This window comes from Peribacillus sp. YIM B13472, from assembly GCF_042788005.1.
GTDB lineage: Bacteria > Bacillota > Bacilli > Bacillales > DSM-1321 > Peribacillus > Peribacillus simplex_E.
The window spans coordinates 1-57,671 of sequence record NZ_JBHZPG010000032.1; the positions used below are offsets into that span (position 1 = coordinate 1).

Annotated in this window: 48 protein-coding genes, 2 pseudogenes and 1 riboswitch; of the genes and pseudogenes, 39 read left to right on the top strand and 11 right to left on the bottom strand. The window is 39.2% G+C overall.

Annotated elements, in window-relative coordinates:
• Positions 1-179: 179 nt before the first annotated feature.
• The 4 genes from ACFX4I_RS20160 to ACFX4I_RS20175 form a co-directional block, all read right to left on the bottom strand.
• Positions 180-863 carry an LrgB family protein gene (locus tag ACFX4I_RS20160; RefSeq protein ID WP_283931805.1) on the bottom strand — a complete coding sequence of 228 codons (684 nt, stop codon included), beginning with the start codon at positions 861-863 and terminating at the stop codon, positions 180-182.
• Positions 838-1,230, bottom strand: a complete 393-nt coding sequence (locus ACFX4I_RS20165) for a CidA/LrgA family protein (RefSeq protein WP_230301631.1) — start codon at positions 1,228-1,230, stop codon at positions 838-840. The genes ACFX4I_RS20160 and ACFX4I_RS20165 overlap by 26 nt, the downstream gene beginning before the upstream one ends.
• A gap of 205 nt (positions 1,231-1,435) precedes the next feature.
• Positions 1,436-1,990 (bottom strand): GNAT family N-acetyltransferase, encoded by a 555-nt coding sequence (locus ACFX4I_RS20170; RefSeq protein ID WP_230301630.1) that lies wholly within the window; start codon positions 1,988-1,990, stop codon positions 1,436-1,438.
• A 333-nt stretch (positions 1,991-2,323) separates the two neighbouring features.
• Positions 2,324-3,103: an undecaprenyl-diphosphate phosphatase gene (locus tag ACFX4I_RS20175; protein ID WP_377422705.1), complete on the bottom strand. Its 780-nt coding sequence runs from the start codon at positions 3,101-3,103 to the stop codon at positions 2,324-2,326.
• Positions 3,104-3,328: 225 nt separating this feature from the next.
• On the opposite strand from ACFX4I_RS20175, the gene ACFX4I_RS20180 reads away from it, so the two are divergent.
• The 5 genes from ACFX4I_RS20180 (at position 3,329) to dapF (ending at position 7,963) form a co-directional block, all read left to right on the top strand.
• Positions 3,329-3,649 carry a DUF4870 domain-containing protein gene (locus tag ACFX4I_RS20180; protein WP_034311189.1) on the top strand — a complete coding sequence of 107 codons (321 nt, stop codon included), beginning with the start codon at positions 3,329-3,331 and terminating at the stop codon, positions 3,647-3,649.
• Between the two features lie 229 nt (positions 3,650-3,878).
• Positions 3,879-4,673 (top strand): hypothetical protein, encoded by a 795-nt coding sequence (locus ACFX4I_RS20185; RefSeq protein ID WP_377422627.1) that lies wholly within the window; start codon positions 3,879-3,881, stop codon positions 4,671-4,673.
• Between the two features lie 89 nt (positions 4,674-4,762).
• Positions 4,763-5,335: a beta-class carbonic anhydrase gene (locus ACFX4I_RS20190; protein WP_230301628.1), complete on the top strand. Its 573-nt coding sequence runs from the start codon at positions 4,763-4,765 to the stop codon at positions 5,333-5,335.
• Positions 5,336-5,491: 156 nt separating this feature from the next.
• Positions 5,492-6,793, top strand: a complete 1,302-nt coding sequence (locus ACFX4I_RS20195) for an NCS2 family permease (protein ID WP_377422629.1) — start codon at positions 5,492-5,494, stop codon at positions 6,791-6,793.
• A 183-nt stretch (positions 6,794-6,976) separates the two neighbouring features.
• The gene (dapF, locus tag ACFX4I_RS20200; RefSeq protein ID WP_230301626.1) at positions 6,977-7,963 is read left to right on the top strand and encodes a diaminopimelate epimerase; all 987 of its coding nucleotides are present in this window, start codon (positions 6,977-6,979) and stop codon (positions 7,961-7,963) included.
• Between the two features lie 533 nt (positions 7,964-8,496).
• On the opposite strand, the gene ligD is transcribed toward dapF, so the two are convergent.
• A complete protein-coding gene (gene ligD / locus ACFX4I_RS20205) occupies positions 8,497-10,368 on the bottom strand; it encodes a DNA ligase D (RefSeq protein ID WP_377422631.1) in 1,872 nt (623 codons plus the stop codon).
• 151 nt (positions 10,369-10,519) lie between these two features.
• Here ligD and ku point away from each other — a divergent pair, with 151 nt between their 5' ends.
• The 14 genes from ku to ACFX4I_RS20275 all read left to right on the top strand — a co-directional run bounded on the left by ku (position 10,520) and on the right by ACFX4I_RS20275 (position 30,390).
• The gene (gene ku, locus ACFX4I_RS20210) at positions 10,520-11,362 is read left to right on the top strand and encodes a non-homologous end joining protein Ku (protein ID WP_377422633.1); all 843 of its coding nucleotides are present in this window, start codon (positions 10,520-10,522) and stop codon (positions 11,360-11,362) included.
• 504 nt (positions 11,363-11,866) lie between these two features.
• On the top strand, positions 11,867-12,517 hold the full coding sequence (locus ACFX4I_RS20215; RefSeq protein WP_377422635.1) for an MOSC domain-containing protein: 651 nt from the start codon (positions 11,867-11,869) through the stop codon (positions 12,515-12,517).
• A 111-nt stretch (positions 12,518-12,628) separates the two neighbouring features.
• Positions 12,629-12,727: riboswitch (SAM riboswitch) on the top strand.
• Positions 12,728-12,830: 103 nt separating this feature from the next.
• The gene (locus ACFX4I_RS20220; protein ID WP_283933087.1) at positions 12,831-14,678 is read left to right on the top strand and encodes a bifunctional homocysteine S-methyltransferase/methylenetetrahydrofolate reductase; all 1,848 of its coding nucleotides are present in this window, start codon (positions 12,831-12,833) and stop codon (positions 14,676-14,678) included.
• Entirely contained in the window at positions 14,671-18,120 is a 3,450-nt protein-coding gene (gene metH / locus ACFX4I_RS20225; protein WP_377422637.1) for a methionine synthase, read from the top strand. The genes ACFX4I_RS20220 and metH overlap by 8 nt, the downstream gene beginning before the upstream one ends.
• A gap of 102 nt (positions 18,121-18,222) precedes the next feature.
• Complete coding sequence (locus ACFX4I_RS20230; protein WP_377422639.1) at positions 18,223-18,990, top strand: polysaccharide deacetylase family protein; 768 nt, start codon at positions 18,223-18,225, stop codon at positions 18,988-18,990.
• A 78-nt stretch (positions 18,991-19,068) separates the two neighbouring features.
• A complete protein-coding gene (locus ACFX4I_RS20235; protein ID WP_377422708.1) occupies positions 19,069-19,836 on the top strand; it encodes a dioxygenase family protein in 768 nt (255 codons plus the stop codon).
• Between the two features lie 376 nt (positions 19,837-20,212).
• The gene (locus tag ACFX4I_RS20240; RefSeq protein WP_377422641.1) at positions 20,213-23,065 is read left to right on the top strand and encodes a 2-oxoglutarate dehydrogenase E1 component; all 2,853 of its coding nucleotides are present in this window, start codon (positions 20,213-20,215) and stop codon (positions 23,063-23,065) included.
• A gap of 1 nt (position 23,066) precedes the next feature.
• Positions 23,067-24,344 (top strand): 2-oxoglutarate dehydrogenase complex dihydrolipoyllysine-residue succinyltransferase, encoded by a 1,278-nt coding sequence (odhB, locus tag ACFX4I_RS20245; protein ID WP_377422643.1) that lies wholly within the window; start codon positions 23,067-23,069, stop codon positions 24,342-24,344.
• 228 nt (positions 24,345-24,572) lie between these two features.
• Positions 24,573-25,325, top strand: coding sequence for a DeoR/GlpR family DNA-binding transcription regulator (locus ACFX4I_RS20250; RefSeq protein WP_230301619.1), 753 nt, complete (start codon positions 24,573-24,575; stop codon positions 25,323-25,325).
• Positions 25,325-26,245, top strand: a complete 921-nt coding sequence (pfkB, locus tag ACFX4I_RS20255; RefSeq protein ID WP_377422645.1) for a 1-phosphofructokinase — start codon at positions 25,325-25,327, stop codon at positions 26,243-26,245. Before ACFX4I_RS20250 ends, pfkB begins: the two co-directional genes overlap by 1 nt.
• Positions 26,246-26,249: 4 nt before the next feature.
• The gene (locus ACFX4I_RS20260) at positions 26,250-28,142 is read left to right on the top strand and encodes a PTS fructose transporter subunit IIABC (protein WP_377422647.1); all 1,893 of its coding nucleotides are present in this window, start codon (positions 26,250-26,252) and stop codon (positions 28,140-28,142) included.
• A gap of 523 nt (positions 28,143-28,665) precedes the next feature.
• Positions 28,666-29,070: a secondary thiamine-phosphate synthase enzyme YjbQ gene (locus tag ACFX4I_RS20265; RefSeq protein WP_230301616.1), complete on the top strand. Its 405-nt coding sequence runs from the start codon at positions 28,666-28,668 to the stop codon at positions 29,068-29,070.
• Positions 29,071-29,109: 39 nt separating this feature from the next.
• Positions 29,110-29,685 (top strand): GNAT family N-acetyltransferase, encoded by a 576-nt coding sequence (locus ACFX4I_RS20270; protein WP_377422650.1) that lies wholly within the window; start codon positions 29,110-29,112, stop codon positions 29,683-29,685.
• A gap of 105 nt (positions 29,686-29,790) precedes the next feature.
• On the top strand, positions 29,791-30,390 hold the full coding sequence (locus ACFX4I_RS20275) for a cell wall hydrolase (RefSeq protein WP_377422652.1): 600 nt from the start codon (positions 29,791-29,793) through the stop codon (positions 30,388-30,390).
• 62 nt (positions 30,391-30,452) lie between these two features.
• Here ACFX4I_RS20275 and ACFX4I_RS20280 read toward each other — a convergent pair whose 3' ends face one another.
• Positions 30,453-31,040, bottom strand: coding sequence for a DUF2087 domain-containing protein (locus ACFX4I_RS20280; protein ID WP_230301613.1), 588 nt, complete (start codon positions 31,038-31,040; stop codon positions 30,453-30,455).
• 157 nt (positions 31,041-31,197) lie between these two features.
• Between ACFX4I_RS20280 and trhA the strand changes: the two genes are divergently transcribed.
• Both trhA and ACFX4I_RS20290 read left to right on the top strand, forming a co-directional pair.
• A complete protein-coding gene (gene trhA, locus ACFX4I_RS20285; RefSeq protein ID WP_377422654.1) occupies positions 31,198-31,842 on the top strand; it encodes a PAQR family membrane homeostasis protein TrhA in 645 nt (214 codons plus the stop codon).
• A gap of 96 nt (positions 31,843-31,938) precedes the next feature.
• Complete coding sequence (locus ACFX4I_RS20290; RefSeq protein ID WP_377422657.1) at positions 31,939-32,424, top strand: YusW family protein; 486 nt, start codon at positions 31,939-31,941, stop codon at positions 32,422-32,424.
• 283 nt (positions 32,425-32,707) lie between these two features.
• On the opposite strand, the gene ACFX4I_RS20295 is transcribed toward ACFX4I_RS20290, so the two are convergent.
• Positions 32,708-33,280 (bottom strand): biotin transporter BioY, encoded by a 573-nt coding sequence (locus ACFX4I_RS20295; RefSeq protein WP_230301610.1) that lies wholly within the window; start codon positions 33,278-33,280, stop codon positions 32,708-32,710.
• A gap of 323 nt (positions 33,281-33,603) precedes the next feature.
• Between ACFX4I_RS20295 and ACFX4I_RS20300 the strand changes: the two genes are divergently transcribed.
• The 6 genes and pseudogenes from ACFX4I_RS20300 to ACFX4I_RS20325 all read left to right on the top strand — a co-directional run bounded on the left by ACFX4I_RS20300 (position 33,604) and on the right by ACFX4I_RS20325 (position 39,272).
• On the top strand, positions 33,604-34,122 hold the full coding sequence (locus ACFX4I_RS20300; protein ID WP_230301609.1) for an NfeD family membrane protein: 519 nt from the start codon (positions 33,604-33,606) through the stop codon (positions 34,120-34,122).
• Between the two features lie 21 nt (positions 34,123-34,143).
• Positions 34,144-35,676 carry a flotillin lipid rafts scaffold protein FloT gene (locus ACFX4I_RS20305; RefSeq protein WP_377422659.1) on the top strand — a complete coding sequence of 511 codons (1,533 nt, stop codon included), beginning with the start codon at positions 34,144-34,146 and terminating at the stop codon, positions 35,674-35,676.
• Between the two features lie 1,568 nt (positions 35,677-37,244).
• Positions 37,245-37,619 (top strand): MerR family transcriptional regulator, encoded by a 375-nt coding sequence (locus ACFX4I_RS20310; RefSeq protein ID WP_377422662.1) that lies wholly within the window; start codon positions 37,245-37,247, stop codon positions 37,617-37,619.
• 225 nt (positions 37,620-37,844) lie between these two features.
• On the top strand, positions 37,845-38,978 hold the full coding sequence (locus ACFX4I_RS20315; RefSeq protein ID WP_377422664.1) for an NADH-dependent flavin oxidoreductase: 1,134 nt from the start codon (positions 37,845-37,847) through the stop codon (positions 38,976-38,978).
• Positions 38,979-39,040: 62 nt separating this feature from the next.
• Positions 39,041-39,172: pseudogene (locus tag ACFX4I_RS20320) on the top strand (SDR family NAD(P)-dependent oxidoreductase); the annotation flags it as partial.
• On the top strand, positions 39,129-39,272 hold the full coding sequence (locus ACFX4I_RS20325; RefSeq protein ID WP_377422712.1) for a hypothetical protein: 144 nt from the start codon (positions 39,129-39,131) through the stop codon (positions 39,270-39,272). The pseudogene ACFX4I_RS20320 and the gene ACFX4I_RS20325, both read left to right, overlap by 44 nt.
• A 465-nt stretch (positions 39,273-39,737) precedes the next feature.
• Here the strand turns inward: ACFX4I_RS20325 and ACFX4I_RS20330 are convergent, their stop codons facing one another.
• Complete coding sequence (locus ACFX4I_RS20330; RefSeq protein ID WP_377422667.1) at positions 39,738-40,646, bottom strand: LysR family transcriptional regulator; 909 nt, start codon at positions 40,644-40,646, stop codon at positions 39,738-39,740.
• A 616-nt stretch (positions 40,647-41,262) separates the two neighbouring features.
• Here ACFX4I_RS20330 and ACFX4I_RS20335 point away from each other — a divergent pair.
• The 7 genes and pseudogenes from ACFX4I_RS20335 (at position 41,263) to ACFX4I_RS20365 (ending at position 46,450) form a co-directional block, all read left to right on the top strand.
• Complete coding sequence (locus tag ACFX4I_RS20335) at positions 41,263-42,390, top strand: alpha/beta hydrolase (protein ID WP_377422670.1); 1,128 nt, start codon at positions 41,263-41,265, stop codon at positions 42,388-42,390.
• Between the two features lie 299 nt (positions 42,391-42,689).
• The gene (locus ACFX4I_RS20340; RefSeq protein ID WP_377422672.1) at positions 42,690-43,004 is read left to right on the top strand and encodes a hypothetical protein; all 315 of its coding nucleotides are present in this window, start codon (positions 42,690-42,692) and stop codon (positions 43,002-43,004) included.
• Positions 42,964-43,605 carry an SDR family oxidoreductase gene (locus ACFX4I_RS20345; RefSeq protein WP_377422674.1) on the top strand — a complete coding sequence of 214 codons (642 nt, stop codon included), beginning with the start codon at positions 42,964-42,966 and terminating at the stop codon, positions 43,603-43,605. The genes ACFX4I_RS20340 and ACFX4I_RS20345 overlap by 41 nt, the downstream gene beginning before the upstream one ends.
• A gap of 159 nt (positions 43,606-43,764) precedes the next feature.
• On the top strand, positions 43,765-44,334 hold the full coding sequence (locus tag ACFX4I_RS20350) for a cyclophilin-like fold protein (RefSeq protein ID WP_377422676.1): 570 nt from the start codon (positions 43,765-43,767) through the stop codon (positions 44,332-44,334).
• A gap of 85 nt (positions 44,335-44,419) precedes the next feature.
• On the top strand, positions 44,420-45,589 hold the full coding sequence (locus ACFX4I_RS20355; protein ID WP_377422678.1) for an MFS transporter: 1,170 nt from the start codon (positions 44,420-44,422) through the stop codon (positions 45,587-45,589).
• 171 nt (positions 45,590-45,760) lie between these two features.
• Positions 45,761-46,106 (top strand): annotated as a pseudogene (locus ACFX4I_RS20360) (transposase); the annotation flags it as partial.
• 80 nt (positions 46,107-46,186) lie between these two features.
• On the top strand, positions 46,187-46,450 hold the full coding sequence (locus ACFX4I_RS20365; protein WP_377422681.1) for a hypothetical protein: 264 nt from the start codon (positions 46,187-46,189) through the stop codon (positions 46,448-46,450).
• Between the two features lie 392 nt (positions 46,451-46,842).
• On the opposite strand, the gene ACFX4I_RS20370 is transcribed toward ACFX4I_RS20365, so the two are convergent.
• On the bottom strand, positions 46,843-47,934 hold the full coding sequence (locus tag ACFX4I_RS20370; protein ID WP_230301593.1) for a GntR family transcriptional regulator: 1,092 nt from the start codon (positions 47,932-47,934) through the stop codon (positions 46,843-46,845).
• 350 nt (positions 47,935-48,284) lie between these two features.
• Between ACFX4I_RS20370 and ACFX4I_RS20375 the strand changes: the two genes are divergently transcribed.
• The 5 genes from ACFX4I_RS20375 (at position 48,285) to ACFX4I_RS20395 (ending at position 55,130) form a co-directional block, all read left to right on the top strand.
• Positions 48,285-49,892: a xylulokinase gene (locus ACFX4I_RS20375; RefSeq protein WP_377422683.1), complete on the top strand. Its 1,608-nt coding sequence runs from the start codon at positions 48,285-48,287 to the stop codon at positions 49,890-49,892.
• A 25-nt stretch (positions 49,893-49,917) separates the two neighbouring features.
• Positions 49,918-50,613: an L-ribulose-5-phosphate 4-epimerase gene (locus ACFX4I_RS20380; protein ID WP_230301591.1), complete on the top strand. Its 696-nt coding sequence runs from the start codon at positions 49,918-49,920 to the stop codon at positions 50,611-50,613.
• Positions 50,614-50,664: 51 nt separating this feature from the next.
• Complete coding sequence (araA, locus tag ACFX4I_RS20385; protein ID WP_377422687.1) at positions 50,665-52,089, top strand: L-arabinose isomerase; 1,425 nt, start codon at positions 50,665-50,667, stop codon at positions 52,087-52,089.
• Between the two features lie 316 nt (positions 52,090-52,405).
• A complete protein-coding gene (locus ACFX4I_RS20390; RefSeq protein WP_230175785.1) occupies positions 52,406-53,800 on the top strand; it encodes a sugar porter family MFS transporter in 1,395 nt (464 codons plus the stop codon).
• 286 nt (positions 53,801-54,086) lie between these two features.
• On the top strand, positions 54,087-55,130 hold the full coding sequence (locus ACFX4I_RS20395; RefSeq protein ID WP_377422690.1) for an aldose epimerase family protein: 1,044 nt from the start codon (positions 54,087-54,089) through the stop codon (positions 55,128-55,130).
• Positions 55,131-55,590: 460 nt separating this feature from the next.
• On the opposite strand, the gene ACFX4I_RS20400 is transcribed toward ACFX4I_RS20395, so the two are convergent.
• Together ACFX4I_RS20400 and ACFX4I_RS20405 are read right to left on the bottom strand one after the other, a co-directional pair.
• Complete coding sequence (locus ACFX4I_RS20400; protein WP_377422692.1) at positions 55,591-56,229, bottom strand: HD domain-containing protein; 639 nt, start codon at positions 56,227-56,229, stop codon at positions 55,591-55,593.
• A 116-nt stretch (positions 56,230-56,345) separates the two neighbouring features.
• Positions 56,346-57,269, bottom strand: a complete 924-nt coding sequence (locus tag ACFX4I_RS20405) for a LysR family transcriptional regulator (protein WP_377422709.1) — start codon at positions 57,267-57,269, stop codon at positions 56,346-56,348.
• Positions 57,270-57,671: the final 402 nt, after the last annotated feature.

Sequence of the window (57,671 nt, forward strand, 5' to 3'; positions counted from 1 at the left end):
AACACTCTGTACATTCTAAATACTAATAAATTAATTCAAACAAAGACATTGACTAATCGTAAGAAAGGCATGAGCCCGGTAGATTACCGGGTTCATGCCCTCAAGGCTGCCTAAGTAAATAAAGTGTCTAACTTTTTGGGTTCACTTCAAACGTCGTTGACGCTGCGGTTCTTTTTATATTATAAGAAATTACTTATAAAAGGAAAGAAACAGGAAATAAGGATACCTGCGATAGCCATTGCCGCACCAGCGACAGCCCCGGTAAACTCACTTTCCTGGGCAGCTTGAGCCGTTCCGAGACCATGCGCGATCGTACCATAAGCGATACCACGTGCAAAGGGCATCGTAATGTTCAGTTTATCCATCATTTTTGGAGCAATCATCGTACCAAGTACCCCAGTCAAAATGACGAAGGCTGCTGATATATTGGAATTTCCGCCATAAAGTTCCGTGATTTCAACAGCGATGGGCACTGTAATGGATTTAACTGCCAATCCTTGGAGTATGAATTGCGGAAGTGAAAATGCTTTAGCGATGGCGAAGGCAATGATCAATGTGACCAAAAGACCAAAAATCATGCCGCTAATTGCCGGCATTGCATATTTTACGATTATTTTTCTATTTTTAAAAAGTGGTACGGCCAAAGCAACGGTAGCCGGTCCCAGGAAATAGGTGATGATGTCTTTTCCTGGTGAATAATCTTCGAAGTCCAAACCGCTGATCAGCAGTACGAGAATAATTGTAACCGTACTGAAAAATACGGGCGTCGTAAAAGGTGATGGATGTTTAGCATATATTTTCCTTCCGATGAAATAGGCTAGGATGGTTATCAAGATGCTATAAGTTGTGATGAGCGCTGTCATGCTGCTTAACCTCTCCTCTATGGGATAGCTTCTGAACGGTCCAAGCTGAAACGATGAATCCAAAAATCAGGCTGACTCCCAATGTTAGTGCCAATGGCAAACCGAATTTAATGAAAAGCCATCCCATGGTCATTAAACTGATTGAAATGGGAATGAAGAAAAAGGCTAAGTGCTTCACCAAAAATCCTGAAGTAAGTTCAATCCATTCGACTTTTATAACCTTCGTCTGTAATAAACCGAATAATAGAATCATACCGATGACGTTGCCTGGTATGGGTAAATGAAGTAAATTGGCTAAATAATAGCCGAGCTTGCAAATGATGAGCAGGAAGATGAGCTGCACGATAAAAGCAAATGTTTTTTTCATGATTAAGTCCTTTCAATGACGCTTTGAATATATTGTTGAATTGGTCAATTGTATTCATTATAAAAAAATATCCCTAAAAATAATAGGGATTTGCAGCAAACGATGTTAAACATCCTGTGAAAATGGAAAAAAGAGCTTTCCAGGTTTGGAAGCTCCGGCCATTATATGAAAAGATAAACAAAGTCATGTTGAAATGTTCTTCGCTCTATGCTTCAAGTAACTGCTGTTCGTCATCATCATGCTGTCTAAGGATATGAAAGGTGTATAAATCTTTAGGGATTTCATACAAATCGTAGATATCTCCTTCATGATTGATCTGATCATAAAGGGATTTTCTTGTTTCGTTGGCATTGACGGCATAGGGAAGCTTTTCTGCGGCTTTTATAGAGCGGATATTTTTTTTGCGAATACGCATGAAGACCGTTTCCAAACCGAGCTCGAAAAAAAGCTCTTTAAAGAAAGCGTCTTTTGCAACGACATTATACCCTTTTCCATGATAAGGCTTGCCAAGCCATGTGCCTAAGAAACCTGCACCATTTTCAATATCGTATAAAGAAATACAACCGATGGGATTTTCCCATTCATCCAAGATTGTTCGTGAAATGAGTTGCCCAGCATCTTCGGCTTCGATCGTTTGCTTAGTAATGAAAACATATTCTTCATATGAATCTACTTTATGGCGCACGAAAGGGAAGACATCTGGATGCGTCATTTGTTCATAAAGAGAAAAACAATCTGTGAAATCTCTCTTTTTTAACATTTCCGTCCCTCCGTTTGAGGGCAGTTCTTATGCGTAGTCGCTGCCCACCCTCGAAATTTTTTAAGTCGTTCATCAAAAAATTTCGGGGTGGGAATCGAACCCACTAGAACCGGAAACCGGTGGCGCACCATTTGCCTTCCCTATTTTTATTGTCAGAAAATATGCAAGTCAAAAGAACCTTACGAAGGTATAATACTAAAAAAAAAACGGTTTGGGAATAGGTTTTTTGCCTTTTTTTTTCGTCAAATTTCAACTTTTTCAACAAGGGTGAATTTGAAAGGCAAACGTATGCATTTTTCCATGAAAAACTGATTTTTCCGCCTGCTTTTTTCTTTAAAATTCACCTGTGAATTGCATGAATAAAATGATTACGCCGAGGGTCCATACATATATGGAGAATATTTTCAGTGAACGCTTTTTTAAGAAATCGATCATCCATACTACGGCTATATAACCAAAGATTGCTGCTGCCAGGGTTCCGACGAATAGAGCAGTGAGTGGAAGCCGTTCAACTTCTCCTGTAAAAATCGGTTTCATCTGAAATACAATTCCCCCGGTAATGGCAGGAATTGATAGTAAAAAGGAAAAATAGGCTGCAGTGGCCCTATTCAGCCTGCAGAATAGGCCAGCGGCTATCGTTAGGCCGGAACGCGAAAGGGCAGGCATGATGGCAGCGGCTTGGAAGGTACCGATGATCAAGGCATCTTTAATCGAAATTTCATTAAGGGATTTGCCGCCTTTTCTTACTCCGTCCGCTACCCATAAAATCAGTCCGGTCGCTAAAAATTCCCAGCCTATTGTCACGCCTGTTTTTGAAAGGCCATCGAACCAATCCCCGAGTAAAATGCCGGCAATCACTGCAGGGATTGTCCCGGCAATGAGAAGCAGAGTCATTTTGGAGAAAGGGTTTTTCAAAAGAGCAATAATGTCATTCTTATAGACGACCAATAACGCCAGCAAGGTTCCGATATGGAGCATGGTATCCAGAAAAATGCCGGCCTCGTCAAGATGGAAAATATGCCGTCCTAAATATAAATGTCCAGTGCTTGAAATAGGTAAAAACTCAGTCAAGCCTTGAATGATCCCAAGGATGAAGGCTTGAAATTCGTTCAGCAAAAAAACATCACTCCATTCTAGAAGATATGGGACATCCATTATTTAAACTGTATGCACAAGACGGATGAACATATTCTGATTTTTTGTCATATGTATTGCCAATTGGGTTTTATGAAGAAAAGGCAGTCCAATTTTACCTTTTTCGAATATAATAAGAGGAAAAATGAAACTATTTTACACTTGATTCGTAATTATTCATATGAGAAAGGAGGAGAAGACACTATGCCTACTAAAGATGAAAGAGTGTTTGCTGCCCTTATTTATGTGATCAGCTTTTTTACAGCATTTATCGGTCCTTTGGTGATTTGGTTATTGAAGAAGGACTCGTCACAATTTGTGGATTATCACGGAAGGGAATACCTGAATTTTTTCATTTCCTACACCGTATATTCAATAGTTGCAGGTATACTCACTATAGTATTGGTTGGATTCTTGCTATTGCCGGTTATCGGGATAGCTTTAGTCGTATTCACCATCATAGCTGCCGTTAGGGCTTATGAAGGAACGGATTATAGGTTCCCGTTGATTTTCAGGATATTATAGTAATGATGTAAAAGGATTCCGTTCAATTCGGAGTCCTTTTTTATTTGAACCAAGTTGGGAAGTACCCTACATTAAAAAGGGAATAGATCACATTAAAGCGAATAAAGTATTATGATAACTACTTCAATGCACTTTTAGGAAGTGGATGCCGGGCGGCTGGTGGTAATGCTAATAAATTTTCGTTCAAGGCGGCAATCTTTCTTGTAAGGAGTGAGGAGCAGAGCAGGATATGAATATACGTGAATATTATCAGAAAACGAGCAATTCAAATTTTCATGCATCTTGGATATCACTTCTTTTGGCCATTGTATTTTTCATTTGCCATATTTTTTCGATGATACCGGGCAATATACTATTGATAACGTCTCCTTTTATTTTCTTTAGCATTGCCCAATTTGTCAGTCATCGTATATATGAAAATAGAATGAAGGAATTGCCTGATGAACACATCGGGACAAATGCTGGGTTATTTAAAAATGAACATGTTTTATTGACTTTTATGCCAGCACCGACATTGCGCCTGCTTCTCTTTGCGCCGGATGGGTCGCTAATGGGCGAGGTACGGGATTTGAATATGAAGTGGTTCATGTGGATGATCCCCAATTTCTTGTCGATGCTCCTGGCCAAGCGTTATGAACTGGTGGACAATGAGGGGCGTTTGCTGGCTAAGTACCATATCCAAAGGGGACTTTTCAATAAAATGACGATCATGGATGATCAGGGCGGCATTATTGGATCGTATCAAGAAAATCGGTCATTCGTGAAGATTAATGGAATGATATATAAGGAAGATGGTACGGAATGGATGCCCATTGAAACGCCGGGAAGTGTGAATTCATTCGAGATTGCCACAATAGAAGGGGGGAAGATCGTTTCATACCAAGAGGGCTGGATGCCTTTGGAGTGGGGGAAACGATTCAAGACAAATACACCCATACTTTCTTTTTCATCAAATGTTGATGAAATTCCTAAAATCATCGTCTTTGGGTTCTGTGCAGCCACTCTAAATCATCGTTCAAATTGACTATGGTTACCCTTTAGCAAATCTTTTAGATATTTGATATAATCATAATGGAATACATAGATTAAATACAAAATAAAAAGGTGGTAAATATGAGTTTACTTAATGAGATTCTTGATTTTAATGAACAGTTTGTAGAAAAAGGTGAATATGTCAAGTATAGAACTGATAAGTTCCCTGAGAAACGTATGGTCATCATAAGCTGTATGGACACTCGGCTCGTTGAACTATTGCCAAAATCCTTGAATGTCAAAAATGGCGATGTCAAAATCCTGAAGACTGCCGGGGCAATCGTCTCCCATCCATTCGGAAGTGTCATGCGGAGTATCCTTGTTGCCGTTTATGAGCTAAAGGCAGATGAAGTATTGGTCATTCCTCACCATGATTGCGGGATGGCATCAGTAGATGCTGATTCTCTAGTAGGGAAGATGCTCGAACGTGATATTCCACAGAGCACCATCGATACCCTTGGAGCTTCAGGAATAGATATTCGCAGTTGGCTTCGCGGTTTTGATGATGTTTATGAAAGTTGTAAGAAAAGTGTGGAAGTGATTAAAGGACACCCTTTGATCCCTAAAAATATTCCTGTACATGGTCTTATCATTTCACCTGATACAGGGAAGCTGGAATTGGTAGTCGATGGGTATGCGGAAGGACAAAAATAATATATTCAACGAGGCTGTCGGGATTATTTCCGACAGTTTTTTTCAAATTTTGATCAATACTATTTATTTTTATCCTTTTTTTTGTTAAAATCGCCAAGTGTAGTTTGTCACTAATACAAACGGGTGGGCGAGGGATAAATTTAATAAGGATACAACATGAAGAAATTAAACTTGGAAACGTTTTTTCATTTTTCCGACTATGGAACGAATGGAAAACGTGAAATCCTTGCTGGAGTGGTCGGCTATTTTACAATAGTCTATATTCTCATCGTGAATTCCCTGATTTTATCGGAAGCGGGCATTCCGATTAATGGTGCAGTGATTGCGACGATTATTTTATCTGCTTTAAGCTGTGTCATGATAGGACTTTGGGCGAATGTCCCAATCCTCCTCGTTCCAGGAATGGGCGTAAATGCCCTATTTGCTTATACCATGGTTCAAGGAATGGGTCTATCTTGGCAATCGGCACTTGGTGCTGTGTTTGTCTCAGGGGTTATTTTTGTAGTCATCGCTTTTACAAAATACTCTAAGTTAATCAGTGATTCGATCCCAAGGTCGATAAAAGAAGCCATATCTGTCGGTCTTGGCTTATTCTTGATGCTAATCGGTCTCGAGAAGGGCGGGATAATCACGAGAGGTTCATCATCTATCGTCGCACTGGGAGATTTAAGCGATCCAGCGGTGTGTGCAACGGTGTTGACCTTTTTACTGGCAATCACTCTGTTCATCAAGAATGTCCCCGGTAATTTCATGATTACCATCCTGGCAGGCAGCCTTATTGCGTATTGGTTCGGGACGGTTCAACTGTCAAAAATCCATTTTTCAGGCATTGACACAGCTTCCTACGGCGATCTCTTCTTTTCATTATCGTTCTTGGAAGCGAACCGGATTGAATTCTGGATAAGTGTATTTGCGATGACGATGGTTCTTGTTTTTGAAAATATTGGTCTTGTACACGGGCATGTAGATAGCATAAACCGCCAGGATGCCTATAAAAAGTCGTTGCAGGCGACAAGTGTGTCCGTTCTGTTTTCAGGCATATTCGGTTCGAGTCCTACCGTTGCTACAGTAGAAACGGCAGCTGGGATCGCATCAGGAGGCAGAACTGGTTTTACTTCAGTGGTGACGGGCGTGCTATTCATTCTTTCACTGCTATTTATACCGGTGATTAAAGTAATCCCTGATAGCGCCATTGCCCCCATCTTAATTATCATTGGCATTTTGATGCTCGGAAATATTAAAGAGCTGGATTTCAGCGATTTAACCGAGAGCATACCTGCAATCATGATCATCACGATCATTCCTTTCACTTACAGTATTGCCGATGGAATGGCATTCGGTTTCATCCTGTACCCGTTCTTAAAGCTTGTAACCGGAAAAGCGAGAGAAGTGTCAGCCCCGATGTATGTGAGTGCCGGAATGTTTATCGTCTATTTCATCATTGGTATGATCGGTTAATAATTCAAAAGAGCGGTTGGAATGAGTTAATTCTTATTCCAACCGCTCTTCTTATTGGTTTTTTCAACGGAAAAAATGGATTTATTGTGATTTACGCGATGACACATCCATCTTGAAAATGCTATGATATAGAATATTAAAAAAATGATAAATGACAAGCAGCATATTAGAGGATGTGACAGGATGATTATTGAAGGTTTAAAAAGCCATGGTTCAGGAAATGATTTCTTAATCATTGATGAATTGACTACGACCCTGACGTTTACTGAAGAAGAGCGGAAAAATTTCGCGAAGGCCCTATGCGATAGGGAGAGGCTTGGAGCGGATGGTATTTTGTTCGTAATGAAAAGTGAACATGCTGACTGCCGGATGCGTGTCTTTAATGCGGATGGATCGGAAGCCTCGATGTGCGGCAATGGACTTCGCTGTGTTGCACGTTACGCGAACGACGTTTTAGGGCTCGATAAAATGATCGTGGAAACCATGAAGGCAAATCTACTCGTGGAAAAAACGGAAGATATTTATGAGGGAATTCCGACTTTCAAGGTGGAAATTTCCCCGGTAAGTTTTAATGTGAAGGATCTACCTCTTGTATTGGCTAAAGAACAATTGCAAAACGAATTATTGCCGGAACTTCATGATACCTTATTATTTTCGGCATTGGCAGTTCCTAATCCACATTTGATCACGCTCGTCGATAGTGAGGTTTTACAAAGTGATTTGCAGGATGAACTTTCAACAAAGGTCAATCAACCGAATGAGCTTTTCCCTGATGGTGTCAATGTCAGCTTTGTGAAAGAGCTGGAACCAGGGAGCATTTATGTGCGGACATTCGAACGGGGGGTAGGCTTCACGAATGCATGTGGAACGGCGATGTCGGCTTCAAGCCTAGTAACATGCTCTGTTGGTTTAAACGCTTTGGAAAGTGAAATATCTGTCTACAATAACGGCGGAAAAGTTAAATGCGTGGTCCACCATGATGTAGAAAGCCAAAAGTATTCAATTGATTTAATTGGGAACGCAACCTATGAATTCAAGATATCGATTGAAATAGATTTAGTTCAGCCTGAAAAATTTGAAGTACTTGAAAAAGAGGATTTTGAATTGGAAACAAGCTTATATGCCAAGCTTCAGGATGAAGTTCAAAGTTATTTGAAAACAAAATTATAAAGAAATTTTCAGACTGCAGGCAAACTCGAAGAAAAGTGAGTTTGCCTGCAGTTTTCTTATTTGAAAAAATTGCAGTTGATTTCAGATCCGCTCACTTTCCGCCGACTGTCTGCCAAGCCTCCTCGGCTCAAGAGCCTGTGGGGTCTCGACTAGCCAGTTATTCGGCAGGAGTGTCGCAAATTTCTTCCATCCATTAAGGATTACATAAAAAAAACTGAAGGATAAACTAGTCTTAAATAGGATTCGGAATAAGACGAGCCAGCAGTTTTTTCTTATAATACACAAAGTTGATTGGAACGGAAGGCGCGAGACTCCTGCGGGAAAAGCGAGTCCAAGGGAGACCCCACAGGCGCAAGAGCGCCGAGGAGGCTCCCGGACCGCCCGCGGAAAGCGAGTGCCTGGAGTGGAAATCAACGATCAGAATTACTATCCTTCAAAAAAATGTTCGAGTTAATTTCAGAAGTCCGCTCCCTAACCGCTCGACTGTCTGCCAAGCTGCATCAAAGCAAAACCCGCCCGCGGAAAGCGCGTTTCTAGAGCAACTTTCCATCTTGCCAATTAGTTATTGGTCTTTTTTGTTTTAGGAACGACAATACTTCCAAAAAGGCTGGCCCATTATCGACGAGTCTGTAATCCATAAATGCACACCCTTCTCTTTTTATTCTGTTTGGTATGGTTTCAATCGTAAAGTCCTTTAACTGGAGACTTTCGTCCACTTCCTCCCAAAACAAAGGTGTAGCCACACCAGCGAAAGAATTTCCCCGCGGGGAATAAGGAATGATGATGGTTTTTCCTTCACTATGCTGAACAAAGTCCAAGTATAGTCGATTATGCCGATTAATTTTCATTCTTTCCGTTGTAAAATCATTTGGGTTGGAACTTGTTAAGTAGTCACCGAGAAAGTCGGTGAAAATGCGTGTCTCCTGATAAGTAAATCTGTCTTCAGGCAGTGGGATGTGAATTTGCAGTCCTTTGTTACCTGACGTTTTTACAAAAGCTTTTATCCTTAATGATTCCATCACCTTTTTTATTTCCTGTGCGGCCTTTATCGCTAAGGAGAAAAATTCGATGGAAGGAGGATCCAAGTCCAGGACGATTTCGTCGGGGCGTGTTTTACCCGCTTTCTGAAATGGCGCATGGAATTCCAATGCAAGTTGATTGCCAAACCAAAGAAGCGTTTCAATATCGTTACATAGCATATACTCGATATCCTCATCAATGAACGTTTTAATAAAGGACGGCGCATATTCAGGTTTGTTTTTCTGGAAAAATCTTTCTTTATCCAAAGTGCCGTGAGGATAGCGGATCGTCGTAAGCAGTTTATCCTTCAAGAAGGGTAAAAAGAAAGCTGAAACCTCCCGTAAATAATGAAGGTATTCAACTTTTACCACCTGTTCATCTCCTGTTATCCAAAGCGGTTTATCCCTGGAAGTTATTTGTACCGTATCTGGAAAAGTATATTGACCTAGCACGAATTTCTCCCAGGTACATTCTTCGGGAGCCGTTTGTAAAAGCCATTGCGAAAACTGAGGCTCACGCAATTCATTTTCCTCATACACGTGTAAGAATTGAACTTCGATGCAAATGGATGGATGGATATAAAAATATTGTGCGTCTTCGTCTGATGCATTTTGCTTGATCAGTTCATGCAATATCCTTTTATCTTGAGCACTCAGTCCATTTTTCACACTTCCGATTTTGGTTACGACACCTTCTTTGAAAACGGCGAGGGAAACGTAACCATTTTCTTTGTGCAATGCTGTAATGAAACAAGAAACGGTCTTCCAATTTTTCACCTTAATCCAAGAGGTAGTACGTTTTCCTTCTTGCCAAGAACCACGAATTTCCTTGGCGACAACCCCTTCGCCATCTAATAGGGTGACCTTATTCAAGGCATTATCCAAAACGTCAAAACTCTCAATTAATTGTATCAAAGCCTTTTCTTTGGGATCAGGAGGCATAGGAAAGCCAAGATTTGCCCCCATATTCAACATCAATTTCCTTCGTTCTTCCATAGGTATTGCTGCTACGTTTTTTCCGCTGATGCTAAGCAGGTCAAATGCTATAAACCGGCATGGGGAAAAACGGGCTTTTTCTGAAATTAAGGATTGTTTCCCAAGGCGTCCTCGCCACTGTATTTGAAAAAAGTCAGCTTTCGCCTGATTGGTAAGCCAGACCAATTCTCCATCTAACTGAATCGGGAGATATTCTTCCAGGTCCAGATCTTTGATGTAAGCAATGATTTCCGGGAATTGTGGTGATAATTCCTTTTCGTTCCGACTAGAAATGCTTATGGTATCGGAGTCTATCGTTAAAATAGCCCTAAAGCCGTCATATTTGACTTCATAACGCCAATCCTTGGAGTTGGGGGCTTCCGGGTAATAGGTTGGCAGCATCGGTTTCATTTTTGTATTTACCTCCGCAAATAATTGATTAACATTATTTTGCCAAAAAAACGAAGTGTTAAAGTTGGCAATTGTTTTTTCGGTTTTTTTTGAACGAAGGGGAATAATAAAATTGTTCTTCTCTTTAAAAATAAGTTATGAGGTGACGAATATGCATACGATGTGGAAGGGGAGCATATCATTCGGTTTGGTGAACATTCCGATCAAACTTCATGCTGCAACGGAGGATAAGGATATTTCTTTGAGGACGCTGCATAAGGAATGTCATTCACCGATTAAATACGAAAAGGTTTGTCCGGTATGTCAGAAAGAAGTGGGGAAGGATGATATAGTCCGCGCTTTTGAGTATACAAAGGGAAAGTTTGTTGTATTGGCGGACAATGAACTAGAACAACTGAAAAAACAAAACGAAGAAAAAGCAGTGGAAATCGTGGATTTCGTTAAAATTGAAGAAATAGATCCAATTTATTTTAACCGGAGTTATTACATGTCCCCTAATGACGGAGGGATAAAAGCTTATTCCCTTTTGAGGCAGGCCCTCAAGGAATCGAATAAGGTAGGGTTAGCGAAAATCATCATTCGCTCTAAAGAACAAATGGCGGTAATCCGGGTCGTTGATAATACCTTGGTGATGGAAACGATTCATTATCCGGATGAGGTCCGCTCCACAGCGGATGTTCCGAATATCCCTGCCAATGATACCATTGTAAAAAAAGAAATCGATACTGCCGTATTGTTGATAGATCAATTAACGACTACTTTCGATCCGACAAAATACACCGATGACTATCGTACCGCGTTACTTGAATTGATTGAATCAAAGAAAACTGGACAGACGACGATTACAGCCAAAACAAAAGAACCAGTTTCCAACAATGTAACCGATTTAATGGAGGCATTACAGGCATCCATTGACCGTACGAAACATGATGAACCGGAAATGAAAAAGACAACCCGAAAGAAAGTGGCACCGAAAAAAAAGAAACAAGCTTAAACAGGAAGCTGAGCGGAAGACGCATGATGTCGCTCGGCTTTCTGCTTGTTTTAACAAGGGATTTGCCTTCTAATAAGGTAATGAAAGTGATTAACGGAGGGAGATTTACATAGGTAAGGATAGTGCAAATATGTAAATGATCACAATGTGAGGGACAAAATGTAATTAAAAGAAAATGGTGGGTGGAAATGCAGGCAAAAAAAATTCGCTCCCTAAAGAGCGACAATGAGGAATTCAATCGTGAAAATCAACATATAGGCGAACGGTTGTAGTTTTCGACTATATATTGTGTTCATATTCTACCATATTTAATTCTAAAATAGCAACAAAATTACTGAAACTATCCTATGAATTTTTCTGGAAATCAATGATATTTCGCACACTTAACGGCTCATGTGGCTTTTGCATTTTCATATTCTTAAAAAAACTACAGAATAAAATGGATTTTTAGTATAATTTATACATACATAATGATATAAATTAAATATGAATGGAAGATGCAAAATGCAAAATGGAAAAATCAAAGAACTTCATGCCGGGAAGCCGAAGCATGAAATTTTTTCGAATATTGATATCTTTTCAGCAATGGATAAACAAGCACAGGATAATGTAACAGTGACTAAATCAGGTATAATTGGTGATGGAGTAGGTAATGTAAAGTTCCATGGAGGTCCTGATCGCGCTTTGTGCTTTTACCCCTTTGAGCATTATTCATTATGGAATGAAAAATTCTCTAAAAAGCTGGAAATCCCTGCATTCGGTGAAAATTTAACTATAGCGGGAATGAGGGAAGAAACAACGTATATCGGCGATATTTATCAAATAGGCGAAGTGATTGTTCAAATTAACCAGGGGAGGATACCTTGTTCGACCATTTCCCACTTCAATCAAGAACCTAAGTTTTTGGAACTCGTGCTGAAAACGAGTTTCACTGGCTATTTTGCAAGAGTACTTCAACAAGGAACGATAAATAAACATAACGAGATTGTGCTGATAGATCGTTTGCAAGAAAAAATTTCAGTTCATTATGCAGCAGAGGTAATTCTTCATAAACGAGATGGGCTGGAAGGCGCAAAGGCTTTACTTACACTAGACTCGTTAGCGGAAGACTGGAAACAAAGGATCTTGAAGAGGGTTCAAGCTGCAAAAGATTGAATGATTTTTGCAAAAGTGAAAAAAATGTCGATCAGGTATTGAAATTGACAGATTATTAATGTAAATTAAATATAATCAAATTTTGAAATCTTATGAAAATTATATAAATGGATCTTATCGAGAGAGGTGGAGGGACTGGCCCGAAGAAACCTCAGCAACCAGCTTAGGCAAAGGTGCTAAATCCAGCAAGCAGAGCTTGATAGATGAGGAGAATGTTTCAAAAAACCTTCTTCTTTGAGAAGGTTTTTTTCCTTTTCTCTCATACTCATAGAATACGACAAAAACAGGATTGTTTTTGAGAGAGGGTGTAATGATGAATTTTCGTAAAGACGTGAAAGAAAGAATACTGGTTGGGGAAGGGGCAATGGGGACCTTATTGTATTCAAATGGCATCGATCAATGTTATGAGGAATTAAACTGCACGAACCCAGATCAAATAGAGTCCATCCATCGTGCCTATCTGGAAGCTGGTGCAGATATCCTCCAATCGAATACATACGGAGCCAATTTCAACAAATTGAAACGGTATGGACTTGAAGATGAAGTAAGCAGAATCAATCGCCAGGGAGTCATGCTTGCTAAAAAAGCTGCAAAAGGAAAGGCATACGTCTTCGGTACCATAGGGGCACAGCGGAGTATCCGGAAATCGGATTTAAGCTTGGAAGAGATAAAACGGGGTTTTCGTGAACAGCTATACAGTCTTTTGATGGAAAACCCAGATGGGATTCTCTTGGAAACATTTTATGACCTGGAAGAACTGGAAACCGTCCTGCATATCGTTAAAAATGAAACTGGACTGCCGATCATCGCAAATGTTTCGATGCATGAACTGGGAAATCTTCAAAATGGAATCCATTTAAATGAAGCCTTTCAAAAACTCGAGCAATTGGGTGCCGATGTTGTAGGGGTGAATTGCCGTCTCGGTCCACATCATATGATTCGGGCCTTGGAAGAAGTGAGTTTGCCAAAGCAAGCATCAATTGCTATATACCCAAATGCCAGCCTCCCGGATTATGTGGATGGAAGGCTCGTCTATAAAGCTGTGCCGGAATATTTCGGTTCAAGTGCCCTAGAACTTCGTGAGCAAGGTGCCGCGATCATAGGAGGGTGCTGTGGAACGACACCGCTGCATATTCAAGCTGTAAAGAATGCGATTGGAAGTTTGGCTCCTGTGAAAGAGAAATTTACGAAATCGCGTGAAATAGAAATAATTGAAGTGAATGATAGAGAATTGGAACGTCCCCTGTTCGAGAAGGCCAAAACAGAAAGGACGATTCTAGTTGAACTTGATCCACCGAAAAAGTTAGGAATAGAGAGCTTCATGACTGGTGCCGAGGTTTTGAAAAAAGCAGGGGTCGATTCCATTACATTAGCGGATAATTCGCTTGCCTCACCAAGGATATCGAATGATGCATTGGCTAATTTGCTGAAGAACCAATTGGATATAGAGCCGATGGTGCATATAACATGCCGTGATCGAAATTTGATTGGCCTGCAGTCACATTTAATGGGTCTGCAGACGGTGGGGCTGAACGAAATATTGATCATCACCGGAGACCCTTCAAAAATTGGGGACTTCCCGGGTGCCACTTCGGTTTATGATTTATCTTCCTTTGACCTAATAAGTATGGTCAAACAATTTAATGAAGGTCTTTCCTATTCCGGTCAAAGTTTGGGCCAACGGGCAAATTTCAAAATTGCGGCAGCGTTTAATCCCAATGTGAAATATTTGGATAAAGCCGTACTGAGAATGGAAAAGAAGATTGCCTGCGGTGCCCAATCCTTCTTGACACAGCCAATCTATTCCGTGGAGCAGATCGAGGAAGTATATGAGGCTACAAAACATTTAGAAACCCCGATTTTCATCGGCATCATGCCCTTGACAAGCACCCGGAACGCCGAATTCATCCATAATGAGATCCCAGGCATCAAATTGCCTGATAATGTTAGAAGGGCCATGGCGTTAGCGGGGGATGACCCTGTAAAGTCAAGGATTGAAGGAGTGAATATCGCGCGAGAGCTAGTGGACGCGGCAAGGGAAAAATTCAAGGGCATATATTTAATCACTCCGTTCCTTCGCTATGAAATGACGGCGGAACTTACGAAATATATTAGAAAAGTCGATAGTAAACATACATCAGAGGTGGCAGTTCATGAATAAAAAAGCGATTCAAGATCAGTTAAATTCTAAGATTCTCCTACTTGACGGGGCGATGGGAACCATGCTTCAAGCGGAGAATTTGACGGCAGGGGATTTTGGCGGTGAACAATTCGAGGGCTGCAATGAATATTTATCATTGACGCAACCGGAAATCATCCAATCCATTCATGAAAAATATTTAGCAGCGGGTGCAGACATCATTGAAACAAATACCTTCGGAGCGACCAGCATCGTTCTTGAGGAATACCAAATAAGCACTATCGCTTACAAGCTAAATAAGATTTCAGCTGAGCTTGCCGTAAAAGCCTGTGAAAAGTACTCCAATGATGAATGGCCAAGGTATGTAGCTGGCTCGATGGGCCCAACTACAAAAACGCTTTCCGTAACGGGCGGAACGACTTTTGATATATTAACCGATTCTTATGAAGAACAGGCACTGGGTCTCTTGGATGGCGGGGTAGACTTGCTATTGGTGGAAACCTGTCAGGATATGCTTAATGTCAAGGCTGCCTTTTCTGGAATCAAAGCAGCATTCGCTAAAACAGGAAAGGATGTGCCTGTCATCATATCAGGCACAATCGAACCGATGGGCACTACACTTGCTGGCCAGTCCATAGAAGCTTTTTATTTATCGGTTGAACATATGAAGCCCGTTGCGGTCGGCCTTAATTGTGCAACAGGGCCGGAATTCATGATAGACCATATCAGGACACTTGCAGATATATCAAATAGCGCCATCAGCTGTTATCCGAATGCCGGGCTCCCTGATGAAGAAGGCCACTATCATGAGTCACCTACTTCCCTGGCAGAGAAAATGAAGCAATTTGCCGAAAAGGGATGGGTCAATATCATTGGCGGATGTTGTGGTACGACACCAGAACATATTAAAGAACTTTCCAGGGTACTCGAAGGCATGAAGCCCCGTACAATTACGGAAGCAGCCCATGGTCATGCCGTATCGGGCATAGAACCGCTAATTTATGATGATTCAATGCGCCCTTTATTCGTAGGTGAAAGAACGAATGTTATCGGTTCCCGAAAATTCAAGGAGCTGATACGTGGAAAGCATTACGAGCCAGCTGCCGAAATTGCACGTTCCCAGGTGAAAAAAGGCGCCCATGTCATTGATATCTGTCTTGCTGATCCTGATGGGGATGAGCTTGGCGATATGAAGGAATTTGTGGAAGAGGTCGTCAAAAAAGTGAAAGTACCATTGGTCATCGATACTACGGATGAAGTCGTACTTGAACAAGCATTAAAACATTCACAAGGAAAATCGATCATTAATTCCATAAACCTTGAAGATGGTGAAGAGCGCTTTGAAAAAATAGTACCCTTAGTCCATCAATATGGTGCTGCCGTTGTCGTAGGAACCATTGATGAAATTGGTATGGCCGTCGATGCTGAACGGAAATTGGAAGTGGCTACACGGTCTGTGAATTTGCTCGTTAATAAGTACGGTCTAAACAAAAGTGACATCATTTTTGATCCGCTTGTATTTCCTGTAGGCACAGGGGATGAACAATATATTGGATCTGCATTGGAAACGGTGAATGGAATAAAGGCGATTAAAGAAAAGTTTCCGGAATGCCTAACGATACTTGGCATTTCTAACGTTTCTTTCGGTCTGCCAGAGAGGGGAAGGGAAATATTAAATGCAGTTTTCCTTTACCATTGTACAAAAGCCGGTCTTGATTATGCTATCGTGAATACAGAAAAACTGGAACGTTTCGCTCTGATACCGGAAGAGGAAGTTAAATTGGCTGAGGCACTCCTGTTTGAGACATCAACTGAAACTTTAGCGATTTTTACTGAATTTTATCGTGGGAAAAAAGCGGAGAAGAAGGATAATGGTGTGATCCTGCCATTGGATGAACGTTTAGGTAACTATATTATCGAGGGAACGAAAGAAGGATTGGTTGATGATTTAAATGAAGCGATTGAGCGCGGTGATACCCCATTGGAAATAATCAATGGGCCATTGATGGATGGCATGAGTGAGGTTGGGAGGTTGTTTAATGACAACCAACTTATTGTCGCAGAGGTGCTTCAGAGTGCTGAAGCGATGAAGGCGGCTGTATCTCACCTTGAACCACTAATGGAAAACTCTGAAGATAGTGCTAAGAAAGGGAAAATCCTTTTGGCGACTGTCAAGGGAGATGTGCATGATATCGGGAAAAACCTAGTGGATATCATCCTATCCAATAATGGCTATGAAGTCATTGATTTGGGAATAAAGGTGGCACCGCAACAAATCATAGAAGAGGTTCGAAAACATGAGCCAACCATCATTGGCCTATCTGGGTTACTTGTCAAATCTGCACAGCAAATGGTTTTAACAGCACAGGATTTAAGGCAAGCGGGAATAGATACCCCAATTTTAGTGGGAGGGGCAGCATTATCCCGTAAATTCACCGATTTTAAAATATCACCTGAATATGAAGGACCGGTTTTATATTCTAAAGATGCGATGGATGGTTTGGCTGTAACGAATATTTTACATGACTCTGACAAAAAAGTGGTGTACTTGGAAGAGTTAGTCGAGAAACGAGAAAGAGCGAAAGCGAATGCCGCCATTGCTGCCACGATGGAAAAACCTGTTCGGAAGCAGTCCACAGCTGCCCCTTTAAGCGATGCTCCTGTTCAAAAACCGCGTGACATCAAGCGTCACGTCCTGAAAAACTATCCATTGGATGTCATCCAGCCGTATATTAATAGGCAAATGCTGATTGGACATCATTTGGGGTTAAAAGGTAAAGTTTCCGAATTGCTTAAGCAAGGGAATGAAAAAGCAGTGCAGCTCAATGATCTCGTTGATGAATTGATTGAATTCCTAAAGACGGAACCGGATTATGGCTTGCATGCAGTTTATCAATTTTTCCCTGCTCAAAGCGAAGGAGATAAGCTATTGGTATACAACCCGGACAATCATAACGAGGTTTTGGAAACTTTCGACTTCCCCCGGCAAGATACGAATCCGCATCTTTGTTTAGCGGACTTCGCGAAACCAATCTCCTCCGGGCAAATGGATTATGTCGGTTTCTTCCTGGTCACTGCCGGAAAAGGGATCAGAAAATGGGCTGAAAAACTAAAGCTTGAAGGTGATTTCTTGAAAAATCACGCCCTTCAATCACTTGCTCTCGAAACAGCTGAAGGGTTCGCGGAAAGAATTCATCAATTAATGCGGGATGATTTAGGTATAAGCGATCCGATTGAAATGTCCATGAAAGAGCGGTTTGCCGCTAAGTACACCGGGCAAAGGTTTTCATTTGGTTATCCTGCTTGTCCTAATCTGGAAGACCAGGAGAAGCTATTCCGCCTGTTACAACCTCAGGATATTGGCGTGGAATTGACTGAAGGATTCATGATGGAACCAGAGGCTTCCGTGTCAGCTATTGTTTTTGCACATCCTGAAGCCCGTTATTTTAATGTCGATCGATAACTCATTTAATAAGGCAGCGGTATTTTTTACCGCTGCCTTATTGCGCATGAAACCCCTTAATTGGTACATCTTAATGGTCAAAAGGAAGGGGATGCAGCACCTATGAATAATATCCTGAAATTATTTCTTTCCGTGGCGGGTTCTTTCATTATCATTTTGTTGGTTGTGGATGTCCAGAACATTCAAGTACATGCAATGGTTCCTGAAGAGATGGCACCGCTCCTAAAAAGTAAGGAAAATCAGAAAATCGCTTATTTGACTTTCGATGACGGACCATCTTTGAATACCATGAAGATATTGGATATTTTGGACCGCTATCATGTTAAGGCCACATTTTTCGTTAAAGGGAATGAGGAACCATACGCAAAGGAATGTTATCAGGAAATGGTTTCCCGCGGTCATGCGATTGCCCTTCATTCTTATACACATGATTATTCCATCGTTTATCGATCGACTGAGAGTTTCTTTCAAGATTTGAATAGGCTTGAAACCATGCTGCAAAAGGAGTATGGGATAAAAAGCCGTATTGTGCGCCTTCCTGGCGGCTCGAATAATCGCCTGCGGCATCAGGCTGCAACGAAACCCATCATCAATGGAATCCTTCAACAACTAAAGGAAAAAGGGTATATTTACTTTGATTGGTCCATTGACTCGACAGATGGCTTCAGTCCGTCAATAAGTGAACAACAAATCATTACTGCCGTACAAAAAGGGACGAAAAATCAAAAGCATGTTAATATCTTATTGCATGATATCAATAGTATGAAGAATACAGTGAAAGCATTGCCTGATATAATTGAATTCCTAAAAAAAGAAGGGTATACCTTTGATACTATTGATGAGACAACCCCGAAATTGCAATTTAATTGATGAACACAATGTTTATCTATAGTAAATTAAGGTATAGGGTATTGAGATTACAATGCGAAAGGATTTATCGTTTCTATGATGCCATCATTGTTTTTATCACATGGAACACCGCTATTAGCTTTGGAAAAGAATTGCTACACTTCTTTTTTGAAGGAGTATATGAAAACTATGAAGAAACCAGCTGCCATCGTTATATTGTCAGCACATTGGGAAAGTGAAGATCAAATGATTTCAGCAGTAGGGAATCATGAAGTCATTTATGATTTTGCAGGGTATCCTGAAGAAATATTTCAGATAACTTATCCAGCTAGGGGATGCCTTGAGCTGTCAGATCGAATTTTAACCTTGTTGTCCAGGATAGGTGTATTGGGGGAACTTGATGAAAGGCGCCCCCTGGATCATGGATCATGGGGGCTTTTGCACATCATGTATCCCGAAGCTGACATCCCGACCGTATCTATGTCCATTAGTCCTGCGCTGCCTTTGGACAAGCAGTATGAAATCGGGAAAACATTGAGGGAATTAAAGGAAAGTAATGTCCTGATCATCGGGAGCGGTGGAATTGTCCATAATTTCACCCAAATACAGGAGGATATGCATGTTGCAGAAGGATGGGCAATCGAGTTTGAGAACTGGGTCGAAGAGAAAATCATGAAATGGGATTTGCAATCCTTGTTTGATTATGAAAAAATCGCCCCTTATAGTACAGAGGCTGTGCCTTCCAAAGAGCATTTCATTCCATTGGTCATCGCAATGGGGTCAGGGGATGACAAAAAAAAGGCAGTTCTCCTGCACAGGAGCTATCAATATGGCAATCTAAGTTTAACAGCTTGGAAGTTTGATTGAAGTGAAAGGGTTTTCAAACTAGTTAAATTTACCTGAAAAATAATCATTATACAAAAATACAAAAATCTTTTTTTAGCGAAAAAAAGGCTTAAATGAGCAAAAAAGTCAATTAAAAGCGTATTTAGACGAATTAAACAGAAATATAGTTTCAAAAAGGTTGCATAAAGTTGTTTAACCTTTGGATATTTCGACAAAAACATGTTAATATAACATCTGAAAACGTTTTATCCTTTAAAATTTTATTATTCAATGACCAAAGTTATTTATTATATATCTTATATATATCATATATTTGGGGAAAATTTAGAAGAAAGAAATTTGGGGATGGATAAAACGTAATGAAAAAAATTATGAGAAAAATTTGGGGGTTTACAAAATGACCATCAATGATTCTAAGGTATTAGACCACTGGAAAGCTTTTTCAGGTCCAAACCTTGGGTATGTCATGGAGCAATACGATTTATTTCTAGCTAACCCGGAAGAAGTGGATCCGGAACTGAAAAACTTTTTTGAAGTAGCAGGTCCTCCTTCATTCGATGTATCGGCAGAAACAACGATTGGAAGTGCACCAACTGTACAAACTGGAGAAGTTCTTCCAATGAAGAAAATTATGTCTGCAGTAAAGTTAGCTGAAAATATCCGTGCATACGGACATCTTGCGGCAAATATTTATCCTTTAAAAGAAGAAGCACTGGACACTGAACAAATTCACTTTGAAAAATATGGCTTGACTGCAGATGATTTAAGGAAAATACCGGCTGACTTTATTTGCCCGGAATCACCTGAAGACGTGAAAGACGGATACGAAGCCGTACAATACCTAAAACAACTCTATACAAAAACGATAGCCTTTGAATTTCACCATGTTAATGACTTGGATGAAAAGCAATGGCTTACTGATATGGTCGAATCCGGAAACATGTTCCCGGAAGTGACTAAAGAGAAAAGAGAACTATTACTTAAACGATTGAATGAAGTCGAAGGTTTCGAGAAATTCCTTCACCGCACATATGTAGGGCAAAAACGTTTCTCTATTGAAGGACTGGATGCTTTGGTTCCGATTTTAGATGAAATGATTTCACAAACTGTTCAAAACGGAACGGGGAATGTGAACATTGCCATGGCTCACCGAGGACGTTTGAATGTGCTTGCACATGTATTAGGAAAGCCATATGAGGTCATTTTCTCTGAATTCCAACATTCACCGAATAAAGATTTGGTTCCTTCCGAAGGTTCAACAGGCATTAACAATGGATGGACTGGTGATGTTAAATACCATTTAGGTCTGGATAAACAGATAACTAAGGCAAATATACAAAAAGCAAGGATTACACTTGCCAATAACCCAAGTCACTTGGAAGTTGTCGGTCCAATCGTGGAAGGTTATTCTCGTGCGGCACAAGAAGACCGTTCAGAAAAAGGATTCCCGGTTCAAGACATTTCCAAATCTCTTGCAATCCTGATTCATGGTGATGCAGCATTCCCAGGTGAAGGAATTGTACCTGAAACGTTTAACTTAAGCCGTTTACGCGGTTATCAAGTTGGCGGCGCCATCCATATCATCGCCAATAACATGATCGGTTTTACAACGGAAAGTGAAGATTCACGTTCAACCTTATATGCTAGTGATTTGGCAAAAGGCTTTGAAGTGCCTATCGTGCATGTGAATGCAGATGATCCGGAAGCATGTATGGCTGCTGTGAACCTTGCTAACCTATATCGTGAAAAGTACAAAAAGGATTTCTTGATCGACCTGATCGGTTACAGACGTTTCGGCCATAACGAAATGGATGAGCCATTGGTGACTCAACCTGAAATGTATGCATTAATTCATAAGCACCCAACCGTTAAAGAGCTTTATGGAAAAAAACTGATTCAATCTGGCCAGTTCACTGAAGCTGAAGTTAAAGCGATTGCTGAGCAAGTAGATACAAGGCTTGCAGATGCATATGCGAAAATTTCCGGAAATAAACCGGAAGCTTCTAAAGAATGTAATCCTCCTGGGATTATTGAAAAAGGACTTCCAGCCATTGATACGGCAGTTACGAAACAAGAACTTGTTACAATTAACGAAGAACTTGTTAAGTGGCCGGAAGGATTCACTCCTAATAAAAAATTAGGAAAGATCTTATCACGTCGCTTGGATTCCTTTGGTGCTGACGGAAAAATTGATTGGGCTCATGCTGAGACATTGGCATTTGCATCCATATTGAGTGACGGCACTCCAATCCGTTTGACAGGACAAGATTCAGAGCGTGGAACATTCGCACAACGTAATATCATGTTACATGATAGTGTTAACGGAAAAACATATTCACCACTTCACACACTAGAAACTGCCAAAGCATCATTCGCTGTTCATAACAGCCCGCTTACTGAAACGGCAGTTCTGGCTTATGAATATGGTTATAATGTATTTGCACCTGAGACACTTGTATTATGGGAAGGCCAATTCGGTGACTTCGCTAATACAGCACAAGTGATCTTTGACCAATTCATCGCGGCAGGCCGTGCAAAATGGGGTCAAAAATCAGGTCTTGTCATGCTGCTTCCACACGGTTATGAAGGACAAGGACCAGAGCACTCAAGTGCACGCCTGGAGCGTTTCCTTCAATTAGCGGCTGAAAACAACTGGACAGTTGCCAACTTAAGTTCGGCAGCTCAATACTTCCATATCCTTAGAAGACAAGCTAAGATTTTGGATCAAGAGCAAGTACGTCCGCTTGTCATCATGACACCGAAGAGTATGCTTCGTAATCAAGTGATGGCTTCTACAGCAGAAGAATTCAGTGAAGGCTCTTTTGAATCGTTCGTAGAAACCAAAGCTTTGGGCAAAAAACCTAAATCGGTTGAACGCATTGTTTTTGCATCAGGTAAATTGGCGGTTGAACTTCGTGAAAAGGCGGCAACTGAAAAAAATACAGATTGGTTGCAAATCATCAGTATCGAAGAAATTTATCCATTCCCATTCACTGGAGTTCAAGAAGCCCTGAAAAAATATACAAATCTTAAAGAAATCTTCTGGGCTCAAGAAGAACCTAAAAACATGGGTGCTTGGACATTTGTTGAACCTCGCCTAAATGCAGCGGCTCCTGGCAATCTTTCAGTAACATATATAGGAAGGAAGCGCAGATCAAGCCCGGCTGAGGGAGATCCACTTGTCCATAAAAATGAACAACAACGGATTATGACTCAAGCAATTACACGCAATAATGAGGGGGAGAAATAAAATGGCTGAAGTAAAAGTACCTGAATTAGCAGAATCAATTTCTGAAGGATCTATTGCGCAATGGTTAAAACAACCTGGTGATCACGTTGAAAAAGGAGAATATGTCCTTGAACTTGAAACGGATAAAGTGAACGTAGAAATCATTTCAGATTATACTGGTACACTTTCGGAACATTTAGCAGAAGAAGGCGATACTGTCCAAGTTGGACAGGCTATCGCCATCGTTGATGAAAATGGATCAGCAGCTGCAGCTCCAAAAGCGGAAGCTCCTAAGGTTGAAGAAGCTAAAGCAGAACCAGCTAAGGCTGAACAAGCGGCTCCTGCTAAAGAGGCTCCTAAAGCGGAAGCGAAAGAAGCATCATCCACTCAACAAGTTATTGCATCACCAGCTGCAAGGAAATTGGCTCGCGAAAAAGGAATTGACTTGACTCAAGTGCCTGTAGCCGATCCACTAGGTCGCGTACGTGTACAAGACGTAGAAGCAGCAAGTAATGCACCTGCGGCAGCACCTGCAGCACCTGCAGCTCCTAAACAAGCTCCTGCAGCTAAAAAAGCAGCAGCTCCTGTTGAAGTGAATGATGACCGCATTGAAGTGGTTAAGATGACTCGCCGTCGTCAAACCATTGCCAAACGTCTAGTTCAAGTACAATCCGAAGCAGCCATGCTTACTACTTTTAACGAAGTCGATCTTTCTGCAGTCATGGAATTGCGTAGCCGCCATAAGGACTCTTTCGTGAAAACAAATGATGTTAAACTTGGTTTCATGTCATTCTTCACTAAAGCGGTCATTGGCGCATTGAAAAAATATCCGTTATTGAATGCTGAAATCCAAGGCGACCATATCCTGAAAAAGAACTTTTATGATATCGGTGTAGCTGTATCCACTGATGAAGGTCTTGTCGTTCCGGTAGTAAGGGATGCTGACCGCAAAAGCTTTGCTGAAATCGAGAAGAACATTTCGGATTTAGCTGTTAAAGCGCGTAACAACAAACTGGGACTTTCAGATTTATCAGGTGGTACTTTTACTATCACAAACGGCGGGACTTTCGGTTCCCTATTATCTACACCAATCTTGAATGCCCCTCAAGTTGGGATCTTGGGCATGCATACAATCAAGACTCGTCCAATCGCTGTTGGAGATCAAATCGAAAACAGACCAATGATGTACCTTGCATTATCTTATGATCACCGTATCGTTGACGGAAAAGAAGCTGTTGGTTTCTTAGTGGCTATCAAAGATATGCTGGAAGATCCAGAACAACTTTTACTTCAAGGCTAATAAAAAATACGAACCCCATGTCATCATGACATGGGGTTTTTTTGTGTGTGAAGAATTGAAAGGATATTTTCATAGAAAAAAAGATAATGGGATTCAAGAAAGGTCATCTCTATCTGAATGAAAGTTTTTGAAGGTATTTTTGAATGAATTTGAGTATTTTTAAACGTTTTTGATTGATTATTCCTTCGTTTTCATATATGATGATGATATTAAAGTGAGGTGGGCGAATTGTTGACAACTGAAAGGCACCAGTTCATCTTATCGATCCTTAAAGAACATGGAACGGTAAAGCTGCAAGAGCTTGTAGATCAGTTACAAGCCTCGGAGTCGACCATTCGGAGAGATTTAGTGCAACTCGAAGAAATGAAGCTCTTGAAACGCGTGCATGGTGGGGCCTCTTTACTTCAAAGAAAAGGCCTTGAACCAACAACTATGGAAAAGCAATACAAAGCAAGAGCTGAAAAACAACTTATAGCAAAGCTTGCGGCTTCATTCATAGAGAAAAATGATTGTATATATCTTGATGCAGGCACGACAACTGCGGAAATGATTCCTTATTTAAAGGATAAAAATATAACGGTGCTGACGAATGGTCTTATGCATATTCCAAAACTCATCGAATTGGAAATCAAAACAGTGTTAGTGGGCGGAACGATAAAATTTTCGACAAATGCTGTTATTGGAAGTAATGCTGTACAGTTTCTGAATGAATACCGTTTTGATAAATGTTTCTTGGGAATGAACGGCATCCATCAAGATCTGGGTTTCACAACACCCGACCCGGAAGAAGCTCTACTGAAGAAGATGGCATTACGCCTCTCTAACGAGACATATGTGCTTGCTGACAGTTCAAAACTGAATGAAGCTACTTTCGCCAAGGTGGCAGATGTAAGCGATGCCATTATCCTTACTGACAGCAATGATGAAGAGGCTATTGCTCAACTCCATAAAAATCCAAAGATAAAGGTCGTGACCATTTAATGATTTATACAGTGACACTAAACCCATCCATAGATTACCTGGTCGAAGTGGAGAGTTTTCAAATGGGCAAGGTGAATCGAACCAGTTATGATGCAAAATTCCCAGGAGGGAAAGGGATCAATGTTTCCCGAGTGCTTAAAAGACTGGGAAATAGTACGACAGCGTTAGGATTCATCGGTGGACAAACTGGTGAATTTGTAAAAAGGTTTTTAAGACAAGAAGAGATTTTCACGGACTTTACAGAGATAGCTGGAGATACAAGAATAAACGTTAAATTGAAAACAGGGCTTGAGACAGAAATAAATAGCCAAGGGCCAATCATTTCAAAAGGGAATTATCAACAATTATTTAGTCAGATCGAACAGTTGAATAATAATGATATCCTCATTTTGTCAGGAAGCATCCCTTCAAGCGTTCCTTCGGATGTATACGAAGCCATGGCAAGGTCTTGTTCCCATAACGGCATTAAAGTGGTGTTGGATACGAGTGGCAAGGAATTACTGAATGTCCTTCCACACCGGCCATTTTTAATAAAGCCCAATCATCATGAACTGGGTGAGCTTTTTTCAACCGAAATAAGAACGGTTGATGATGCTAGGGAATATGGCGCTAAATTGGTTGAAGCAGGAGCACAAAACGTTATTGTTTCAATGGCGGGTCAGGGGGCCGTGCTTTGCTCCGGTGGAGAGTCATATTCCGCAAATGTTCCAAAAGGGAACGTCATCAATTCAGTGGGTGCCGGTGATTCCATGGTCGCAGGTTTCATCGGGACATATGAAAGTACAGGGGATATTCTATCTGCATTCCGCTTCAGTCTTGCAGCAGGAAGTGCTACAGCCTTTTCATCCGATCTCGGTACATTGGATAAAATTGAAGAGTTATTACCGCAAATTGCTATCAATCATCTAACAGGAGGCTGAATCTATGAAAATCACAGACTTGTTAAAATTGGATACAATCATCATCAATCTGCAAAGCGTTACAAAGCAAGCAGTCATTGATGAATTATCAGGAAAGCTAGCCGAGGCAGACAGGTTAAACGATGTGGAGGGTTTCAAAGCTGCCATCTTAAAACGTGAAGAGCAAAGCACAACAGGGATTGGTGAAGGGATAGCCATACCACACGCAAAAACAAGTGCAGTAAGGGTACCTGCCATCTGTTTCGGCAAATCTGTCAGTGGTGTGGATTATGAATCGCTTGATGGGCAGCCGGCTCATTTGTTCTTTATGATTGCAGCAAGTGAAGGAGCGAATGCAGATCACTTGGAAACCCTTTCCCGGCTTTCTTCATTACTGATGGATGATAAATTCAGAGCCCGATTGATTTCTGCTTCTTCTGGTGAGGAAGTGTTGGAGATAATCAATCAAAAAGAAATGGAAGCTGATGAAGAAGAAATAGAAGAGCAGCAAGCAAGTAATGCTGCCAGTGGTAACAATAAAGGAGGTAAAATCCTAGCCGTTACAGCTTGTCCAACAGGAATTGCCCATACTTATATGGCTGCCGATGCGTTAAAGGCTAAAGCTAAGGAAATGGGAATCGATTTCAAAGTGGAAACAAATGGTTCCACAGGAATCAAAAATGGTTTAACCGCCGCAGAAATTGATGAGGCGAATGCGATTATCGTTGCAGCTGATAAGCAGGTGGAAATGGATCGATTTAATGGAAAACATGTCATTATTGTCCCAGTAGCCCATGGAATCCGGAAGACCGAGGAGCTGTTAACCAGAGCCTTGAATCAGGATGCCCCTGTTTACAAAGGAACAGGAAACGATAAAAGTGATGAAGGTGATTCAGCAAAAGGAGGATTGGGGATTTACAAGCACTTAATGAATGGCGTAAGTAATATGCTTCCATTTGTCGTTGGGGGCGGAATCTTGATTGCGCTTTCTTTCTTTTTTGGAATTCATGCAGCCGATCCGGCAAATCCGGATTATAATCCCATTGCCAAAGCATTAAGTGATATTGGCGGGGGAAATGGTGCCTTCTTCTTACTTGTCCCTGTCCTGGCTGGATTCATTGCTTCAAGTATTGCCGACCGTCCGGGTTTTGCTCCTGGTATGGTAGGGGGATTATTGGCAGCACAGGCTAATGCCGGTTTTCTTGGCGGACTGATCGCCGGTTTCCTTGCAGGTTATGTCGTCTTACTTTTAAGAAAATTGTTTTCCAGATTACCGCAAACACTCGATGGCATTAAACCGGTTTTACTCTATCCTGTATTCGGTATGTTAATTACAGGGTTTATCATGATATTTCTCGTAAATGAACCAGTAACCGCAATTAACATGGGCCTGACCAATTGGCTGCAAGGTTTATCTGGTACGAACGCAATATTCCTTGGCTTGATTCTTGGGGGGATGATGGCTGTAGATATGGGTGGCCCCCTAAACAAGGCTGCCTTCACATTTGGGATAGCGGCCATTGAAGCTCAAAGTTTCGGACCGCACGCTGCTGTAATGGCTGGTGGAATGGTTCCTCCTCTAGGGATTGCCTTTGCCACTACATTCTTTAAAAGCAAATTCACTGAAATGGAAAGAAAATCAGGTTTCACTAATTACTTCATGGGTGCTTCGTTCATTACAGAAGGAGCGATTCCTTTTGCGGCAGCGGATCCATTGCGTGTTATCGTCAGCAGTGTTGTCGGTGCAGCGACAGCGGGAGCACTGTCAATGGCTTTTAACGTGACTCTCCCTGCACCACATGGTGGAATATTTGTCATCCCACTTGTCAATCACCCATTTTTCTATTTGTTGGCCATTTTAATAGGGTCCCTCATCACCGCTTTACTATTGGGATTCTGGAAAAAGAAACAAAAATGATGCACATACAAAAGCGGGTCCGATAAATGGACCCGCTTTTTATTATTTCCATTCCAAAATTTCGAACCGGTTGTCGAAGGAATCGGATAAATATATGCGGTTCGCCTCGGGTAACCTCTCATTTGATGCAGTGCAGGATGCGCTTTTCTCGAGGAAATGAATTTATCCTCCGTTCCGACATATTTTGATTGATCCCCCGCCATTGGAACTTATTGATGAAGGCTTGTTCACTTCCTGAACATTAGTATCTCAGTGAAAAACTTCTTTGATTGGTCCTCGGTATTTTTTGGAGATGCTAATTGGTAATGATCGATTGACTTAAAAATGAAGCTCATCTTGCAACCTCGCTAATAATTCCTTATATATCCAATTTCATAAGGGAAAAGATCAATATGAATAGGTGAATTTTTTAACTGCCAACGATAAAATTTTCTTATGTTTTCATCTTGAATCGTTTATGAAAGCATGAATGTAATGTTTAGGGGTAAAGGAGTATTAAAATGAACAAAAGGAGTGAACGTACATGCTGAAGAAAAATAGCTTAAAAACGACGAAAAGAGATGATATGATTGATGTTACGACAGAAGTACAGGCGTTCATCAAGGAAAATGGAATTCAAGAGGGGATAGCTCTTATATATTGTCCACATACGACAGCAGGGATCACGATTAATGAAAATGCCGATCCCGATGTCAAAAAGGATATGCTAAGGAGACTGGATGAGCAATACCCATGGAATCATACATTGGATTTACATATGGAAGGAAACACGGCAGCCCATTTGAAATCAAGTACGGTTGGTGCCTCACAGCAGGTGATCATCCATAAAGGAAGCATGATCCTTGGTACTTGGCAAGGTGTATATTTTTGTGAATTCGATGGTCCCAGAGAAAGGCAATATTTTATTAAATTATGTGCAGACAGGTAAAATGGAAAGTGCGGCAAGGTTGAAGTGGGAGGAAGCGGATTGGACGATGTTTGGATTGAAGGAAGCAAAGTAATATTGAGGAACGTTAAACAAGCCGATTTAAAACGTTTATGGAGCCTGAAATATGGAGAAGCCGATCCAGAATGGAAAAAGTGGGATGCACCTTATTACCCTCTTGAACTCATTGATTTCCATACGTATATCGATAAAGAAACACAGCATAGAACCTATGATGAAAAAATGGGGGTTTACTCTGAGCTATTAATGGAAAAAAACGATCAAATAATAGGGTCTGTTGTATATTACTGGGAACATGAACCTTCACGTTGGCTTGAAATCGGAATTACGATTTTTGAGCCCAATTATTGGAATGGCGGTTATGGAACAGAAGCGTTAAGGTTGTTCATAGGCTATTTATTCGAAAAAATGGAGATTGAGCGGGTTGGGCTGACGACATGGTCAGGTAATGAACGTATGATGGCTGTTGGGGAAAAGCTAGGCATGCAAGTAGAGGGAAGAATGAGAAAATGCCGTTATCATGATGGTCATTATTACGATTCAATCAGAATGGGAATGCTACGGGAAGAATGGGAAACATTAAAATTTCGAAGTTAATTGCCAAGTGAAAATTTTTCCTTTATTTCCTTGGAAAAAATTTAGCACTGTTTTCTCCTATATGGTCTGTTATCCTAGGAAGATGCTTAACGAGGAGGTTACAAGATGAAATTATCAGTATTAATAACCGTGATAATGACTCTAAGTGTCATCGTACTTGGGATAGCTTTTCCTAAGGGAACGACCAGTATAGCTTCTGATGGAGCAACCAAACATGTCATTAAACAAGGTGAATCGATATGGGATATTGCGAAGCAGTATGGCGTCCCGATTAAAAAGTTAAAAGAAGTCAATAATAATATAAATAATGTTGCCGAGCCTGGTAAGACTTTGATTATTCCACATGTAATGAATGAAAAAGATAAAGAATTATTGGCAAGACTTGTGCATGCAGAAGCAAAAGGGGAGCCATACAGAGGAAAGGTAGAGGTAGCAGGAGTAGTTTTGAATCGCCTTGATAGCAAAGAATTCCCTGATACGGTACGGGAAGTGATCTATCAAAAAAACCAATTCTCGCCTGTTGGTGATGGCAGTATAAATAAACCAGCAGGAGATGATGCCAAGAAAGCTGTCAATGAAGCATTGGCGGTTCATGGCTATACAAATGATGCCTTGTATTTTTGGAATCCTAGTATTTCGGACAGTGAATGGATGAAACAATTAGAAGTAATAAAAATTATCGGCGGCCACCATTTTGCCATATAAATTACATCTCAAGAACCGGCTTTCCAAATGGGAGGCCGGTTTTTTAATTTTGAAACCTTAGGTTAAACGATATCAGCCCACATCTCGCGGGGATTCAATTCATAAATGCTGTTTTCACGGTACATGATACTTCCGATAATGAGTTCACGCCTTATTGTTGCATAATCATCATGGAAAGACTGGATGAATTCATTCAATTCATTTTCTGGATATTTACGTCCCTTTTCCAAAAGGCTGGCTATATGATGAAGAACGATCATTTTCTTTTTTCTCTGTGCAGGTATGGTTTTTAGTCGACCATCTGGCATCAAAAAGTTTTCAAGGATCTTTTTGTGTTCTAAATTCAGCTTTTGATTATCCATTTTATTGGAATCCCCCTTAGTTGAAACCATTTTAGGTAATGCTGACGAATAATGCTTCAGGACGTCTTCATTCAAAAAATAATATACCGTATTTTTTTCCCTTCGATCCTTAACTAAATTAATGTCCTTCAATTTAGTTAAATGGTGTGAGATGGTCGGGGCCGTCAATTTTAATATTCCGGCAAGTGCCTGTCCGTGTTTTGGACCATTTGCCAGGATGGATATAATTCTAATCCTAGTTACATCACCAATCGTTTTATGGAAAGCGACCAATTTTTCTAATTGCACTTTAATCCCTCCCTAATTAGATTATCATCTAATTAGATAATAATCTAACTAAGAGGTGATAATCAAGTTAATATTCACTTTTCTATATTGCTTGGAAGATCTAATGTATACTTTAGTTGAATACTAAAAAATTAAGCCGGAATTAAGGAGCTGTAACATGGCCAATACACATGTTTATACAAAAAAAGAAGAAGTGGTCAATGCGATAACCCACGGTGTCGGCGTTTTGTTAAGTATTGCAGCACTTGTGTTTTTAATCATATTCTCAGCCAAAACCGGATCGCCTTGGCATATAGTCATTTCAGTCATTTATGGTGTTTCCATGCTACTTTTATACGTCTCTTCCACTTTAGTCCATAGTTTTCCAGAGGGCAAAACAAAGGATATATTTGAAATCTTTGATCATTCAGCCATATATATATTCATTGCAGGAACATACACGCCCATCATGCTTCTTGTGATCCAAGGGTCACTAGGCTGGACACTGCTGGGTATAATTTGGGGAGTAGCCATAATGGGGGTCGTCTTCAAAGCTTTCTATGTGAAAAAATTCCTTTTCCTTTCGACGATTCTCTATATTGCAATGGGGTGGATGATCGTTATCGTTTGGGGACCGCTTACAGAAACGTTGCCTTCAGCCGGTATCCAGTTACTGATTGCAGGGGGATTGCTTTATACGTTTGGAGCAGTATTTTATGTTTGGCGCGGTTTTCCGTTTCATCACGCGGTTTGGCATGTATTCGTGCTTGGGGGATCTGTCACACACTTTTTTGCGGTATTGTTTTATATCCTTCCACTATGATCCTTGGTCGATTTGATGTATCTGAGGGATTCTTGAGTTTTAATTGACTTCTATTAGGAAATAAATAAGGTATAAAGACTAAAGGAGGAAAAACTAATGAGAAGATCAATCAAAATATTATCAGTGCCGTTTGCCGCTATGCTTGTTTTGACTGGATGCGGTGAAGAAAACGATGAAGTGAAAAACCCGCCGGTTCAGGAAAATGAAAATCAAGCTGAAAATAATCCTGGAACAGGAACGGATAATAATGAAAAACTGCCTTTCACTTATAAGGATTTTCAATTGGATGCGGATTATACAGGCAATGATAACGAATACGAAGCTGAATATGATACCATGGGAGCTCAAACAGAAGCTTCGATCGAAGACAAACTTAACAAACATGAAGTTCACGGTGATGAAGCAATGAAAGAATTGACCCCGATTCTAGAAAAATTGACATTCACCAAAGATTCATCAGAGGAGGAAGTCATTCAAGAAGTGACAAAAGCTTTTAATTTGAAGGATGACTATCAAGAATTTGATTTAGAGGTCGTTTTCGAAGATGGTACGAAAAAAGAATATAAAGTGAATAATAAGTAACTAAATCCGTTACTATATTCATCCTTAAGTAATAAAATGGCAGCAAGTTCATGTGTTTCCTCAATAGTTGTCAAATTACTGTTACTATAGTAAAATGATTACGGTTAGCAAAGGGGATAATATACATTTGCTATTCATATTCGGACTTATGGGGATAGGACCGCAATAATTACTTGTAAAAAAGATTCTTATTTAAGAGTCTTTTTTTGTGCAAGTGTTCGGGAATTTGAATATAAATGAAAGAGAGGGTACCACAAGCGGTACCCTCTCTTTCATTTACCCATCATTGGGAAAGTGGTGCATGTTTTTTTGGCAGCATATTAGCCGAGTCTAACCTTGAACGGATTGTGATGCCAAGCCATGATGCAAGGAATGCCTTTAAAACGCCTACGATTATAAATGGAGCAAAACCGCTGGCAAATGCCACTGGCCAAGATAATGAACTCATATATTTTAACCAAACCGTACCGATGACCAAAGTAATTATCATCCCGATTGTATTGGCAAAGAAAGCCATTGCAACTGAGAAACGGGTTTTTTCCAATATCAGACCCGTTATATATACTGTCGGGATATAGGATAATAAATAACCGCCTGTCGGACCGAATATCTTAGCTAAACCTCCAGACATTTCAGCGAATACCGGCACTCCCGCTGCCCCTATGAACAAGTATAATAAAACGGAAGAAGTTCCATAACGTGAACCGAGTATCGTTGCTGCCAGTCCAACTGCTAGAGTCTGTCCTGTAATCGGTACTAAGGGCAGTGGAATTGTAATTTGGGCAAGTATTCCTATAAGTGCTGCAAATAAAGCTGTGACCATCATCATTCTTAACTTCTCATGACGTTCTTTCATTGTGCTTCCCCCTAATGTAAACCTATTTATATAACGAGTTAACATATAAAGAATTTTAATATGTTAACTAAACACTGTCAATGATATTATGGATTTTAATTCATTAATGATTTATTAGACTACATTGTTTGTAAGTGAAAACAAGGGTAAAATTCAAAACTTGGAAAATAAATGAAACTTTTTTAAGACATCATTCGTATGAATGGTAAGCGAAGTAAAGGGAGGGGATTATAACAATAGACTATCAATGTTGGTAAAACGCTAATCCCAGGTCCTTAAAATAGTAAGCGGCTTGGAAAAATCGAATTTAAAGGATGAAAGAGATGGAGTTATTTGGGATTCCACTGGAAACAGTCTATTTATATGGATTAATTATATTCGGGGGGCTAACATTCTTATTTATCTTGTTTAATGATATATTTTCCGGCCTTGAATTACCGGATATATTTAATCCTACACTCATTTTTAGCTTTTTGACCGTGTTTTTTGCGAGTGGGTTTTTGCTTGAATCGCTTTCAGGACTTCATGCTGGATTGAGTGCCGGCATTTCTCTGATCATTTCATTTACCATCGTCACTTTACTGAATGTATTTGTTTTGATTCCCATCTCATCAGCGGAAGAAAGTTTGACATTTCATGATAATGATCTGAGAGGGAGGGTCGGCAGGGTTCTGACATCAATCCCGGTTGACGGGTTTGGGGAAGTCCTGATTGAAAGCATCAGTGGAAGCATCGCGAAAACTGCGGCCAGTTATAAAAATGAAGGAATTGTTTCGGATACAAGAGTCTTGATCATCGAAGTTAAAAATGGGGTTGTCTATGTATTGCCCCATCAGGATTAAAAAAAGGGTAGGAGGTAGTTTATGTTTAATTTGATTTGGGTTGTCGTCGCCATTGTTGCATTTTTACTTATCGCACTTATTGCTGTCTTTATTACGAAATATCGAACGGCCGGTCCTGATGAAGCATTGATTGTGACCGGAAGCTACTTAGGAAGCAAAAATGTTCACATCGACGAATCAGGAAATAAAATCAAGATCGTTCGTGGTGGAGGTGCTTTCGTTCTGCCGGTGTTCCAGCAAGCGGAACCATTGAGCTTGTTGTCAAGCAAGCTTGAGGTCTCAACTCCTGAGGTATATACCGAACAGGGAGTTCCAGTCATGGCTGATGGTGTATCGATAATCAAGATTGGCGGTTCAATCACCGATATTGCCACAGCGGCGGAGCAATTCCTTGGTAAATCCAAAGATGACCGTGAACAGGAAGCGCGGGAAGTCTTGGAGGGACATCTTCGTTCCATCCTTGGGTCGATGACGGTCGAGGAAATTTATAAAAACCGTGAAAAGTTTTCCCAGGAAGTACAGAGGGTAGCCTCGCAGGATTTAGCTAAAATGGGACTCATCATCGTATCATTCACAATAAAAGATGTTCGTGACAAAAATGGATATCTTGAATCCCTTGGTAAGCCAAGAATTGCACAAGTGAAGAGGGATGCCGATATAGCTACCGCAGAAGCAGAGAAAGAAACGCGAATCAAGCGTGCCGAAGCTTCGAAGGAAGCCCAGCGTGCGGAACTTGAAAGGGCAACAGAAATAGCCGAAGCCGAAAAAATCAACAAGCTGAAGGTTGCGGAATTCCGTCGCGAGCAGGATATTGCCAAAGCACGGGCTGACCAAGCTTATGATCTTGAAACGGCCAGATCCAAGCAGGATGTAACAGAACAGGAAATGCAAATCAGGATCATAGAGCGGCAGAAGCAAATTGAGTTAGAAGAAAAAGAAATCCTCCGACGTGAAAAGCAATATGATTCAGAAGTGAAGAAAAAGGCTGATGCCGACCGTTATGCGGTAGAGCAGGCAGCCTCCGCAAATAAAATGAAACAGATTACAGAAGCGGATGCCGATAAGTATAAAATTGAAGCCATGGCGAAAGCGGAAGCGGAACGTGTTCGTATGGACGGTCTGGCTAAAGCGGACGCACAAAGGGCACAAGGTACGACAGATGCGGAAATCATCCGGCTAAAAGGGGTAGCAGAGGCAGAAGCCAAGCAGAAGATCGCTGAAGCTTTTGAACAGTTCGGTCAGGCAGCCGTCATGGATATGATCTTGAAAATGCTGCCGGAATATGCAAAACAAGTGGCAAGCCCGCTTAGTAATATCGACAAGATCACTGTAGTGGATACAGGTGGAAGCGGTGCGAATGGCGGGGCTAATAAAGTGACTGGGTATGCAACGGATTTAATGGCAACATTGCAGGAGTCATTAAAGGCATCTTCGGGAATTGATGTCAAAGATTTGCTTGAGAATTTCTCAGGAAAGCGTAATTTACCATTTACCACCATCAATCAGGAGAATGTCGAAGCGAACATGAATATGGCAGCAGGCAAGGAAGAGTAACAGGTAAATCATACTGTTCAACACATGAAATTAAGCTGATGAATTAAAAAATACAGATAGGTTATTGGACTTACTTATAGAGAATAAAATAACAAGGAGCCAATTTCTCAAATGACCAATAAAATTGGTATATTACTAAATGAAAAAGTTGAAATAGAACCAAAGATTTGAAAATATAGTTATTAAATAAATTTGGTATAACAATACGGCTTTTTAATTGATGGGTTTATTAGCGAATAGAGTAGTGCTGGAGAGTTAAATAGAGAATGTTAGAGTATCAAACATAGGATTCTTTGTTAGCATAAAAATAAACAACCAAGGATGATTGGTTGTTTATTTTTTGCTTTTTAATTAAGCCTAAATTGGTTTTTAGTTTCGCTATTACTAAATGTTTGAAACCTATATTTGGATGCACTTAAAACTTTATCTATTTGATCATCTGAACTTAATTGCATTGAGTTATAAATTTTAAAAGAAAAAAGCTTTTACTTAAATTTTGACAATGTCACCTTATTTGTTACAATCAAAGTCTTTATCATTTGAAAAAACAAATAATTGTTTGTGTGTACTGTATCCAATCATATTTAAACGTCAATAAAAACTATTTTCATTCTTTTCCTTAGAAAATATTGAATACTCAACATAATCATCAGTTGTTAAGTTGTTAATACATATAATTTGAGCTTGATTATCTACACCTACAAATTTAAATAGATAGTAAATATTATTAAGAGGGAATTGTTGTTTTAAAGCTATCGTTAAATTATTTGAGTAACTAAATGATAATTCTATAGTTGGATTGATATATTTTTTAATTAATTGATCCGCAGAAATAGAAGTGATAGATTTAAAATAACTTATAATTAGTCGGCAAAGCAACTAACGTGAGGACTTAGATCCTGTGGGGCAGCATGACCGACATCCACCTCATGGAAAGGTTGAACGAAGGAATGTAGGAGCATCGACTCTGTGAGACATGGGAGGGTTGACCTCCATGAGACATGTGGATATCCAAAAGTGCGATTATAACATTGCTTAAACCAATTTTTTCCTATAATTGGCTAGTTTAGCATACACTTTTTTCGATAAATCCCTATCCTTGAGGAGTAATGCCGAGCTTACAAAGATAACGGTTAAAGATATGACTATGAAATCCTAAGAATTCTAGAGCAATCGTGAGATGGTGTTTAGTTTATTGAGGGAGGATAGTTGCATAAGGAACCGGATAACTATAATAAAGAAAACTCGCCAATACTGCGGGGAGTTTTGCTTTTTTATATGCCAATAACGAAGTCAAAACAACTGTCATTTTGGTTAATAATTTCGGAAAAGCACCTCAAAAAACGGAACCTTTTATAAAAAATAAGTGGCTTTTTTAATTCTACTCTTTATGTCTCCTTTTTAGAATTTTTCTAACGAAATAAATCTAAAACATCGTTAGATCGTCATATGCAGAGGAATTAAAATTTCTTGACTTAGAGTGAACTCTAAGTATTATTCTTTCTTTGTGTCACAAATTAAAAGAGAAAGAAGAAATAGACATAGCAGATTTAATGGAGGCGGTTATATTGACATATTCTATTGGAGAATTTTCTAAAATCGTTGGGTTAAGCGAACATACATTAAGGTTTTATGAAAAAGAAGGGTTAATAAAAGTAAACAGAGACGATAAAAATGTCAGAATCTACTCAGATGAAAATAAATTATGGATTGAATCTTTGCTCCACCTAAAAAATACCGGGATGTCACTAAAAGACGTGAAACAATTTGCCATGTGGGGGCATATTGGGGATGAAACAATGGAAGAAAGGGTAGCTCTACTTACAAATCATCGTAAAAAAGTAGTGGAAGACTTGGAGAATCTTCGTCAAAGTTTAGAGTTTCTCGATAAAAAAATTAATTTGTATGAAAATAAATTAGGAAATTGTTTCTCTGGAAATTAAGCAGCCAGTTGATTCCCCATTTGCGTCTTTTTGATAACCTCGTACAGACAGCTTTCGAAAACGTGTTTTTATCGAAAAAAATAAAAATAAAAAAACTTGCTTTAGAGTGCACTCTAAGGATTAATCTATTCTTGTACCATTTAATTACATGAAGGGTTGATAGACCTTTACAAATGCGACAAACTAACAACGCTAGATGAATACTATTCAGAAAGAGGTTAAAAAATGAACGAAAAATATAGCAACTTAGTTGAATCCTTTACATTTAAAAATGGAATCACCCTTAAAAATAAAGTCGTTATGGCACCTATGACCACTTGGTCCAGTAATGACGGTTACACTATTTCAGATGATGAAGTGAAATATTACAAAAAAAGAGTGAATGGTGTAGGTCTAGTTATAACAGGATGTACGCATGTCCAACCAAACGGTATAGGTTTTACGAATGAATTCGCAGCTTATGACGATACATTTATTCCAAGTCTACGTAAATTAGCTGATGCTGCGAAAAGCGCTGGAGCTCCTGCGTTACTTCAGGTTTTCCATGCAGGTAACAAAGCACTACCGGCTTTAATTCCAGATGGTAAGGTGGTTAGTTCCAGTGCTGTAGAGACTGAAGCTACTGCATTTGCTCCTTCAGTATTACCTAGTGAACTTTCACATGATGAAATAATAGAAGTGATTCATGCGTTTGGAGAAACAACAAGACGAGCCATTGAAGCTGGTTTTGATGGCGTTGAAATTCATGGTGCACACGGATTTTTACTTCAAAACTTCTTCTCTCCTTTCTTCAATAGACGTGAGGATCAATGGGGTGGCTCTCTAGAAAATCGCTTGCGTTTCCCACTTGCAATCGTTCAGGAAATTAAAAATGTCATTAAAAAGCATACAACAAAACCGTTTATTTTAGGATACAGAATATCTCCTGACGAACATGAAGAAGGCGGTTTGAGAATGAAGGATACCTATGAATTAATTAATCGTCTTATTGAAGCAGATATTGATTATTTACATGCTTCGTTGGTTAATGTCCTTTCCTCAAAACCAGTCGATACTCAAGAAGAAAAAACATATCTTGAATTAATTGTTGAACATGTAAACGGCAGAGTTCCTTTAATGGCTGCTGGTTCTATGGTAACTCCGGATGACGTTGCAACAGCATTAGATAAGGGTCTATCCCTAGCAGCGATTGGTCATACGTTAATCATGAATCCAGACTGGGTAGAAAAGGTTCAGAATGGAAAAGAAGCTGAAATTAAGACAGCCATTAAGACTTCAAAAGTAAGCGAGCTTGAGCTTCCAGAAAAACTTTGGAATGTAATTCAAGCTTCAGGTCCATGGTTTAAGATCGAAGAATAACATCGTAATAGAAAAGTTTACTGTTTTTTATCACGTTTTTATTAAGAGAGGATGTAATTTATATGTCAAATATTCAAGATAAGGTTGTAATTATTACGGGTGCCTCTAGTGGGATTGGAGAAGCTACTGCAAAAGAACTTGCATCTAAAGGTGCGAAGTTGGTACTGGCGTCTCGTCGCGAAGATCGATATCGAACCTGCTAGCATTGCTCGTGCCATTGCATTTGCAATTGAACAACCATTAGATGTAGCGATTAATGAGATGATTATTCGTCCAACAATTCAAGAACTCTAAAAAGAAAACTTTTGTAATGAGGCAGCCCCACTTTTTTTGGGGCTGCTTGTTTATACCTTATACTTTGCAAATAATAAAAGGTTGAGAAAATGCTATATTTAGATACATTTGCAATAGGACTTATTCCCATTGTGCTGATTAGATAACATGCTTCCTCTGAACAATATACTTTTTATTTGGACGTTTAATGTTTAAATGGAAAGTGATTCATTAATAAAATTAAAAAAGAGATTAAATTTTAAGTTTGTGAAGAAATGTACTTAAACAAACAGGTGCTTTAGTTGAATAAGAATAACTAAAAAAGTCGATTCCTTGAGATGGAAATCGGCTTTTTTAATAGGTGACATTTCCTTAGCGTTGTAAATCCGCATTTTCCTGACGCTACCCCTCTTTAAAAGAATGCTTAATGACTTTCAAATCAGAAAATCTGAATGGTGCGTATTCAAGAGGTGTAAGTTCTGAATCCTATATATCTGATAAAGAATTTAAAAATTTCGCCTGAATTTCTTTTAAAAACATATCTGTAGCAGCGGAAAAAACCTGATGCTTTTTCCAAACAATATTTAAGCCAGATTCAAGTCTTGGCTCAAGCGGTCTAAAACAAAGGTTACTATCACTAGACGTATTCACTATTTTATCAAGGACTACTGCATAACCAATGCCCTCTTCAACCATAATGGCAGCATTATAGGCAAGATTGTATGTAGTCACAACATTTAATTTATCAAAATCTTCACCAAACCAATCCGCAAATTCATTTGTAGAAAATGTCTGTTTTATAGCCTGTCGGGAACAGATGAGCGGAACATTTAATAAATCCGCAGCTTGAATGGTATCTTTGGCAGCAAGAAGACTGTCTTTCCTCATAACAACGCCCCAAACATCTTTGGCTGGGATATTGAGATAATTGTATTTTGATAAATCAGCTGGTTGAATTAAAATACCAAAGTCAAGCAATCCCTTGTCAAGCCGTTCAGTCACATCGTCTTCGTTTCCGCTGTAGAGGTGATACCGGATATTTGGATAACGTAACTTTAAATCTTTTACTACCCGTGCAATCTGTTTCATGGCTTGTGTTTCCCCGCCACCTATGTAAACATCACCACTTATTGTATCTTCCATGGAACTAAATTCTGTCTTTAATTTATCGACCATATCAACGATTTCTTCTGCTCTCTTTCGCAGGAGCATTCCTTCATCTGTGAGAATGATACTATGACTACTGCGAATGAATAGTTTTTTTCCTAACTCTTGTTCAAGGTCTTTTAATTGTCTTGACAAGGTTGGCTGTGTAACATGCAAAAAATCAGCGGCAGCCGTCATGCTTCCTTCTCTTGCAACAGTAAGAAAATAGCGTAATACTCTAAATTCCATAAAACACTCCTCCTTTATCATGTTTTAGTATATATGTTTGAGATATGCCCATCAAGCATATCTTGATATAAGATATAAGTAATAGGATATATACAAATAACACGCTAGAATAAATAACAAAGGAGTTTATAGGATGGCTTATACCACAGAAGAAAATCCTTTAATTATCCGAATTAGAAAGGGGGTTTAAAATAAAAAAATCTATTATCACTCGTGGCCTCACCACGCGGTAAAGGACGGCCCTGATATGGAGGCCAGTGAGTGTATGACGTTTGCCAATCTGATGTCCGGTTATGCCAATGCCATCGGCTGTACCACACAAGCGAACATTCTATGGAACACGCCATGACGCATACCATCAGGATCTGTCCCACGGCGCCGGTTTGTTTATGATACCCAAATGTTTTATGAATTTTTTATTGAAAAGCATGCCTGTGATGAACGCTTTATCCAAATGGCAAAGGCGATGGGTATTACGGATGCTTCGTGACCAGAGGATTTTATCACGGTTCCTGCAAAATTGCAGGAGGATTGCGGCGTTGCCAATCTAAAAATGAGCGAATATTGTGTTAATCGTACTTTAAGCCATCAATAAAAACATTGGAAGGGGTTTAAAATGAAAAAAAAATCTATTATAACGCGTGTACTCACAGTGATAACACTGGGCTTGCTTTTATCCGCGGTCACATTTGCATCCAAGACCGGCTTTGGCGTTGTATCCAAGACCAGCGTTGAAGCTGCATCCAAGACCGGCGTTGCATACAAGCCGGACATGTCCAATGGAGCAGACAACTTTTACAAGAGCAACAAGGTAAACATGAAGAAGGTTTCGTTTAAAAATCAATACAACATGAAAGTTGCAGGGAATCTTTTTATTCCCAAAGGTTTGAATAAGAAAACCAAAAATCCCGCAATCATTGTCGGGCATCCTATGGGCGCAGTAAAAGAACAAAGTGCGAATCTGTATGCACAAAAAATGGCTGAAAAGGGATTCGTTACTTTGTCCTTGGATTTGTCTTTCTGGGGAGAGAGTGAGGGTCAGCCTCGCAACGCTGTTTCGCCGGATATCTATGCCGAGGATTTCAGTGCTGCGGTGGATTTCCTAGGCACCCGGCCGTTTGTTGACAGGGATCGGATTGGTGTTATCGGAATTTGTGGCAGCGGGAGCTTTGTCATCAGTGCAGCCAAGATCGACCCGCGCCTGAAAGCCATTGCGACAGTCAGTATGTACGACATGGGTGCCGCTAACCGTAACGGGCTTAAACACTCGCAGACTCTCGAGCAGAGAAAAAAGACTCTCGAAGAGGCAGCGGAGCAACGCTATGTGGAGTTCACAGGCGGTAAAACCAAATACACCAGTGGGACAGTACATGAACTAAATGAAAACTCTACCGCCATTGAGCGTGAGTTTTATGACTTCTACCGCACTCCAAGAGGCGAATACACCCCTAAAGGTCAGTCGCCAGAACTTACAACGCATCCGACGCTTACCAGCAACGTCAAATTCATGAATTTTTACCCATTCGAAGACATAGAGACGATTTCTCCTCGTCCAATGCTTTTCATCGCTGGTGAAAACGCTCATTCTAGAGAGTTCAGCGAAGACGCCTACAAGCTGGCGGGTGAACCGAAGGAACTCTACATTGTTCCGGGCGCAGGTCATGTGGATCTGTACGACCGGGTAAATTTAATCCCCTTTGACAAGCTCGAGTCCTTCTTCAAAGAAAATCTGAAGAAAAAGTAAGGCTTGTGTTGAAGATCGTAGAATGCTTTGCATGCCAATGGTACTTTGAGTGAAATTGCTGTGTGAATCCTGAATATCTTGTCGGGATTCACACTCTTTTGTCTGAATAGAATTCCATACGCTGTGTACATTTGAAGGGGGGTGTCAATTATTATCACACGCTGGAGTTTTTTATTTTTGGGGGATATTACGAATAGAGAAGATACCTCTAAAAATAACGATAATCAACTTGGATTAGTAGTCAGATAAGTCACGCTGAATTTACCAGACAATAAAACGAAACTGTAGGAGGAAAACGGATGAAAAAACGATTATTTCATTCACTTGCGTTGTTGCTAGTCCTCATCCTTACTGCTTGCAACAACAATGATACTGGCACGAAGGACACGTCTCAACAAGAAGAGGATTCCTCTGGGGCTAAGTCTGGGGAATACGCTGAGATTGGATCTGGTGCTAACCTTGTTAAATTCCCTGAAGACCTTGAAAAAGGGATCGTGTTTGCTACTTACGATCGAGGAGATATTCATGAAGACATCTATGTAAATAGTAAGGAAGCGATTGAAGCTGCACAGAATGGAGAGGAGCTTCCGAGCGGCACCGTTATCTCTTGTTGAATCATTGCCAAATGCTGATATTTCATATGCAGTTGCAGATGTAACGAATAAAGAGGAAGTACAAGCTGTTGCCGATTTGGCAGTCGAAAAGTATGGTCGTGTAGATGTACTTTACAACAATGCTGGAGTGATGCCAACTGCGCTCCTTTCAGAAAGACGCTTTGATGAATGGCGTCAAATGTTAGACATCAATATCATGGGTGTTTTAAATGGTATAGCTGCGGTGTTACCTATCATGAAAAAACAGCAATCCGGTCAAATTATTGCAACTGATTCCGTGGCTGGACACGTTGTTTATCCAACTTCTGCTGTATATTGCGGAACAAAATTTGCTGTTCGTGCCATTATGGAAGGCTTACGTCAAGAAGAACGTGAAAACAATATTCGTAGTACGATGATTTCTCCAGGAGCAGTAGATACCGAATTATATAACACAATCAATGATCCTGAAGCACAAGAAATGTTAAGAAAAAATGCACAGACAGAAGGTTATGGCCTCTCACCGGGCGATGTTGCTGACGCAGTGGTATATGCCATTGGTACACCTGAAACAGTTTCTATAAGTGAAATTTTAATTCGTCCTACAAAACAGCCTATCTAATAAATGTAACAATTAACAAAATGATTCTTCTCAGACAATGGTCGTAAAATGTTTCAATAAAAAAAATGCCTCTTCATTTTGAGGCGTTTTTTATTGATAGTAGGTTCTTGGTAATCTTTGCATATGTCACTTATATGCAAATTCATTTGGGGGATTATATTGAAGAAGACTGCTCAACTGATACTGTTATCACTCATATTATCTTCAATTTTTTTAACAGCTTGCAATAGCAGGACCAATGAAGAAAACACAAGCAGCGAAGAAAATTTGACTATCTATCAAAGTAGCAAACAAGGAGTGACAGCTGATGAATCAAACAACGGGAATAGCCAAGATTCTACACTTGATAATGAAGAGTCAGATGCTATGGAAAATATAAGAATAAAATTAACATTTAACAACGAAGAAGTCATTGTCAAAATGGATGATAATCCAACAAGTAAGGACTTTTTATCATTACTCCCACTTACATTAACATTTGAAGATTATGCGGGAACGGAAAAAATTAGTTATCCAGCAAATAAATTATCTACTGAAGAGGCACCATCAGGAATTGACCCTACAGTTGGAGACTTCACATATTATGCTCCATGGGGGAATTTAGCTATATTTTATAAGGATTTTGGATATTCAAATGGGCTTATTAAACTAGGAGAAATTGAATCTGGAGTAGAGACATTTCAAGATATCAACAGTGATTTTACAGTTACAATTGAAAAAGTTGACTAATTGATAAAGGTAAGATAGCTCCTTAAATAACTCACCTTTACCCAACTTGAAAATGACAATTTTCAGAAAGAAGGAAATCTATTTTATGTCTAAACAAAATAAGTTACTTATATTTATATTAACCGTAGGGGCTTTTGGCATTATAAATACTGAAATGGGGGTTATAGGGATATTACCCTACATTGCTGATTACTTTCATGTCAGTGTATCAAAAGCAGGGTTGCTGGTGAGTCTTTTTGCCCTTACTGTTGCTATATCTGGTCCAACTATGCCGTTATTATTTTCGGGGATAAATCGCAAGAAGGCAATGTTACTTGTACTTGGTATTTTCGTTCTAGGTAACATTGTCTCTATATTTACATCTAATTTTACCATTGCAATAATTGCGCGTGTGATTCCAGCCATATTTCAGCCAATCTATTTTACAGCAGCTTTTACAATGGCTGCTAACTCAGTTAGCAAGGAAGAAGCTCCAAAAGCTGTTTCAAAAGTTTTTATTGGAGTATCTGCGGGGATGGTACTGGGTGTACCAATCGCAAGTTTTCTCGCTAGTGCAGTTTCGTTTCAAATATCAATGTCATTTTTTGCTATAGTGAACGCTATTGTATTTATTGCTACATTAGTATATTTCCCTTCTATGCCTATTAAAGAAAGACTTTCTTACGGAGCTCAATTATCGGTACTAAAAAAACGAATTACATGGCTTTCCATTATTGCTGTCATTTTACTGAATTCAGCCATATTTGGGGTGTATAGTTATCTTGCTGAGTACCTTAAAACCGTTACGGATATCTCTGGGAAATCAATTAGTTTAATGTTAGTCCTATTCGGGGGGGCAAATATTATTGGAAACATTGTGGCAGGAAAGTTACTTACGAAAGATGCCATCAAAACTGTAGTATCTTTTCCTTTTGCATTGGGAGCCGTTTACATCATTTTATTCTTCACAGGACAGTTTACTGTAACTATGGCTATCATGACTTTAGTTTGGGGAATATTGGCTGGTATAGGATCTAATATTAATCAATATTGGATTACGTCTGCAGCTCCAGAAGCTCCAGATTTTGCTAATGGATTATTTTTATCATCCGTTAACTTAGGAACAACCATTGGTACAGCTGTAGGTGGATTATTTATATCACAATTAGGTACACAATACGTCGTATTAGTGGGATTATTATCGTTGGTATTAGGGTTGGTATTTATTTTACTAAGAAACTACATGCATAGTCCTACCAAACAACTTTCTAGATAAGGTATTCATTCAACAATCTATAACAGTTTTCTAATCATTATTGATTTATCATCCCTGTCCAATTTTCTTTGACTGACTGTTCAGGTGTTACCTTAATTAAAAAGCCAAAAAATTAATAATAACCTAGCCTACAACCAAGGTTATTATTAGGCGAGAAATGGAGGATTTAAATGTCACAGCCGATGGCCTCAATGGGCATCGAAAAAGCAAAAAAAATAATGGACTCCGCATCTCGAAACCCATTTCAAAAAAATGTGTATGAAAGTCACGTAATCAATCTTCGTATGTATATTGAGTTGCTTTTTCATTACCAGGGACACCTTTCTGATTTGGAAGAGTGTATAGTGGACCTGGCAAATGAAATCGAAGAATATAAGATCATCCAATCGATTCCCTGTTTAGGAGAAAAATCGCAGCCACGATTTTCTCTGAAATTGGTGAAATCGATTGGTTTAATCATCCGAAAAAACTGGTTGCCTTCGCTGGAGTAAGTCCAAGTGTTCACTCATCGGCTAAAGGGGGAAGATTATCCAATAATAAAAAAATAATATTTACTACAATTTGGTAAAATGATTTAGAGGAGAAGGGTAGTTAATCATGAAAAAATATTTAGGGGTTATTTCGTTTGCTTTAATAATCTTGATTATTTGTTTCTTTGCTGGAACTATAATACAAGTAATTGATCCCGGAGTAACAACTTTTCGTGTAGTGATGATATGTGGAATCATTATATCTTTCTCTTTTCTCAGTGAGAAAGGACTTCTGAGAAAATTAGCTTTAGGTCTTAGTATATTTGTTGGTTTAGTTTACTTTATGGCCGTAGAATTAATGAGAATAATATTCCAGGGTAATGGCTTTTAAATTGATTATTCAACAAACAGGTGCTTACTTCATTACCAGGAGCTGATCAACAGCTCCTTTTTCTTATGCAACTTAAGGGGCAGGTTAGCTCGATAGCCAGTATATAATTGTACACCGTTTGCTTGGTACATCCTATCATATCGGCGATTTCCGCATAGTTTCGACCCTTTATATTCATCAAGATACATTGGTAGGGTTAAAACATCCGTAAATCTTGTAAACCGTGCAAGCATTTTTTTATTTCTTGGATTTCTGGGTTAAGGGTTTCCTTTTGAATGGTTTTCATCATTTGACTACCTCCACATAGGTATGATTGGTTACCTATAAGAAATAGACAAACATTCCCAAAAACCTTTAGTTCCATTTATATAGTGATTGATCACACACTAAGATTATTGTATTTCTAACTCTTTGACAGTTTCGCCTTCAATTAACACTGGTTGATAATAGGTTTCGTTTGGTAAATCCTTCTTTCCTTGTAATTTCTTAATGACCCAATCAGCTGCATCATGTCCCATTTGTTCTTGTGGGTGTGTCAATGTCGTTAATTTGATATTAGCATTTTTCGCAATATAAGAATTGTCCTGGCCAATAATTGATAATTGTTCGGGAATAGAAATATCAAGTTGTCTGCATACATTTGCTACTTCCAACCCTACCTCGTCGTTATAGCAAACAATGGCAGTCAACACGTCTCTATTTTCATTTAGAAACCCTTTCAAGTTCGTGTATAGGTCTAGCTTCGTTTCTGTAGTATACGAAAGCAATTGCTCTGGTTGAAAGCGTAATTTGGCTTCTCCAAGTGCTTTTATATATCCCTTCATTCGATACTTTCCTTGTAAATCATCCATTTTCGAAATGAGTCCAATTTGGGTGTGTCCTTTCGAAATCAATTCTTTTGTTGCGAGGTAGCTTGATTGCACATCATCTAGGCAAAAGAAAGGAACCTCTAATTCTTCATAATAAGCGTTGATCATGATGAATGGAACCTCTTGTTCCTTAAACAAAAGGTAGTAAGCGATGTTGGGATTGTATAGATTGCTTTTTGTAGGTTCAATAATTAAACCATCCACGCCAAATGACAACATCATTTCCAAGGCTTTTTTTTCTTGTTCGACATCATTATTTGTACTGGCTAATAGTAACGAATAATTATCTTCATTCAATCTTCTTTCAATTCCGCGGATTATAGAAGGGAAAATGTAATCAGAAATGTAGGTCGTGATTACACCGATCGTTTTATTTTTGGAATGGCCAACAGATTTTGATTGATATTGGTTACTAACATATGTGCCAGATCCTTTTTCACTTCTTAAGAATCCCTCGTTTGATAATTCTAAAATGGACTTTCGTACAGTGTGTCGGCTAACGTTGTACATTTCTTGCATGGCGGTTTCAGTAGGAATTTGTTCCCCTACACTATATTCACCTGTAAGGATTTTATTTTTTAAATCATCAATGATTACCTGATACTTTGGTTTCATTAAACCTCACTTCTTTCATAGTTGTTTGCATTCTAATTTATTTGCTTAAAATATTTGTGCGGACATATTTTAACATAATTTTGAATAAATTAAAACAAATCACCCTAGTTTTTTGTATGAATTATTGAAAAGTTATAAATTCCCCTTATTTACCTTAAGGTTTTATGTAATATAAATCCCTTTATTACTAATTTACTAACTTTAAGGTGAGGATAGAGGATTTTTCTCGAAAGTTGTAAGTATAAATAATATTGATTGTTGACAAATGTACGTACAAAAAATATAATATGGTTGTTAATAAATTTAAGCGCCTCCTTTTTATTGAAAGCGCTGTCAGGAGGGGGATTAACGTGCAAACGAATCGATTAAAAATTAAACAAGCGATTACCGAGGGAGGAACCTCACTTGGAATCGAATTTGGATCCACACGTATTAAAGCGGTGTTGATTGATAATCGTTATGAAACAATCGCATCTGGAAGTTATGAGTGGGAGAACCTCTTGGAAGATGGAATTTGGACGTACAACTTAGTGGATATTATCACTGGTCTGCAAACAGCTTATAGTGAAATGAAGCAAGAAGTTGAATGGAATTACGGAATTACAATTCGGAAAATAGGTTCTATTGGAGTTTCCGCAATGATGCATGGGTATATGGCTTTTGACAGTACGGGGGAGCTACTTGTTCCGTTTCGAACTTGGCGTAACTCAACAACTGGTGTTGCAGCAAAAGAATTAACTAATCAATTTCAATTTAATATTCCTGAACGATGGAGTATTGCTCACCTTTATCAAGCAATATTAAATGAAGAGAAACATTTGCCTCGCATTGATTGTATTACGACTTTAGCTGGATACATTCACTGGTTATTGACTGGTAATAAAGCAATTGGCATTGGAGATGCTTCAGGCATGTTCCCAATTGATAAATCAACTCAAGATTACAATGAATCAATGGTCAAGCAGTTTGACGATTTAATTGCGAAAAAAGGTTATTCATGGAAGCTAAAAGAGATTCTTCCTAAAGTCTACATTTCGGGCGAGCAAGCGGGTGAATTAACTGAAATTGGAGCGAAAATCCTGGATAGATCAAGAAATTTACAACCAGGCACTCCAATTTGCCCACCAGAAGGCGATGCTGGAACTGGAATGGTTGCTACGAATAGTGTGAGGAAACGTACCGGAAACATCTCAGTAGGAACTTCCGTTTTTGCCATGATTGTACTAGAGAAAGAACTTTCAAAAGTTTATCCAGAAATTGATCTGGTAACTACACCAAACGGAAGTCTCGTTGGAATGGTTCACGCGAATAACTGTTCAAGTGATCTGAATGCTTGGCTGGGATTGTTCCGTGAATTTTCTGAGGCAATGGGACAAAAAATTGATACAAATAAATTATTTGAAGTAATGTTGAATAAGGCTTTGGAAGCGGATCCAGATGGTGGCGGTTTGCTTAGCTACGGTTATTTCTCAGGTGAAAATATCACAGGATTAGAAAAAGGACGACCATTATTTGTTCGCTCTCCTGAGAGTCATTTCAATTTAGCAAACTTCATGCGGACTCACCTTTTTACTGCTTTCGGTGCTTTGAAAATCGGAATGGGTATTTTGACAAAGGAAGAAAATGTTGCAATTGATCGAATATTGGCTCACGGTGGTTTATTTAAAACCCCTCTTGTTGGACAAAAAATTGTTGCCGCTGCAATGAATACTCCAGTATCAATTATGTCAACAGCAGGAGAAGGCGGCGCGTGGGGAATGGCGATTCTTGCATCTTACATGATGAATAAAGATCAAAAGGAAAGTTTAGAAGACTTCCTTGACAAAAAAGTATTCGAAGAGGTTGATGGACAAGAAATTTATCCTGATCAAGTAGATGTTAAAGGATTTGAAGCATTTATTGAAAGATACAGGAAGGGTTTAGTGATTGAGCAGGCAGCTGTAGACAATTTGATGTAATGAGTGGAAAACTGGAGGGATTGACTTGTTAGAACAACTGAAAGAAGAGGTATTTCAAGCAAATTTGGACTTGCCTAAATATGGACTCGTGAAATATACATGGGGAAATGCGAGTGCCATTGATCGTGAAAGCGGTTTATTTGTTATCAAACCTAGTGGTGTTGATTACGAAACGATGAAAGCCAGCGATATGGTTGTTGTTGATTTAGATGGCAATATTGTTGAAGGAGAGTTGAGGCCTTCATCAGATACAGCGACTCACGCAGTACTTTATAGATATTACCAAGAAATCGGCGGCATTGTGCATACTCATTCAACTTGGGCGACAATTTGGGCTCAAGCAGGCCTTGATGTTCCAGCGATGGGGACCACTCATGCAGACACATTTTATGGATCCGTCCCATGTGCCCGCTACCTAACACAAGAGGAGATTGTTCGTGGGTACGAAGTGGAGACTGGGAAGTTAATCATCGAAACATTTGAAGAGCGCGGGTTAGACATTTTAGCCGTTCCTGGTATCTTACTTCATGGTCATGGTCCCTTTACTTGGGGAAAAGATGCAAAATCCGCCGTAATGAATAGTGTGGTGTTGGATGAAGTTTCGAAAATGAATTTATTTACACGGGAACTAAATCATTTTGCAAAAGAATTACCACAAAATATTTTGGATAAACACTATTTACGAAAACATGGAAAATATGCTTATTACGGTCAAAAGTAAGATCAACTCTATCAAATTATCAAACCATTAGATAAAGAAAAGAGGCTTATTATGTTAACAACAGAAAAAAAGGAATTTTGGTTTGTAGTAGGATCACAACATCTATATGGGGAAGAAGCGTTAGCAGAGGTCAAGGCGCATGCACAAACGATAACCGATGCATTAAATGAAAGCGGTATTTTACCTTATCCACTTGTATTGCAAGATTTAGCTGTTAGTGCAGATAAAATCACAAGCATCATGAAAGAAGTCAACTATCGTGACGAAGTTGCCGGTGTCATCACTTGGATGCATACTTTCTCACCTGCAAAAATGTGGATTCGTGGAACAAAACTATTACAAAAACCGTTGCTTCATTTAGCTACACAATTCAATGAAAGCATTCCTTGGGCAACGATTGATATGGACTTTATGAACCTGAACCAATCCGCCCATGGTGACCGTGAATATGGTTTTATCAATGCCCGTTTGAAAAAACAAAATAAAGTTGTTGTAGGATATTGGGAGCGCCCTGAAGTGCAACAGCAAATTGCACAATGGATGGACGTAGCGGTTGCTTATAACGAAAGCTTCAACATTAAGGTCGCTCGCTTTGGAGACAACATGCGTAACGTTGGAGTAACCGAAGGGGATAAGGTTGAAGCGCAAATCCAATTTGGGTGGACAGTTGACTATTTTGGAATCGGAGACCTTGTTCAATATGTAAATGCGGTTACTGATGAAGAAATTGATTCTTTATTTGCAGAATACGAAGGCCTTTATGAATTTGATTATGGTACCTACAGTAGGGAAGATTGGGAGAAAAGCGTAAAGGTACAGGTGAGCTATGAAATTGCGATTAAACGTTTCCTTGATGATGGTGGTTACACGGCCTTCACAACGAACTTCGAAGATTTATATGGGATGAAACAACTTCCTGGTCTTGCCGTCCAACGTTTGATGGCACAAGGATATGGCTTTGCGGGTGAAGGAGATTGGAAGACGGCAGCACTTGATCGCTTACTGAAAGTGATGAGCCATAACCAATCAACTGGCTTTATGGAAGATTACACATATGAATTAGCTGCTGGACAAGAATCAATCCTTCAATCACATATGCTTGAAGTCGACCCATCTTTAGCAAGTAACAAACCAAAAATTATCGTATCTCCATTAGGTATAGGTGATCGTGAAGATCCAGCACGTTTAGTATTCGACGGCAAAGCAGGAGACGGTGTCGTTGTTTCCATGGCTGACTTTGGTACAAACTATAAACTTTTGATTAATGAAGTTTCTGCATTTGAGCCAACTGTTCCAGCACCAAACCTTCCAGTGGCCCGTGTACTTTGGGAAGTGAAGCCAAACTTCCAAGATGGAGTGAAAGCGTGGCTTGAGAATGGTGGCGGTCACCATACAGTTGTTTCATTGAACTTAACAACAGACCAAATCATAACCTATGCAAAACTTGTTGGCTTGGAATACGTAGTTATTAAGTAATGTTTCTCCCCTCCAAGGAGGCTCTGCTTCCTTGGAGGGAAGAAATAGGTACTCCAGAGGTTGTAGTATGGAAATAGTAACCATTAGTTTGATCACTTTTTTTGTAAGCGTGTTCGTAGTTTTCTGGAAAAAGATGAAAGCGTTTTAATAGCACAATAACGACACAGAATTCATCCTAATCAATAATTTTTAAGATGAATCTACTAGCATGTATTTGTAGTTTGAAAACACTATTATTTTCTTAAAAAGCAATCAATATTTTTAGTAGTGGGATTTTTTAAAAATATAATTTTAAAACCTTGAGGAGGGAATTTTAATGGTTAATGAAAAGAAAATCTCAAGTGGATTCATTTATTTTTTTGGGGCTTTTGGAGGCATTCTCTTCGGTTATGATATCGGCGTTATGACGGGTGCTTTACCTTTTCTGCAACATGATTGGAACCTTCAAAACAACCCTGGTGCCATTGGCTGGATTACCTCTTCGTTGATGTTTGGAGCTATATTTGGAGGTGCCCTGGCCGGACAACTTTCCGATCGTTTAGGACGGCGCAAAATGATTTTAATATCTTCTATCATTTTTGCTGTTGGCTCCATTTTGGCAGGAATATCGCCTCATAAAGGGCTCCTTTTTATGATTGTTGCCCGGATTTTATTAGGGTTGGCTGTAGGTGCTGCTTCTGCGTTGGTCCCAGCCTATATGTCGGAAATGGCGCCGGCACGTTTACGTGGACGTCTGTCAGGAATTAATCAAACAATGATTGTCTCTGGAATGTTACTTTCGTACATTGTCGCTTATTTATTGAAAGACTTACCAGGAACTATGGCATGGCGGTTGATGCTTAGTTTGGCTGCCGTACCTGCTTTGATCTTATTTATTGGAGTGTCAAGGTTACCCGAATCACCACGTTTTTTAATTAAGAACAATAAAATTGATGAAGCTCGTAAGGTGTTGGGCTTTATTCGCTCTAACAAAGAACAAATTGACTCTGAAATAATACAAATTCAAGAAACTGTTAAAGAGGAAGCAAAGGTAAATCAAAAAGCATCTTGGGGTACACTTTTAAGTAATAAATACCGTTATTTAGTAATTGCTGGTGTGGGTGTTGCTGCGTTTCAACAATTCCAGGGCGCAAACGCAATTTTTTATTATATTCCTATGATTGTGGAAAAAGCAACAGGGCATGAAGCCAGCTCAGTATTGATGTGGCCAATTATTCAAGGGGTTATTCTCGTACTAGGTTCATTAATATTCCTTATGATTGCTGATAAATTTAATCGCCGTACTTTATTAACAATAGGCGGAACTATTATGGGACTATCCTTTATTTTGCCGGCAATATTGAATATATTAATTCCTAATGCAAATCCGATGATGATGGTTGTTTTTTTAAGTATCTATGTAGCACTTTATTCATTCACGTGGGCTCCTTTAACCTGGGTCATAGTTGGAGAAATTTTCCCGCTGGTAATTCGCGGGCGTGCATCAGGAATAGCTTCATCATTTAACTGGATTGGTTCTTTCTTGGTTGGGTTGCTATTTCCAATCATGACCGCTTCGATGTCTCAAGAAGCTGTTTTTGCAATCTTTGGTGCTATTTGTTTACTTGGTGTTTTATTTATCCGGACATGCGTTCCTGAAACTCGAGGTCATACTTTGGAGGAAATTGAAAAAATTGGAGAAAGCAAACAAGCTAAGGGAAAAAGTGCTTAAATTAGACCTTTGAGATTTGGAGCAGAATTCAAAGGAGCTATACGCAAATAGGAGAGTTAAGCATGCATTTTAAATCAGGGGGGCATAAGGGAAAATACTTCTGTAATTATGATCTACACACACATCATGAACATGTTGATTTACTCATATGATTCCCTTATCTTAAGGCCGATGTTGCTACTTCGGCTTTTCACCATTAAAATGTTTGCTGAACTTTTTTGTGCAATTCAAGGTTTTTTAGCTTTTATTTATATGAAGGAATTTAATAGGGAAGGAGCCGAAAAAAATGAAAACATCACAAAGCTCGTTTGGAAATGAAGTCTTGCTGTTTACTATAGAAAATGATCATGGAGTAAGAATGGAAGTTACAAACTTTGGTGCAAGAATCGTCAATCTGTTCGTCCTAACGGAAACGGGTCATAATAATATCGTATTGGGATTTGACTCGATTGAGGATTACAAAAAAGAAACATATTATGGAGCAACAATAGGAAGAGTCGCTGGAAGAATAAAAAATGGCCAATTTTCGATTGGTGAATCACGTTACCAAACATCTGTAAATCAATTAGGGAATACATTACACGGTGGCAGCCCTGGATTCGATGAAAAAATCTGGGATTATGAAGTGAAGGAGGCGGATGAAAGTGCATCAATCATCTTTTCAACCCACTCACCTGATGGCGAGAATGGTTTTCCGGGGAATTTGAAAGTAAGTGTGACTTACACATTAGACAACTTAAATATTTGGTCAGTCAGCTATCAAGCAACTAGTGATAAAAACACAATTTTTAATCCGACCAATCACGTCTATTTTAACTTAACAGGGCATCCCAGCAATCCAATTGATGATCATTTCTTACAAATCTTTTCTGAAGAATTTGCACCATTAAATGACGATACCACGGTAACTGGGGAAAAGCGAAGCACAATTGGCACGCCTTATGATTTTCGAACCCCAAAGAAATTAAAATCAACCTTTGAAGCCATTGACGCAGAAGTTAAAAAGGTTCAGGGAATCGATCATCCATTCTTCCTAACTTGCTCAGGACTTCATCAAACTGCAGCCAAATTAATTAGTCCTGACCAGAAATTATCAGTCGAGGTATACACAGAAGAGCCTGCGGTTGTCATTTACACTGCAAACTTTGTGGAAGGTGTGCCACTCATGCACGGAGATAAATTAATTCAACACGGCGGGATAACGTTTGAAACCCAAGCTGCACCAGGAGCAATTGAATTTGAGGATTTTGGAGATATTCTTCTTTTAGCAGGCGAAAATTATACTTCCCAAACAAAATACAAAATTGAGGTCAGGACCCGACTCAGCTGAAGTTTCCAGTTAGTGTGTTAAAGTGTCGGATAGGTGGATTTGGTTTCGGTATTTTCACATCGATTCGGCTGCTAGTTAGGGTAGGCATCCGGTGCCTGTCAGAGCGTTCGAGCATAGGTCGTTACATATATAGGGTGGGATTCCCGCCGAATAAGAGTTAACCACTCACTGGAACTGAGTTTTGGAGGAGAGAGGATAACTTATATCTAAGCGTAAACAGTTGGATAGTGTGTCGCAAACTAAGGTTAAAGGAAAGCCACCATTTAAACAGCGCATATTAAATACGTAGCACCTCCTGGTACGATACTTGTATCACTCAAAGGAGGTGCTTATCCTATGCCGCAACAAAAATTAACGATTGTCCCCGTTACATTATATGAAGGAATTTAATAACCGTTGAATCTCCTGTTGCTACTAACTTCCTACCACGATTCGCTGTTACGTTGTGCATTTTAGTACCCTATTCTGTCCATGGTGAATGCAAAATACAATCACAGAAATTTTTATTTTTATATTCCGGTCTAAAATATTCAATAATATCTTCCTTCATATTGCCAAAAGTAGTTTCTGGCTTATGCTTAAAGCCCTCATAAAACGCTGGAATAATGTCCTTCTTGAAATTGTTACGTGGGAAGGCTTTTATAATTTCTTCACGCAAGTCGTCAGGGAATTGTTCAAAGCCATCTCCCATCACATCTAAACCAACACCTGAAAAGAGTAGTGCCACTTCAGACTCTTTATGTTCTGCAACGCCAGGTGTCGTATGTAATGCAATAGCATCCCATACAAGACGAATCGACTCATCTGGAATTTGATACTGTTGTAAAAAGCTTCTCGCTGCATTTGCACCGTCTACTTCAAATCGTAAATCTGGACTACTGAATTTTTTTGTTAAGCCTAAATCATGGAATAATGCACTAACATATAGCAACTCTAAATCATAATTATGCTTCGTTTTTTTTCCGTTGACTGCACCAAATAAAAATACACGATTTGAATGATTCCACAACAAGTCGTCCCCATGCTCGCGTAAAAGATCTGCTGCTTCTTTAGCCATTCGAGAATCTGGAATTTTAATACCTGCTACTTCTTGAAACATAATTGAAAATCCCCTTTACAATTTGATAGTTCTCATCCAAATGAACTTATATTCATTGTAAAGAGGAATTTATCATTTATCTATCCTTTCATTTCTATGATAATAATAGATAAAAACTATAATATAGAACTTTTCAAAGAAGCTATCTCATCTTTTTCTGTATGATAACGCAGTCTTTCGATTTCACATAATAATAACTTAATATACTTACGTGCAGCATAATTGATAAAACAATTCTTTTTCATCACGAGATAAACAGCTCTAGTCAAAGATGGTTTTTCAATGCGTTGGAAAAATAAATCCTCTGTATCATAAAATTCATATAATGTACGCGAAACAAAACTGCGGCCAACCCCATTTCGAACGAGCTTCAAGATAGATTCAATGCTAGACGTTTCTATAATAGGTTCTATCTGCCTGCCAACCTCAATACTCGTTTTATCAAGTATTTTTCTGCATTGATGAATATTTGGAAATAAGATAAGAGAACTGTCTAAAACATCGGAAAATGAAACCTTCTGCTCTCCATTACTTTGATTACTAATCAGGTAAAATTCTTCATCATACAACTTCGTCACCAGCAACATATCATAGCGATTGAATTCAAAACCAATACCAAAATCAGCTTGATTCTCTAAAACAGCCTTTTCCACTTGATCCGTACTTTGAATAAACACTTTTATGTTCGGATATAATTGGTTAAATTTAATACACAATGTGGATACCAAATCAGTTATTTCTCCTGGTAACACAGCAATTTTCAATTCCCCGATTTCTACTTCTGTAAGGGCTTTAATTTGAGAAGATATACTTTGTAAGGAAGTTTGAATATTCAATGCTTCTTGTTGGACGATTTCTCCCACCTTAGTAAGCTCAATCTTCTTACCAATACGGTTAAAAAGTGCATAGCCTACATCTTGTTCAAGCATTTTAATTTGATGGCTTAAAGTTGGTTGCGATATTCCTAATTTTTCAGCTGCTTTTGTAAAATGCAGTTCTTTACTGACCATTAAAAAATATTCTAAATGTCTTAATTCGATACGATTTCAATCCTTTCTAATGAAAATAATTATTGGCTATCTGTTTGCTTCCAATATAATAATCTAGTTATTAAATTACTTTATTTGAAGGAATTATTCCATAATTTGGCCTGATTGCTGGATGAAATTAAAAAAACCATCATCTATCTGGTATTTTGGTTCATAAATAACTCTATGATGTTGGATAACTTGTCAGGACCGCTAAACAGAAATCACGTTCTAATTGTTGCTACAAAATTGAAGCAGCAATTAGACGTGATTTAGGGATTTTGATTCTTATTTTATAGGGGTGGATATTATTTTATTTTTAATCGTAATTAATTCACTATTAGAAAAATTCACCATTGACATGTTCAATTATTAATAATTGTACCTTTTTAGATGTCAGTTTACATAATAAAA

Excerpts from the sequence above, each read along its gene's own strand:
- ACFX4I_RS20400 (WP_377422692.1), bottom strand. The coding sequence starts at position 56,229 with ATGTTTCAAGAAGTAGCAGGTATTAAAATTCCAGATTCTCGAATGGCT.
- ACFX4I_RS20260 (WP_377422647.1), top strand. The coding sequence starts at position 26,250 with ATGAAAATCACAGACTTGTTAAAATTGGATACAATCATCATCAATCTG.
- ACFX4I_RS20230 (WP_377422639.1), top strand. The coding sequence starts at position 18,223 with ATGAATAATATCCTGAAATTATTTCTTTCCGTGGCGGGTTCTTTCATT.
- ACFX4I_RS20275 (WP_377422652.1), top strand. The coding sequence starts at position 29,791 with ATGAAATTATCAGTATTAATAACCGTGATAATGACTCTAAGTGTCATC.
- ACFX4I_RS20195 (WP_377422629.1), top strand. The coding sequence starts at position 5,492 with ATGAAGAAATTAAACTTGGAAACGTTTTTTCATTTTTCCGACTATGGA.
- ACFX4I_RS20220 (WP_283933087.1), top strand. The coding sequence starts at position 12,831 with ATGAATTTTCGTAAAGACGTGAAAGAAAGAATACTGGTTGGGGAAGGG.
- ACFX4I_RS20300 (WP_230301609.1), top strand. The coding sequence starts at position 33,604 with ATGGAGTTATTTGGGATTCCACTGGAAACAGTCTATTTATATGGATTA.
- ACFX4I_RS20215 (WP_377422635.1), top strand. The coding sequence starts at position 11,867 with ATGCAAAATGGAAAAATCAAAGAACTTCATGCCGGGAAGCCGAAGCAT.
- ACFX4I_RS20395 (WP_377422690.1), top strand. The coding sequence starts at position 54,087 with ATGAAAACATCACAAAGCTCGTTTGGAAATGAAGTCTTGCTGTTTACT.
- ACFX4I_RS20290 (WP_377422657.1), top strand. The coding sequence starts at position 31,939 with ATGAGAAGATCAATCAAAATATTATCAGTGCCGTTTGCCGCTATGCTT.
- pfkB (WP_377422645.1), top strand. The coding sequence starts at position 25,325 with ATGATTTATACAGTGACACTAAACCCATCCATAGATTACCTGGTCGAA.
- trhA (WP_377422654.1), top strand. The coding sequence starts at position 31,198 with ATGGCCAATACACATGTTTATACAAAAAAAGAAGAAGTGGTCAATGCG.
- ACFX4I_RS20180 (WP_034311189.1), top strand. The coding sequence starts at position 3,329 with ATGCCTACTAAAGATGAAAGAGTGTTTGCTGCCCTTATTTATGTGATC.
- araA (WP_377422687.1), top strand. The coding sequence starts at position 50,665 with ATGTTAACAACAGAAAAAAAGGAATTTTGGTTTGTAGTAGGATCACAA.
- ACFX4I_RS20370 (WP_230301593.1), bottom strand. The coding sequence starts at position 47,934 with ATGAAACCAAAGTATCAGGTAATCATTGATGATTTAAAAAATAAAATC.
- ACFX4I_RS20315 (WP_377422664.1), top strand. The coding sequence starts at position 37,845 with ATGAACGAAAAATATAGCAACTTAGTTGAATCCTTTACATTTAAAAAT.
- metH (WP_377422637.1), top strand. The coding sequence starts at position 14,671 with ATGAATAAAAAAGCGATTCAAGATCAGTTAAATTCTAAGATTCTCCTA.
- ACFX4I_RS20340 (WP_377422672.1), top strand. The coding sequence starts at position 42,690 with ATGAAAAAACGATTATTTCATTCACTTGCGTTGTTGCTAGTCCTCATC.
- ACFX4I_RS20390 (WP_230175785.1), top strand. The coding sequence starts at position 52,406 with ATGGTTAATGAAAAGAAAATCTCAAGTGGATTCATTTATTTTTTTGGG.
- ku (WP_377422633.1), top strand. The coding sequence starts at position 10,520 with ATGCATACGATGTGGAAGGGGAGCATATCATTCGGTTTGGTGAACATT.
- ACFX4I_RS20355 (WP_377422678.1), top strand. The coding sequence starts at position 44,420 with ATGTCTAAACAAAATAAGTTACTTATATTTATATTAACCGTAGGGGCT.
- ACFX4I_RS20190 (WP_230301628.1), top strand. The coding sequence starts at position 4,763 with ATGAGTTTACTTAATGAGATTCTTGATTTTAATGAACAGTTTGTAGAA.
- ACFX4I_RS20365 (WP_377422681.1), top strand. The coding sequence starts at position 46,187 with ATGAAAAAATATTTAGGGGTTATTTCGTTTGCTTTAATAATCTTGATT.
- ligD (WP_377422631.1), bottom strand. The coding sequence starts at position 10,368 with ATGAAACCGATGCTGCCAACCTATTACCCGGAAGCCCCCAACTCCAAG.
- ACFX4I_RS20265 (WP_230301616.1), top strand. The coding sequence starts at position 28,666 with ATGCTGAAGAAAAATAGCTTAAAAACGACGAAAAGAGATGATATGATT.
- ACFX4I_RS20165 (WP_230301631.1), bottom strand. The coding sequence starts at position 1,230 with ATGAAAAAAACATTTGCTTTTATCGTGCAGCTCATCTTCCTGCTCATC.
- ACFX4I_RS20235 (WP_377422708.1), top strand. The coding sequence starts at position 19,069 with ATGCCATCATTGTTTTTATCACATGGAACACCGCTATTAGCTTTGGAA.
- ACFX4I_RS20345 (WP_377422674.1), top strand. The coding sequence starts at position 42,964 with ATGGAGAGGAGCTTCCGAGCGGCACCGTTATCTCTTGTTGAATCATTG.
- ACFX4I_RS20295 (WP_230301610.1), bottom strand. The coding sequence starts at position 33,280 with ATGAAAGAACGTCATGAGAAGTTAAGAATGATGATGGTCACAGCTTTA.
- odhB (WP_377422643.1), top strand. The coding sequence starts at position 23,067 with ATGGCTGAAGTAAAAGTACCTGAATTAGCAGAATCAATTTCTGAAGGA.
- ACFX4I_RS20160 (WP_283931805.1), bottom strand. The coding sequence starts at position 863 with ATGACAGCGCTCATCACAACTTATAGCATCTTGATAACCATCCTAGCC.
- ACFX4I_RS20335 (WP_377422670.1), top strand. The coding sequence starts at position 41,263 with ATGAAAAAAAAATCTATTATAACGCGTGTACTCACAGTGATAACACTG.
- ACFX4I_RS20185 (WP_377422627.1), top strand. The coding sequence starts at position 3,879 with ATGAATATACGTGAATATTATCAGAAAACGAGCAATTCAAATTTTCAT.
- ACFX4I_RS20170 (WP_230301630.1), bottom strand. The coding sequence starts at position 1,990 with ATGTTAAAAAAGAGAGATTTCACAGATTGTTTTTCTCTTTATGAACAA.
- ACFX4I_RS20305 (WP_377422659.1), top strand. The coding sequence starts at position 34,144 with ATGTTTAATTTGATTTGGGTTGTCGTCGCCATTGTTGCATTTTTACTT.
- ACFX4I_RS20240 (WP_377422641.1), top strand. The coding sequence starts at position 20,213 with ATGACCATCAATGATTCTAAGGTATTAGACCACTGGAAAGCTTTTTCA.
- ACFX4I_RS20330 (WP_377422667.1), bottom strand. The coding sequence starts at position 40,646 with ATGGAATTTAGAGTATTACGCTATTTTCTTACTGTTGCAAGAGAAGGA.
- dapF (WP_230301626.1), top strand. The coding sequence starts at position 6,977 with ATGATTATTGAAGGTTTAAAAAGCCATGGTTCAGGAAATGATTTCTTA.